Below are 57,320 nucleotides of genomic sequence, written 5' to 3'. Positions count from 1 at the left end.
GCCCGAGGACGTTCATACGATGGAATGGTTAAAATTTGGGTTTAATATTGATGATGATGCTACAAGGGAGCTTATTTTAAAGGAACTGGAGGCAAAGGGCGAATTCGAGCTAAGTAATTCCACCCTAAAGAATATTGAGGTCAATCCGCTTGGAATTAATAAAGCGAAAGGCCTTGAGATTGTCTGCGGCCGGCTTGGAATTGAAATGAAACATGTGATGGCATGTGGCGACAGCCGAAATGACTTAATGATGATTAAAGAAGCAGGACTTGGTGTAGCCATGGGGAATGCACAGGATGTAGTGAAAAAGGCGGCAGACTGGGTCACTGGAACAAATGAAGAGGATGGTGTGGCAGAGGCAATTCATAAATGGATTCTTCATAAATAAAAAATAATTTTTTAGATTTTTTTGGTATATGACAATAATTTATGGGTAAAAATAATTGGGCAAGTATATTTTGCAAAATCATGTAATTGTTACATGCTAGGAGGCTACAAAGAAATGGAACATGGTAAAGTAAAATGGTTTAACGGTGAAAAAGGGTTTGGATTCATTGAGCGTGAAGGTGGAGATGACGTATTCGTTCATTTCTCAGCGATTCAAGGCGAAGGATATAAAACCTTAGATGAAGGTCAAGAGGTCACATTTGATATTGAAAATGGACAACGTGGACCGCAAGCGGTTAACGTTCGGAAAGCATAAGACCTGCGAATAAAACAAACCCTGTTAGGGGTTTGTTTTTTTGTGGGGAAAAACAGAAAAATTCTAGGCCGTTATTTCATATTTTTGGATTAACGGCCTTTTTTCTATTTTGTGAAATGTAATTATTTTACATTTAATTGGAAATAATGATGGTAAGAAGAATGTGAAGGAGACTTTTTTTGAGCCTGAATATTGTCTATGGAGCCATTTTTATTTTTTCTGCAATAAAATGGGGGGATTGGAAAAATTGGCATAACTATTATCCCACTTTCCTATTCTTAATGGTCGGGGATCTTGTGTATCAATTTTTGTTTTTTAAGCATAGTATGTGGGAATATGTTCCTTTTGGAAACGATAAGAGCTGGGCAACACATACTCATGTTGCCTTACTGATCATGTTAATCAAATACCCTGTTACGGTTTGTATCTTCCTGGGACATATGTCTAAAGAACTTTGGAAAAAAATCATAAATATCCTTTTCTGGACAATGGTTTATACAATCAATGAATTTGTTGATTTGAAAATAGGGGCGATGGTTCACAAAAATGGCTGGAATTTGGGATGGTCGGCTTTTTTTAGTTTTGTTATGTTTTCTGTATTAGCTGTACATTATAAGAAGCCAGCACTAGCTTGGATTCTTTCTGCCATCTATGCCACCTTTTTATGGAATGTCTTTGATGTGCCGCAAAGTATATTAAAATAACGAAATGGAGGTACATGAGTCATTAGAGTACCTTCTTTAATTGTGTAAAGTTATTTGAAAATAAAAATTTCTCTTATTTCGTCGAATTTTATTAGCAGGAATTTCAGGGATATTATTAGAATTATATAAATATGATTGAAGTAAAGGGGGGATTTACTTGGGTATCCAAGTGATTGAGAGAGAAGAAATAAAAGTCGTAGGTATTTCATGGAATGGTACATATTCTGAGTTGGGGACAATTCCCGGTTTATTTGCAAAAATGATAGACCGTCTTGAAGAGGTATCCCATCAGACGAAAGAACCATTTTTGATTGCACCGTTTCATGATAGGGAAACGGAGGTTACTTATTATGTCACCAAGCCTGTTGAAAAAATTGACGAGATCCCAGAGGGTATGGTTGGCTTTACCATTCCAAGTAAAAACTATGTATTTACCGTACATAAAGGCAGTCATGAGGATATTGAAAAAACCTACCAGAAGGTGTATGTTTGGATGGAGGAATACGGGTATGAACGGGACTATTCTGCATTAAGTCTGGAGATCTTTAAAGAAGAGTATAAATTGCCCAGTGCCTTAGGCGACCTTCATTATGAAATTTATGTGCCGGTAAAAGCATATAAGGAATAGACAAAAAAGATATATACAAATGATTATTTTTAGTTGATAATAGATTTAAACAAAAAATAATATTTCGGAAAAGGTGCAAAAAAGTCAATATATAGACTTTTTGCTTAAAAGGGAAGTTGGTTAAAGCCAACGCGGTCCCGCCACTGTAATTGGGAGCAACCTATAAAATGTCACTGTCTTAATGGATGGGAAGACTTAGGGAGCTATGAACATGAGCCAGGAAACCTGCCTTTTTCTTTGCGCCAAAGACCTACGAGGATAGGAGGTGTGGAGGACTAGACTATATTTACTTTGTGTTAGTATTTGAATCTAATCATACCCGCATCCCCTTCATACAAGGGGATGTTTTTTGTATTTTAGATAGAGTCTAGTGTGGCGTAAGTTATTTTATTTTTTGTTTCAAATTTATTCATCCAGAAAGCAGGGAAATGACATGAAGAAGATTTATTCACTTTTGCTAATTGTCTTATTAACAATAGGGGCATTAGCGGGCTGTGTGGAAAAGAAGGAGCAAGTCAAAGAGGAAAATAAAGCAAATGTTGAGAAGAAAACCGAGGCTGCTTTTCCTGTAACGATTAAGGATGCTATAGGTAATGAGGTGGACTTAGAAAAGAAACCTGAAAAAATCGTCTCATTGATCCCAAGTAATACGGAAATTGCCTACGCGTTAGGTGCGGGTAAAGAAATTGTTGGTGTTTCTGATTTTGATAATTATCCTGAAGAGGTAACGAAAAAAGAGAAAATAGGCGGTATGGAAGTTAATCTTGAAAAGATTATCTCTTTACAGCCCAATTTAGTATTAGCCCATGCCTCCACTGCGCATAATTCTGAAGCTGGCCTTCAGCAGTTAAAAGATGCCGGAATAGCAGTTCTTGTTGTGAATGATGCACAAAATTTTGACCAAGTGTTTGATTCTATTAGTATGATTGGGAAAGCTACCGGTGAAACGAAGAAAGCGGACGAGCTTGTTAAAGGGATGAAGGACAAATTAGCTGAAATTAAGGAAAAGGCAAAGGACATAAAAGAAAAGAAAACCGTGTTTGTTGAAGTATCACCTGCTCCAGATATTTTTACTACTGGGAAAAATACGTTTATGAATGAAATGTTAACCGTGATTAATGCTGAAAACCTCGCAGATGATCAAGAGGGCTGGATCCAGCTTGATCAAGAAGAGATCATTAAACGAAATCCGGATGTAATCATCACTACATATGGCGGCTATGAAAAGGAAAAACCAGCTGATCAAGTGTTAAGCAGAAAAGGCTGGGAAAATGTCAACGCGGTAAAAAATAAGCAAGTAATCGACGTAGATTCTGATCGGGTGACACGCTCTGGCCCTAGAATCGTTGAAGGAGTAGAAGATCTTGCAAAGGCTGTCTATCCAGAAGTATTTAAATAATAAATTTTTAGCCTTTAGTCTGGCGGGAATTTTCCTTATTATTGCTTTTTTATTAGGTATTTCAATAGGAACTGTTTATGTACCGGTTGGAACGATTATTCAAATTATCGTTGCTAAAGTATTTGGGGTCATTTCACTGGGCTCTATCGATCCGATGTATACGAGTATTGTGATTAATATTCGTTTACCTCGAGTCATTTTAGCTGGTCTTGTAGGGGCAGCTCTTGCGATAGCAGGAGCTGCCTTCCAAGGTCTGTTACGAAACCCGTTGGCAGATCCCTATACATTGGGTGTCTCGTCCGGAGCCTCAGTGGGCGCGGTGTTAACACTATTTTTTCATCTTTCGATTCCCTTTGTGGGGATGTTCACTTTACCATTATTTAGCATCCTATTTTCTTTTATTACCATCTTTTTGGTTCTTGCATTCGCCCGGAAAATAGAGCGCTCGATGAGGGTGGAAACGATTATTTTAACAGGTATTATTTTTAGTTCCTTTTTGGGAGCATTTATTTCTCTCATGATTGCCCTAACCGGGGATGAGCTTAGGCAAATTATTGGCTGGCTCTTAGGAAGTGTATCGATGCGAGGCTGGGAATACATAAAAATCATTCTTCCGTTTTTCATTTTGGGTTCAGCCATACTGATTTTTAATGCAAAAGAATTAAATGCGATGTCGTTTGGAGAAGAGAGAGCACAGCACTTAGGTGTAAATGTCCAAAAAAGAAAGCTCATTATTCTTTCTGCCGGTTCGATTTTAACGGGAGCAGCTGTTGCTGTATCAGGGACCATTGGTTTTGTTGGACTGGTTATTCCCCATCTTTCAAGAATGCTATGGGGCCCCGATCATCGACACCTTCTTCCTCTTTCCATTTTAATCGGAAGCGGGTTCCTAATTTTAGCTGATCTCGTGTCCAGAACCATAATATCTCCAACAGAATTACCGATTGGGGTTATTACTGCTTTAATCGGTGCACCTGTATTTGCGCTGATCCTGCTCCAAAGAAAACGGATGGAAAGAAGTGGATAGAACATGCTTAACGTTCAACACGTTTCAGGTGGTTATGCAGATGAATCTGTTTTAAAGGACATTTCATTTCAAGTGAAACAAGGAGAATTGTTCGGGATTTTAGGACCAAATGGAAGCGGAAAAACGACCCTGTTAAAAATGATTAGTGGGATCTTACCGATTAAACAAGGTGAAATACTAATTCGTGGAAAAAGGCTTCAGGAATATGGAATCAAACAACTTGCGCAAATGGTTGCGGTTCTTTCGCAGCATTCTTCACAATCTTTTTCATACACCGTTAAAGAAACCGTTTCACTTGGGAGATATGCCCACCAAAAAGGCTGGTTCCAAACATGGAGCAAAGAGGATGAGGATGTTGTTCAACGAGTAATGGATCAAACCGGAATATCGTCATTTCAACGAAAAGATATTCAAGAGTTATCGGGTGGCGAAAAACAACGGGTATTTCTTGCGCAAGCATTGGCTCAGGAGCCCGAAATTCTTCTATTGGATGAACCGACAAATCACTTAGACCTTTCGTATCAGAAAGAATTACTGGATCTTTTAAAACAATGGACAATGGAAAAAGGTTTAACAGTTATTTCGATTTTCCATGATTTAAATCTTGCTGGACTATATTGTGATCGATTGCTCCTGCTAGAAAAAGGTACCATTAATATTAACCATATTCCAAATGAAGTCCTTCAAGAAGATCGAATTAGAGACGTTTATCATACGAAAATTCAAAAGCATCCCCACCCTAGGGTGGCTGCACCGCAATTGGTGTTACTGCCGGAAGTGGAACGGAGAAAAGAAATTTTTGAAATTAATGAAGGAATGATATGGGTTTCAAATGAATTTATCGAATTACAATCCCCAGCACCGCTAAGAACAATGTCTTCGGGTGTGGTCGGGGCGGGAACGGGCTGGCATCGAACATTTGTTAATCGGCATGTCAGTAAGGATTATAATTGTGATGATCATCGGATGGAAATGGCTGCCTTTTTAAAGACTAAGGGCTTTGAACCATCAGAAACTGTGGGCATGATGACCGCTGTGGTACTTGAGGACGTTGCTTACGGTCGGGTCAAACTGGATGACTTCTCGGTTTTAGTGGTTGTCACAGCAGGGATTGGAAATGCAATTGATGCCTCAAAAAGTGAGAGGCATGACTTAATTCACACTCCCGGGACGATTAACACGTGGGTATTTGTAAATGGAGAATTAACCGAGGAAGCATTTATTCAAAGCATCGTAACCGCAACAGAAGCAAAGGTAAAAGCGATGCATGATTTAAAGGTAATGGATAAAGTCACAGAAACGATTGCTACGGGTACCTCAACCGATAGCATTTTAATTGCTGCTACCCAATCAGGAAAAGTGCTGGAGTTTGCTGGAACTATTACCCCTTTGGGCAGGCTTATTAGTAAAGCTGTTTATCAGTGCACAACAGAGGCGATTCAAAAGTCGCAAAAAAGGAAGCACTAATGATTCTTTATCACTTAATTGCCATTTTAATTGCTTATATCATTGATTTTTTTGTTGGTGATCCGCCCAATTGGCCTCATCCTGTAAGGTGGATTGGGAATATGATAGCATTTCTAGAAAAGCGTTGGAATTCAGGAGAGTTTAAAAAATCGAAAGGGGTAATCATGCTCCTTTTTATTTTACTATTTGTATTTTCTATTGTATTAATTGTTGTTTTAATAGGATACCAGATTCATTTGATTGTTGGAATTGTTGTGGAAAGTATAGTAATATCCACAGCCATTGCCCAAAGAAGCTTGAAGGAAGCGGCACTTGAAGTCTACCAACCGTTAAAATCCGGGGACTTGGTTGAAGCTAGAAAGAAACTTTCTTATATTGTAGGCCGCGATACAGATGACCTTGATGAAAGTGAAATCGCAAGAGGAGCGATTGAGACGGTTGCTGAAAATACAAGTGACGGTGTGACAGCCCCTTTGTTCTGGGCACTCATTGGCGGTGCGCCGCTCGCGATGGTTTACCGGGCAGCCAATACATGTGATTCGATGGTGGGACACATGAATGAAAGATACAAAGAGTTTGGCTGGGCATCTGCTAAATGGGATGATGTTATGAATTGGGTTCCCAGTCGATTAACGGGAATAATTATGCTAATAGGAAAACTCCCAGTCGGTAGAGATAATCGCAAGGCTTGGTCGATTTTATTCCGAGATGCGAAAAAGCATCCGAGCCCGAACAGCGGCTGGGGTGAGGCGGCTGTTGCTGCTATTTTAGGTATTCAATTGGGCGGCAAAAATTATTACAAAGGGATGATTTCTAATAGGGCAAAAATGGGAGAGGCTCTTTCACCTATTCAACCCGACCACATCCTAAAGGCGAATGGCATTTTAGGGAGAACTGTTTTCTTATTTTTATTATTCTTATGGCTCGGAGGGATGCTCGTTGAATTGGCCTTCACATGGTTCTAATCCGCAATACCTATATGGAGCAATGGGTCTTATGCTTCCTGAGGATTATACTGATTTTAGCGCAAACATAAACCCACTTGGTCCACCGCCTGCATTGAAAGAAAAATGGCAGGAGTTTTATCAGGAAATTTTTGTTTACCCAGATCCATATGCTACAAAGCTAAAAAAGAGGATTGCACAACAAGAACAGATTCCTGATCAATCTATTTTAATTGGGAATGGCGGGGCAGAGCTGATCACCATGGTTGCTAGAATGCTCGCGGGAAAAAGGGTATTGTTGATCCAGCCAACCTTTTCGGAATATGAAAAAGCCTGCAAGGCAAACAAATGTGAAGTATTGTATCACCATCTGAAGGGGCCGGATTTCGAATTAAACCAGGATGAATTGCATAAAAAGATAGAATTTGCTGATGCATTGTTCCTTTGTAACCCAAATAATCCAACAGGAATTCAGTATCCTGGTTCAACGATTATTTCGTTAATTGAGGAATGTGAACAGCAAAATTGCTTGGTGATCTTGGATGAGGCATTTTTTGATTTCTTAGTAGAATATGATTCATTCATTCCATACATAAATCGGTTTTCAAATTTAATTATTATTCGTTCAATGACCAAAATGTTTGCAATTCCTGGTATCCGTCTTGGATATCTAGTTGCACAGCCAACTGTGATCGAAAGTCTAAACCAGCTGCAATCGCATTGGAGTATTAATACCATTGCTCTGTTGGCAGGTGAACTGTGTTTACAAGATGAATCATTTATTAATATGACCCAAAAGTATATCCGTGACGAACGGAAAAGGTTGTTTGCTTTTTTTAAAAATAATGAATTTGACGTTTCATCATCCAAAGTTAATTTCTATTTATTAAAGGATCCGCTGTTGAATGATCAATTTCCGTTGTTTGAATTTCTTATTAAGAAGGCTGTCATTCCACGGCATACCTTTAATTTCCCCGGTTTGGAGGGGAGATGGCTTCGTTTTGCCATAAAAGGCAGGGAAGAAAATAATGCGCTAATGGAGGTGCTGGCCGATTGGCGTCATCATCATTAATCTTCATTACCGGCGGTGTTAGAAGCGGAAAAAGCAGGTTGGCTGAAAGACTGGCAGTAGAAATAGCTGGCAATAAAGGAGGACAATTAACCTATATGGCAACGGGGGTTCCATCAGATACAGAAATGCAGCAACGCGTCGACATGCACAAGGGCGATCGGGCCGCTGGGGGATATCGTTGGAAAACAATTGAACAGCCCATTCAGATTGGAAGGCTAGCCGATTCGGTTTCAGAGAGTGATATCATTTTGTTAGATTGTGTGACAACCCTCTTGAATAATGAATTATTTTCTAGCGAAAGAACGTGGGATGAGTCTTTTTTAACATCTGTCAAAGATTCTATTATAACTGGAATTCTATCGCTAAAAAGGCGGGCGGGAGCCATGATTGTTGTTAGTAATGAGGTTTTAAACGAGTCACTAAAGGAAACAAACCTCGTTTTTTCATATGGACGATTATTGGGACAAATCCATCAAAAATTAGTAAAAGAAGCGGATCGGGCTCTTTTAGTAGAGGCTGGGATCCCCATCGTGATGAAGGAAGTGGGACTATGAAGGGAATCATGATTCAAGGCACTGCTTCAGATGTCGGCAAAAGTTTAATTGTTACGGCATTGTGCCGGATTTTAGCAAACGAGGGTGTAAAAGTCGCGCCATTTAAATCGCAAAACATGTCAAATTTCTCTTGTTATATTTGTGACGGAAAAGAGATTAGCAGAGCGCAAGCAATTCAAGCGGAAGCCGCCCGCATCCGACCCCAGGTTTGGATGAACCCAATTCTATTAAAACCAAGAACTGAACAGAACGCAGAGGTGATCTTTCTAGGGAAAACAATTGAAACGTTTTCGGGAAAGGAATACCGTGAACAATTTTATGAAAGGGGGATTGAGGTAATTAAGAAATCCCTGAATCAAATTGAACATGAATATGAGATGGTGGTCATCGAAGGGGCTGGCAGTCCAGTTGAACTAAATTTGAACGATCGCGAATTGGTCAATATGAGGGTTGCGGAAATGGCCGATGTCCCAGTGGTGCTAGTAGCAGATATTGACCGTGGCGGAGTTTTTGCAAGTATTATTGGCACACTTGATCTATTAAAACCTGATGAGAGACAAAGAGTAAAAGGGATCATCATAAATAAATTCCGCGGAGACATCTCGTTATTCGAAGATGGAGTGAAACTGATTGAGGAAAAAACAGGCATTCCCATCTTAGGTGTTTTACCGTTTATCGAAAATCATATGATTGAAGTGGAGGATTCATTATCAAATGTATCAGAAATTATAATTGAACAAGATAAAACAGATGAAAGATATGAGAACCTTGCTGCTGAAATGAAACGTCACCTAAAATGGGAGCTTCTTAAAGAAATCATATATCAAAGTGAAAGAAGATGATTAAATTCTTTAAAGGATTCTTGATCAACTGTCAATTTTTCACAGCACTGCCGCTTCCTTTTGAATTACCGATGGATAAGGAACATCTTAGAAAGGCAGTGCAAACATTTCCACTTCTAGGTCTTTTTCAAGGGGCAATCTATGCTGGTCTATTGTATGTTGTTCATGAATTTACTCCATTTTCTCATTTAGCTGTTGCTTTCGTGCTTTGGCTGGCAACGATTCTACTGACTGGGGGAATTCATCTGGATGGCTGGATGGATGCGAGTGATGCCTACTTTTCCTACCAAAATGTAGAGAAAAGACTAGAAATAATGAAGGATCCTAGAACAGGGGCCTTTGGCGTACTATCACTCGTCGTTTTATTAAGCTGCCGGTTTTTATTTATTTATGAAGCTACAGTAAATGTTGAATACATAACTTATATCTTTATTATGGGAATCCCCTTTTTAAGCAAAACTGTCATGGGTGTCCTGCTGTTAACGGTAAAGTCAGCTAAAAATGAAGGGCTGGGCTCATTGTTCCAAAGTGCAGCAAAGCCAAAGGTTTTATGGATATATCCTTTATACCTTGTTGGCTTTCTGTTTCCAGTCATGGTAATGATTAAAGATTATTACAGTGTGGGCTTATTCATTTTGGCTCCTGCCGGTTGCCTATTCTTTTGCCGCCGTAATGCCTTGAAATGGTTTGGCGGGATTACGGGTGATGTATTAGGTGCTACTGTGGAAGGGACTGAGTTTATCCTGTGGATGACCGTGTGGTTATTGCATTATTTCGTCATGGCCTAACAGAAGAAAACAAGAGGAAAGCCTATTTAGGATGGAATGATTCTCCATTAACCGCTGAATCAATGGAAATGTCGACAACAAAACGCTATGAGTCCTACTTTAGTAGTGATTTACAAAGATGTATTTCTACCTCTGAACTATTATTTCCGAATAGATATCCAGTTTTATTATCGGAGCTGCGAGAAATGAATTTCGGTGAATGGGAAGGGCAAACATACGAGGAGTTAAAGGAAAACAAACGCTATTGCCAATGGTTAGCAGATCCTGAGAATGTTCTTCCGCCTAAAGGTGAATCTTTTTACGAGTTTACTAGCAGGGTTCAGGCTGGCTGGAATAAGATGCTTGAAATAATTCTTTCTCACGAGCTAAAAAGCTGTGCGGTTATCACCCACGGTGGAGCCATCAGATACCTATTATCTAAATATGCACCGGAAGTGAAAGACTTTTGGAGCTTCCAGGCGCGACATGATCAAGGGATTGAACTTGTTTTTTCGAGAGAAGCCCTAAGGGGGGATAGACGATGCACTTCATTACTGGAGGTGCCTTTAATGGCAAAAGGGCATGGGTAAAAAGGAACTTTTATGTTGAAAGGCAGGAACAATGGTTATCCGCCTATAACTGTTTTCCACTACCCTTCGAATTACCAGAAAACAACCATGCTGAGGTCGTTCTTGAGGGAATTGAGTTATGGTTAAAAGAGTTAACGAAGCAATATGAGGTTGACCGCTGCCGTGAAATTTGGAACAGATGCTTAGATACTTGGATTTCATGGGAAAAGGCAGAGGCAGGACGAAAATTGATTGTGATTGGGACTGATATAACAAAAGGAATTGTCCCAGTGGAAAAAGAAAATAGGGTATGGCGCGATGTAACAGGGTGGGCCTATCAGGATCTAGCGGCTAAATCAGATAAAGTCGATGTCGTATGGTATGGAATAAACCAAACAATTAAATAAAGGGGGAAAATGAAATGAGGATTTATACAAGAACAGGTGACAAAGGAAAAACAAGTATCATTGGCGGCAGGGTAGATAAAGATGATACGAGGGTTGAAGCATACGGTACTGTTGATGAAGTAAACTGTTTTGTCGGGCAGGCAATCCAAGAACTTGATCAGGAAATCTTCAAAGATGTGCTCGTTGATCTTGAAAAAATTCAACATGAATTATTTGATTGCGGGGGCGACCTTGCAAATGTTACGGAAAAACGGGAGTTAAAGCTTCATCAGGAATCGATTGACTACCTAGAACAAAAAATTGATGAATATATTGCAGAGGCTAAAGAACTGGAGCGTTTTATTTTACCTGGTGGTACGAAGCCTTCAGCATCCATTCATATTGCTAGAACGGTTACAAGGAGAGCTGAAAGATTGGTTGTAAAACTAGTAAAGGTAGACCCAAAAACGCCTGAAATTGCCTTGCAATATTTAAATCGCCTATCAGATTATTTCTTTGCTTTGGCCAGGGTCATTAACCACCGACTACATGTGGGTGATGTAGAATATGTGCGCAGTGCTAAAGTGTTTAGGGATGGGAAGCGCAAGGAGGAAAAGTAGATGAAGGGTAAATTTGTAAGCTGGCTCGCTATGTTCATTGCATTGTCTGTTGTCGGGGCTGCGTTAAAGATTCCCGCAATTGTTGGCAGTGTGGCATTGGATGCCTTTCCAGCCCTTTTGGCTGCAGTCTTACTTAGCAGCGGTGCTGGAGCAATGGTGGCTGCATTCGGTCATTTATTGTCAGCTGTTTTAAGCGGGTTTCCATTAGGTCCCATGCACTTTTTAATTGCAGCGGAAATGGCGGTGCTTGTGTGGATTTTTGGAAATCTTTATAAAAACAGCAAAAAGTTTTTAGCAGCTGCACTCTTTATCGTTGGGAATGCCATTGTAGCACCAATCCCGTTTATTTTTTTTATGAATAAAGGCTTTTTTTTGGCGATTGTCCCTTCCTTGCTAATTGGTTCGATCATAAATACAGGAATTACCTTAATGGCTATTCCACGACTAGCGTCTCTGTTTTCAAATCAATTCATTAAGAATGAGGCAAAACAATGAGGGATATTATAACCATTCCTATTAATGGTGAGGAGTCACTTATGATTGCTTGTGATAATAGCGGTGCGATAGGAATGAAGGAACAGGACATTGTCCACGTCCCATACGAAACGGTTGCCTATTATTCATTTAGAGTTGCCGTCATGGAATGTATGGCAGCAGGGGGGCAGCCCATGTCTGTAGTTCTCCACAACTTTTGCGGTAACGAACCATGGGAAGAGCTTTTACAAGGCATCCAAAAAGGAGTAAAGGAACTTGGATTAAAGGATATTTCCATAACAGGGAGCACGGAAAGTAACTTTATTATGCTGCAATCGGCAGTTGGATTAATGGTGCTTGGCCGAAAATATCTCGATAAAAGGACTGAGTTATTGTTCTCAAACCATTTGAATGTAGCCGTAATTGGATTGCCATTAGTTGGCCCTGAAGTGATTACCCAATCTGATGATATTGTTCCTCTTTCAGTTTTTCAAGATATCAATAATCTAGATGATGCGATGATATGGCCTGTTGGCTCAAAAGGAGTCTTATCTGAATTGTATCAAATCTTCGCCAAAAAAAAGTTTACAGCGGAAATGATCACCACAAACATAGATTTGTTAAAATCTTCAGGTCCTGCTACATGCTTTATTGTTGTTTATGATGCCAATCATGAAGAACAAGTAAGAAAGCTTGCAGGGGATTTTTTTCATCAAATAAAAATAGAATAGCACGCAATAAAGCGTGCTATTCTCCTAAACTTTTCACTTTTCCCACCAATGAATCTATCCCTTTGCCAATGGTATATAAAGCATTTTTCAAGCCTTCCTTCCACGCAGGGGCTTGTTCTTTTATTGCTGAGCCAAGTTTTTTGGCATTTTCATTTAATTCTTTGCCAATCTCCTTCGCCTGATCGTTAATGCTGCTATTAGGCGATGCCTCACCGGCAAGCTGGGCATTAATCGAAGCTACATCAAAGTTTTCTTTTGGAAGATATGGCAATGATTCCTTCATAATTTCTTTAAAAATCGGGACAATATTTGCTGAGCTAGAGCTAGGCAGATAATGTTCTTTGTCCGTTTGATCATAGCCAATCCAGATGGCGCCAACAATGTTTGGGGTATATCCGACCATCCACTGATCCTTCGTTCCGTTCACATCTCCGAATGGAAGCTGGGTTGACCCTGTTTTTCCAGCAAGTTGCACCCCAGGGATTTGTGCCCGCTTGCCAGTTCCTGATTCCACAACATTCAATAGCATGGATGTCATTTCGTCTGTGACCTTTTTGGACGTAACCTTGGTTGTTTTCGCTTTACGTTCCGCGATGATTTTACCGGTCGGACCGACGATTTTGGTAATTAAGTGTTGATCCTGTCGCTTTCCTCCATTTGGAAAGGTCGTAAAGGCATTCGCCATTTGCAGTGGAGAAACCCCTTTACTCATGCCGCCAAGGGCGATGGCCAGATTCTTGTCTTCTTTTACCGTCGGGATGCCAAAGCGGCTTAACGAATCCAATCCCTTATCTAACCCAATTTCATTTAACAGCCAAACCGCTGGAACATTTAGCGATTCCTCAAGTGCCTTATACATTTGAACTTTTCCTTGGAACGTTTTCGAAAAATTCTCTGGTTTATAATTCCCGAAAGAAGTTGGTTCATCGACAAGTTCAGAAGAATAGGTATAGCCATTTTCAAGGGCAGGTGTATAGACAGCAAGCGGTTTAATCGCTGAGCCAGGCTGTGCCTGTAATTGGGTCGCGCGGTTAAAGCCACGGAACATATGCTCACCCCTGCCGCCGACAAGCGCCCGCACACCACCTGAAGCAGGATCCATAAGAACCGATCCGCTTTGAACTAATGTATTTCCTTTTCCTCTTGGGAACAGGGAGTTATTACTATATACTTTTTCAAGTCCTGTTTGCAGGTTTTGATCCAATTCGGTATAGATTTGATATCCTCTTGTTAAGATTTCCTCTTGAGTAACTCCAAATTTAGAAATGGCCTCATTTAAAACAGCATCCACATAATAGGGATATTTCCGCTCCACAAAACTGCCGCCGCCATCTTCTAGACGAATTTTTTCATTTTTCGCCATATTGTACTCCGGGGCAGAAATAAAGCCAAGCTCTTTCATCTTCCCTAAAACAACGTTTCGTCGTTTCATAGCCAAGTCATAGTTTTTATAAGGGTTCAGGTAGTTCGGTGCATGCAGGAGTCCTGCTAGCATCGCCGCCTCACTTATCGAGACATCTTGAATATTTTTGTTAAAATATTTTTTCGAAGCGCTGCTAATGCCCCAAGAATTGCTGCCAAAATAAACCTGGTTGATATACATTTGCAAAATTTCATCTTTTGTATAAACCTTTTCGATTTTTACCGCTAAAAATAATTCCTCTGCTTTTCGCTTATAGGTGCGTTCCGGTGAGAGCATGGCGTTTTTGGTTAACTGCTGTGTTAATGTGCTGCCGCCTCCAGTAACCCTTCCGGCAAATAAGTTGCCAAAAAAGGCACGGGCAATTCCCTTTACATCAAAACCACTATGTTCATAAAAACGCTCATCTTCAATTGCGACAACTGCATGTGGAACATATTTCGGCAATTCCTCGATTTTCACGCCTTTCGTCCGATTGGTGGCAACATTACTGGCCACTTTTCCATCATGATCATAAATGACTGTCGGCTGGCTAAGGCCTTCCTTCAAAGATTCCACATTTGCCCTTGTTGCCAGCCAGCCAAAATAAAGGATGGTACCTAATACAACGACAAGCAGTAATAATAAGATGATTTGTGTTAGATGTCTCTTTTTCCAGAAACGAACAATCATATCCCTAAATGGGTGTAATTTCTCCATGTTATCTCCTGACTATTAAAAAGAAATTTTCGCTTCATCTATTATAAATTTTCTGGTAGAAAAAGACCAACAAAACTGTTTTTTTAAATATTTTTGAGGGATTTTTAAAAAAACTGTAGGGGTCGTAGAAATTTGTTACGTCTAATAAGGTGAAGTGATTGGGAGCAGGAGGAAAAAATGATTACAATTAAAAACTTACGTCATGATTTTGTCATTGGAAAAAAAGGAAGACAGACGATTATTCCGGTACTAGCGGATATTTCTTTTACAGTTGAAAAAGGAGAAATTGTTACCATTGTCGGCAGAAGCGGGTCGGGGAAATCGACACTTTTAAATCTTGTCAGCGGTTTTATCCATCCAAAAGAAGGGGAAATATGGATTAGCGGGGAAAAAGTAACCGATCTAAATGAAACGAAATTTGCGGATTTTCGGATAAAAAACTTGGGCTTTATTTTTCAAAGCTTTCAATTGATCCCGAGTATGACCGCTTTTCAAAATGTTGAACTTCCTTTGATCTTAAAAGGGGTTAACCAGAATGAAAGAAAAAAGCAAACCGAAATAATGTTGAAGAAAGTGGGATTACTAGATTATCAGGATCACTACCCCGGGGAGTTATCAGGGGGACAGCAGCAGCGGGTCAGTATCGCCCGTGCTTTAATTGTCAATCCGCCAATCATTCTTGCCGATGAACCGACTGGGAGTCTGGATAGTGAAACAGAAGAAGAATTACTAGAATTCATCCAGGAACTGAACCGGGATTGGGGTATCACATTTTTGATCATTACTCATGATGATAAGGTGGCGGAAATCGGGAACCGCAAGATTGAATTAAGAGATGGCCGCATTGTTAAGGAGGTGCTGGTATGAAGTTAAAAGACCAATTCCGCTTTGTTCGTCAAAATATGCAGAAAAATAGAACGAGAGTGTTTATGACGATTCTCGCTACAGCAATGGGCTGTGCGTTTCTTATTGTTCTTGCCTCCGTTGGCTTTGGCTTACAGAAATCGGTGGTGAAGGAAATTACCGAGCGCAGGGTGATCACGCAAATTGATGTCCATGGTCAAGAAATTAATGAACAAGGCGGGTTCCGGCCTCTAGACGAGAAGGATGTCCATAAATTTGAAAAGCTCAAGGATGTAAAAGCGGTTACCAGACGAAAAATGCTACAGCAGGGCAGCACCTATTCGATTGGGAATTATCAAGAACCAACGGAAACGTTTGTGGCAAACTTTCCATCAGAAGTGAAAGCTGGGTTTGAACTATCAAAGGGGCGCTTGCCAAAAAGTAAGGATGAAATAGTGATTGGCTATAATTTTCCGCTTAATCTAGCTCTTAAGGATGCCCCAGATGATATGTTTGATGAAAAGGGAAAAATCAATGCGGAGTATCGCTATACGGGTCATTTAATTGGCGAAAAGATTGAATTAACGGTTATGCAGTTTAAAGAAGGCAAACAAGTGGAAAAAATAATTCCTTTGACAGTCGTCGGAATTTCTAAAAAGCCAACTAAGGTATGGGCTGAAGATCGAAGTGTCTTTATTTCGGATCAGACGTTAAAGGAGATTGAAGATTTTACGGGGACTCCTAAGGGATACATATTAGATGCAAATAGTGAAGTACCGAAGGATCTAAATGTCCATGAAAATTCTTATGATGATGTAAAGATTTATGCGAAAAATATGGAGGCCGTCCAGAGTATTTCTGATCAATTAACAAAAAAGAAATATGCGACCTATTCCGTTGTGAACGAATTGAAGGAAGTTAATATGGTCTTTTTGATTGCAAAAGCCGGGTTAATTTTTATCGGAACGATCGCCATTCTCATTGCCTCAATTGGTATCTATAATACGATGACCATGGCAGTAACGGAGCGGGCGCCGGATATTGGGATTATGAAAGCAATAGGAGCCAGTCCAAAAACGATTAAGCGGATTTTCCTGCTTGAAAGCAGTTATATTGGCTTGATTGGGGCTTTTATCGGTACAATTGTATCTTATGGTATTAGTTTCGCCGTCAATTTCGCCATTCCGCTAATTATTAAACAGGCTTTCGGTCAGGAGACTGAAATGAATATCACATTTAGTGAGATTCCGCTTGTTTTGCCAATCATCTGTGTGGTTATTTGTTTTGGGGTGACCATTCTTTCAGGATACCGTCCGGCACAACGAGCAACAAAAGTTGATGTATTAAAGGCGATGCGCAGAGAAGTGTAAGAATTACCGGAAAACGTGGAAAACGTGGACAACCATTTTCTCGTCCAAGCATATGTTATTAGAAAGATCTTTAGCATTTTGGAAAGGGATGGTGTCATGATTAACTGGAAAGTCCGGTTTAGAAATAAGAACTGGGTAATTGCCTTTGTTTCTCAAATCCTAATTGTCGCCCAAGTGGTGTTATCCTGTTTACATTCTTTAGGTTTGGTGGATTTTCAAATTACCGATGCAATCCAAAATTCAATTTTAACATTTGTAAATGCCGTGTTTGTGCTGATGTCCATGTTAGGAATCGTTCAAGATCCGACTACGAAGGGTTACGGTGACAGTGAACGGGCATTAAATTACAAGGATCCAAATTAAAAAAGAAAAGCGCAAGCACCCTGGTCAGCGGCGTATGGCCTGGAGCGCTCCAACTGAGATAAAGGAAACACGAAGAGCCGGAGGCGCATTCGTGCTTGACTTATCGTAGGGCGGAGAGCGAAGGACACTAGCCGCTAGGGTACTGGAGCTGGACAATTCTTAAAAAGTCAGGTTCAAATGTGAACCTGACTTTTGTTATGATACGAATTATGTATTTCTAAAGAAGACAGAAAATTCCGATGGCTATGTAACCACAATTTGGAAATTATTTGATACAATAGAATAAACAATCCTCTTGAAAAGGAGTCCTTCTCATGTGGAATTCTATTATGTTGATTGCGGGATGCTTTTGCCTAGTAATTGTGTTAGAAGAATCCATCTATTATTTTTGGAATCGGTATGTTTATGGACCAAATGAAGAACGGACGAGAAAATGGAAAAATAGACTCAAAACGATAAGGGGTTTCTTAAAACGAAAACAGTACGACAATATTCAAGAAACAAATAATGAAAAGAGCTCACAGATGTGATTGAGCTCTTTTTTATTTATTTAAGCCTGATTTCCTTGTTGTTTCTTCTTTATAAACGAAAACAAAGCTTGAATAAGGAAGAAGAGAATAAATAAAAACAGAATTATATATTCTGCCGGTTCCATTACCCTAAAAGGATTGATTGTTTTCCAAATAATACCTTTCGGAGCGACTCCAAGTTTGAGGTCTAATAATACCATGAAGGAGAGCATGCCAAATGCTAACAACACGGCAACAAAAAATTGTTTCAACAACATCACCTACCATCACATTACCTTTATCTTTTCATTTAATGAATTCCATATGCACGAAAGTTTCAGGAAAAAATGGATATATCAGAAGGGTTTGGGGAAAATACCCAATATGGATTTTTTGAATTGAGGTGGAGCTTGTGTCGATTTTATCAAGTATGTTGAAAAGAAAGCAAAAAAAGAGACAGAATGATAATTACAGGCAAAAGCAGGATCCTCTGATACCGGAAGATTTAACAGTGCTTATGGATTATCAGGATAATATCAACCGAATAAAGGGGGAATTTGGAAACAGTACTGATATCGTCTTTCGTGAATTTAAATTTGGGCGCAAAAGAGGAAGCTGTGTTTATGTTGATGGATTAGCAAACGAAGAATTGATCAGCGCCTTTTTTATGGAATCGTTAACAGAAGGGGAATGGGACGACAGCCCCCATGACTCTTTTCAGATATTAACTGATAAAGTAGTGAATTTAGGGAATATCCAATCTGTTACCAATTGGAATCAGGTATATGATAATATCCTTTCTGGAAATACCATATTTTTTTTAGATGGGTACAATAAAGCAGTTAGTGTCGAGACAAAGGGCTGGGAAAAGCGCTCCATTACGGAACCTTCCACCCAATTAGCGATTCGCGGGCCAAAAGATTCTTTTACGGAAACATTAAGAACGAACACTGCCCTGATCCGAAGAAGAATAAAAAGTCCGAATTTATGGTTAGAATCGATGAAAATAGGGAAGGTATCACAAACGGATATTGCAATTATGTACTTAAAAGGGATTGCGAATGAAAAAATTGTTCAGGAGGTAATGGAGCGGTTAAAAAGAATCGACATTGACTCCATTCAGGCCTCAGGGTTTATCGAGCAATTAATCGAAGATCAAGCGTGGACAACATTCCCGACTACATACCATTCAGAAAGACCGGATGTAGTAACTTCACATATTCTTGAGGGAAGGGTTGCCATTATTGTAGATGGGACACCATTTGTTGTTACTGCACCTGCTATTTTTATTCAATTTTTCCAGGCTCCTGATGATTATTACTCCAGATTTGATATTTCAACTGGGATTCGGATTTTAAGAATTTTGGCTTTTTTTATCGCCTTAATAGGACCAGCTTTATATATTGCGGGTACAACCTTTCATCAGGAGATGATTCCAACCACTATGGCGATCGCGATTGCAGCGCAAAGAGAAAGCGTACCTTTCCCAGCCTTTGTCGAGGCCTTAATCATGGAGATAACCTTTGAAATATTAAGAGAAGCAGGTTTGAGGCTCCCGAGGGCTGTTGGTCAAGCAGTTTCTATTGTTGGAGCTTTGGTCATTGGTCAGGCAGCTGTCCAAGCCGGGATTGTGTCACCGGTTATGGTAATCGTTGTTTCGATTACCGCTATCGCCAATTTTTCAACACCAAGTTTTGCTATGGCCATTGCAGCAAGGCTGATTCGTTTCATTTTGATGGGCTTGGCGACAATATTGGGCTTTTATGGGATCATGTTAGGGCTAATGTTTATGGCGATCCATTTATGTTCACTTCGTTCATTTGGAATCCCGTATATGTCCCCAATAGCCCCATTTAACATTCGCAACCAACAAGATGTATTTATTCGTTTTCCTATATGGGCAATGAAATATCGACCTATGTTTATCAGCAAAGGTAATATCATACGATCCGGAGAAAATCAAAAACCGGGTCCGCCAAAGCAAGGGGAAAACAATCAAACTTCCAATGGTGAATCATGATGAGAAAAGTTTTCGTTATGCCATTACTGTTGGTTCTGATTCTGCCAGTTCTCAGCGGATGCTGGAATCAAAAAGAGTTGACTGATTTAGCCTTTGTCATGGCAATGGGGATTGACAAAGGTGAAGACAAAAAGTTTGAAGTTTCCTTTCAAATCGTTATTCCGGGTAATGTGTCTACAGGACAAAATGGAGGGGCTCAGGGACTTCCAATTGCTGTTTATACTAGTTCAGGAGATACTCTAACAGAAGCAACCAGGAAAGCGACGAAAGTAATTTCACGCCGATTATATTATGCCCATACCAATTTAATTGCTGTAAGTGAAGAAATAGCCAAGGATGGCCTTCTTGATATCCTAGATGCTTTAGACAGAGAACCGGAATTTAGGACGACAACGGAACTTGTTGTAACGAGAAAAATCCCTGCAATAGTATTGGTATCTGCTCTTGCAAATCTTGATAAACTGCCTGTCAACAAAATAACAAAAGAGATAGATTCGACTGAAATGATGTTAGGTGAAAATATGAGCGTTAATATCGATGATTTCCTCAGCGGGCTTGTCAGTAAGGGGAAGGAACCAATAGTTAATGGTTTTATAGTAAAGGGTGAACCGGAAATGGCAGGGAAATCAGCAGACCTTCAGCATACAAAGGCATTAGCTATTCTTGGAGCTGGTGGGCTAGCCGTTTTTAAAAAAGGGGAATTAACAGGCTGGGTTGAAAACGAAAACGCCCGTGGAGTAGTCTGGATTTTGGATAGAGTAAAAGGTACGTCTGTTCATGTAGATTGGAATGGAAAAAAGGATGCCATTACTATGGCAATCATTCGATCAAAAACCAATGTGTCCGTTAAGTTTAAAAATGGTAAACCTGTCATACATGTTGCGATTGAAGATGAAGGCTGGATTAGCGAAGCGAATACCGCAGTAGACTTAATGAATCCGAAAGATATAGAGAAAATTGACAGACAGGTTGAAATAGAAATAAAACAGCAAATTTTAGCATCCGTAAAAGAAGCGCAAAAAATGAAGAGTGATATATTTGGATTTGGTGAGAGGGTGCACAGGAAAAACCCTAAGTATTGGAATAAAGTAAAAAGGAATTGGGGGGAATATTTTGCTAATCTCGAAGTAAAAGTAAAGGTCGATTCATACATACGCCGCGAAGGGATTCGAACAAAGCCGTTTTGGTCAGATTTTAATCAATGACCCTGAGAAAAGGGGCAAGTGTAATGGAAAAGGCAAAAATCAAGGCATCACAAATGTTTATGCTAGTGGTCTTGTTTGAAATGGGCAGTGCCATTCTTATAGTTCCCGGATTTTCAGCAAAACAAGACGCATGGGTCGCCATCTTGTTAGGCTTAGCTGGCGGTTTAGTGTTATTTCTCGTTTATTACCAGCTTTACAAGTATTACCCTGACGTGCCATTAACGAGTTATGTTCAAGAAATAACCGGAAAATGGATTGGCCGGCTTCTAGGCCTGTTGTATATCATCTATTTTATGTACTTTGCTACAAGAGTATTACGTGATTTTGGAGAGTTGTTAACGACTACAATTTATTATAATACTCCGCTCATCGTTATTAATTCGTTAATGATGCTAACCATTATATATGGTGTACATAAGGGGATTGAAGTGATTGCAAGAGTCGGAGAACTGTTTTTCGCGGTTATTTACTTAATGGCAATGACTGGGTTTGTTCTCATTTTATTTTCGGGGATTATCGATCTTGGAAATCTTCAACCAATATTAGAGCATGGATGGAAGCCTGTTTTCATCGCATTTCTTGGGGAAACGATCCTGCGCCCATTTGGAGAAATGATTGCTTTCACGATGCTTCTACCCTATTTAAATGATCAAAAAAAAGTAAAAGCTGCTTGTATGTTCGGAATGATTTTAGCGGGAATTAATGTTACTATCACGGCTGTCATAAATGTGGCTACGGTAGGTGTAGATTTATTTTTACGGTCTAATTTCCCGCTGCTAACGACTATAGGTAAAATTCAATTAGCTAATTTTATTGAACGATTGGATGTCTTATTTATGCTTTATTTAGTGATCGGTGGCTTCTTTAAAATCTCCTTATTTTTCTATGCAGCGGTAGTCGGGGCAACTGACCTGTTTCGCTTTAAAAACCACCAAAAGCTAAGTTTTCCCATTGGTTTAATAATCTTGCTTTCTTCTGTAACGATTTCATCGAATTATGCGGAACATATTAAAGAGGGTATCAAAGTGGTTCCTATATATTTACAATGGCCATTTCAAATTATCATTCCCGCCCTATTACTAATCATTGCCTTTTTCCGAAATCGAAAGAAAAAAACAATAAGCTCATTAACTAGCGCTGGGAAAAGGGGATAATGCAATGGAAAAGGCAAAAATCAAAGCATCCCAGCTGTTTATCTTGGTGGTTCTGTTTGAAATGGGCAGTGCCATTCTCGTGGGACTGGGAGTGTCAGCAAAACAAGACGCATGGATGTCGATGTTGTTAGGCTTAATGGGCGGCTTAGTACTATTTCTTGTCTACTATCAGCTTTATAAGTATTATCCGAAACAGCTTTTAACCAGTTATGTTCAAAACATTACTGGTAAATGGGTTGGTCGTTTTATTGGGTTGATGTATATTATCTACTTTATTTATTGCGCAACAAGGGTAATGCGTGATTTTGGTGAATTATTAACGACCACGATTTATTTTAATACCCCGCTGATTGTCATAAATTCCTTGATGATGTTGACGATTATTTATGCGATCCATAAAGGAATAGAGGTGATAGCAAGAGTGGGAGAACTATTTTTTAGTGTCATCTACCTGATGGCATCGGCTGGCTTCCTTCTCATTCTTTTTTCTGGATTAATTCATCTGGAATATCTTCAACCAGTTTTAGAACACGGCTGGAAGCCTGTGTTCATCACATTTATTAGGGGAACTATCACCTTTCCCTTTGGGGAAATGATTGTTTTTACTATGTTGCTTCCCTATTTAAATGATCATAAAAAAGTAAAACTTGCTTGTATGGGTGGGATGATTTTAGCAGGGATTAATGTTACGATTACCTGTGCCATAAATGTAGCAACATTGGGAGTAGACCTTTTTGAACGCTCTAACTTCCCTTTGTTAACTACGATAGGAAAAATACAATTGGCTAATTTTATCGAACGTCTCGATGTTTTATTTATGCTCTATTTAGTGATTGGAGGATTTTTTAAAATATCGCTATTTTTTTATGCAGCGGTGGTCGGGGCAACGGATCTTTTTCGTTTTAAAAACCATCAGAAGATGAGCTTTCCGATTGGTTTAATTATTCTGTTAGCCTCTGTAACGATTGCAACTACTTATGCAGAACATATTCAAGAAGGGTTAAAAGTGGTACCTGTTTATTTACATTGGCCTTTTCAAATTATCATTCCTACCTTATTACTTATCATTGCTTTTTTTCGGAAGCGAAAGCAAAAAACAACAAGCCCGTCATAGTGCTTGTTGCTTTTTATGTTTATTCTTATTTTCTTGATATATTGGCAGGGTCATGTGCACTGTGGTTCCTTGATTCTTTTGACTTTCAAAACGAATCGCCCCTTGGTGGGATTGTACAATTTTAAAGCTGACAGTTAATCCAAGGCCAGTTCCTTTCTCCTTTGAAGAGTAAAAGGGTTCGCCAATTTTTTCTAATCGTCCCTTGGAAATCCCGCAGCCATTGTCTTTTATCGTTATCAAAACCTTTTCCTTCTCAAGCAGTTCAAGTCCGATTGAAACAGTTCCACCATTGATCGTGGCTTCAATTGCATTTTTAATAACATTGATAAACAATTGCTTTAGCTGGTTTGGCTCGCATTCAAGGTAGATGTCCTGTTCCGGGAAATTTGACTCGATCTGAACATTATAATAAATCGCCTCGGTTCGGAGCAACGAAATGACATCATTCAATAGCTTTCGAATTTCTGCCTTTGTAAATTTAAGATGCTGCGGTTTAGCTAATAGCAGCAGCTCTCCAACAATGTGATTAATTCGATCTAATTCATCCGACATAATTTGATAATATAATTGATGCTTCTCATCTTCCACTTGTAAAAGCTGAACAAACCCCTTTAAAGAGGTAAGTGGGTTGCGAATTTCATGGGCAACACTAGCAGATAATTCGCCGACTACAGAAAGTTTTTCTGTTCTTCTTAGGCGCTCCTCGGTTTTTCTCAAGGTGGTTATATCCCTGCCATACCCTATGATTCCCGTAATATTATCATCGATAATGATGGGAAGTGACGTACATTGTAGAGTAATCGTTTTACCATTTTTATGTGGGATTTGAATCTCATACATAACCGGCTTTACTTCCTCAACAACAGTGGAAATAAAGCGGGGCAGAAATCGTTTATATTTTTTCGGCAATAAAGTTCCTACATTTTTACCAATCATCTCGTCCCGATTGAAGCCTGTGATCACATCAAAGTGTGGGTTGAGGTTCGTGATCTTTCCATCCAGATCCAACATATAAACAATATCTGGGCTGTACTCAAATAATGATTTATATTGCTGTTGGCTTTCTGCCAATTGTCTGGCCATTTCCTTTTTTTCGGTAATATCCCGTCCAATAATCACTAATCCTTGTCTTGAGCCATCAAAATGAAAAAGAGGGACTTTGATCGTATCAAATATTTTGGTTGTACCATCAGGAACGGGGAGAACTTCCTCAATACGGGTAATTTCTCCATTTTCCCATGCTTCTTCATCAGAAACCTCACAATACCTAAGGGCGTCGGCGTAAAAGTCTGTATATTCGGCTAATTCTGAGTCCCTTTTTCCGCGATAATCTACGTCCTCAAGCTGGAACAATTGTAAACCAAAATCATTCGCTTCAATCCATCTTCCTTCACCGTCTTTGAAGTTCACAAAGTCAACCATTGAATTGATTAAGGTGGATAAACGATTCTGATCTTCCTGAGAAACCGATAGCTCTTGTTTCTTATTGAGAAAAAAATAAATAAATCCGCCCGTTACGAGTATATAAAAAATTTCTTTCGATCTCTCAACCAATGACATATAGGAAGAGGGTACTAGCTGATGGATGAGAAAATTCGATACATATATCCAAATTAAACTAGTGATAAAATAAAGGATAACTAGCTTTTTTTTGCTCATGAAAATCTCCAGTTCTTTTAAGGAAACAACGATTCCAAGATAGTGTTACTTTTATTGTTTATCATACAAGATATAGAAATATTTTGGAATAAATTTTACACTATTCTTTTCCCAAGGATCAGTAAATCTCTTTCGATTCCATCCAAAACTGCCACATTTGGCAAATGTGCCCACTTTTCAAATCCAAAGCGATTGAACAGATTAATACTAGGTTCATTATGACCAAAAATAAACCCAAGCAGGGTCTTAATTTCAAGTTTCGGGCAGGCGTCAATGGCTTTTTGAATGAGAAATTTCCCAAGTTTTTTTCCGCGAAAATCTTGATGTATATAAATACTAATTTCTGCAGTTGCATTATAAGCCGGTCTGCCATAGAACGATTGGAAGCTTACCCAGGCGCAGATAATGCCGTCCATCTCTACGACCCATAATGGACGTAAAGTGGGCGAATGATCATTAAACCATTGCATCCGGCTTTCAACTGATACAGGCTCCAAATCGGCCGTTACCATTCTGCCCGCAATGGTTGTATTGTATATTTCAATAATTTTTGGCATATCCTGTATTTCTGCATCTCTAATGGTGAAGGCTTCAAACATTTCTATTCCACTCCCGTATTTTTTAGTGTAATTAGATTTTATCATAGCGTTAAGATTCAATATTTTCAATTTAAAGTTGATCAGATAGGTAGCATTATTTTGGCAAAAAAAAGGCTCATTCCCGTTTTACCGAGAAAGAGCCTTTTCTTAAATGGCTGCATTTTCAGGTGGCAGTCATTTTCGTTTCGAATGCCTTAGCCTCTACCAGCGATGGGCCTTGGCATTGCTCCTTAAGATGATCGCATTTTGCGTCAATTGCGTTTGTCCATTAACCTGTGATCTGGCAAACTTTGGACGCGTCGTATTTTGGTGAAAGAGTTCTGAGTGCGGATCCAATTGATCTTTGTAGCTCATCAAAAATCACCTCATCATAGGATTTGAAACGATGATATTCATATGAATATCAAACATATTATTTGTTAAAAAGCAGGAAAATAAACAAGAAAGGCGAATTTAATTAAATTTAACCTTGTGTTATCTGAAATTTCGGAATAAAATAAAACTAACATACCAACCGGTAGGTATGTATCCGGTGAATTTTGCATATTCTTTTTAAGAAGTAAAAGCTAGATTTCAAGAATAAGAATGGAGTGATTGGTGTGTATTTACGTTTGACGGATGAACAAAAAATGGTCCAGAAAACCATTAGAAGATTCGTAGAAAAAGAGCTCATTCCACTTGAAAACGATGTACTTAGAAATGAACGAGAAGGCAAACCAAGTCTCCCTCCCGGAAAGCTAAAAGAGCTGCAATTAAAGGCGAAGGAAGCAGGTTTTTGGGGAATTAACACACCTGAAGAATACGGCGGTGCTGACCTCGGGCAAATGATGATGGCGATTGTCTTAATCGAAATTTCCAAAACGTTTGTACCTTTTCAGTTTGGCGGTTCTGCAGATAATATTCTTTATTACGGAAATGAAGAACAAAAGAAAAAATACTTACTTCCCACTATTAACGGCGAGAAGAAATCATGCTTCGCGATGACCGAGCCTGGTGCAGGGTCAGATACAAGAAATATTAAAATGACCGCCGTGAAAGATGGGAATGACTGGGTGTTAAATGGAGAAAAGACCTTCATTACCGGTGGAAACGAAGCGGACTTTGTCATGGCGATTGCGATCACCGATAAAGAGTTGCACCAATCAACAAATGGCCGGGAAGGCGTCACATGCTTTATTGTGGATCGTGCGATGGGCTGGAAATCCGAGTATATACATACGATGGGAGAATGGGGTCCAGCCGGTTTAGTGTTTGAAAATGTCCGCGTTCCGGAGGAAAACATTCTCGGTGAATTACACAAGGGCTACAATCTTGGACTTGAGTGGATTGGCTTTGCACGATGGGTTGTCGGGGCAAGAGCAGTTGGTTCCGCTGAACGTCTATTACAAATGGCGATTGACTATGCAAAAGAACGGGTTACTTTTGGTAAACCAATTGCAGAACGGCAGGCCATCCAGTGGCAGATTGCAGACTCTGCGGTTGAAATTGAAGCAGCTAAATGGCTGGTTTTGAACGCTGCCTTTACACTTGATAATGGGGAAGATAATCGTCACTTAGCATCGATGGCAAAATTATATGGTGCCAATATGGGTAACAATGTCGTTGACCGTGTTCTGCAAATTCATGGCGGCATGGGCTACACGAGGGAATTGCCGATTGAGCGCTGGTACCGTGAGGCAAGACTTTGGAGGATCTACGATGGAACGGATGAAATACAGCGTATGATTATTGCACGTAACCTTATTAAAGGTCATGTGAAGGTTGGGCAATACGTTTAAATCTTTACTGTAAGCGTTATCTATTTAAATATATTTATTTCAGGGGGAAGCAAAATGACAGGTAGATTTGCAGGTAGAGTGGTATTGGTAACAGGCGGTAGCCGTGGTATTGGAAAAGGGATTGTTGAACTATTTGCACAAGAAAACGCTAAGGTGGCCTTCATTGATTTAAATGAAGAGGCATTAAGCGCGACAACAAGTGAATTAAAAGAAAAAGGCTATGACGTCTATTCAAAGGTTGCGAATGTAGTTGAGGCCGAGCAGGTGGAAGCCGCTGTTAAGGAGGTTTACGAGACGTTTGGGTCTGTTGATGTTTTGGTAAATAACGCCGGCGTCATCCGTGATAATTTATTGTTTAAAATGACGGATTCCGATTGGCAAACGGTTATGGATGTACATTTAAAGGGATCTTTTAATGCGGCCCGTGCTGTTCAAAAATATATGGTGGAACAAAAATATGGCCGTATCATCAATATTTCTTCCACTTCAGCTCTTGGTAATCGGGGTCAGGCCAATTACGCAGCAGCAAAAGCAGGCCTGCAGGGCTTTACTAAAACACTTGCAATCGAATTGGGGAAATATGGAATTACTGCTAATTCTGTCGCACCTGGATTTATTGAAACCGAAATGACGAAAGAAACAGCTGCAAGAATTGGCATTCCTTTTGAGCAGTTAATTCAAGCAAGTGTGGCTGCGATCCCAGTCGGTCGAAGCGGGAAGCCTGCGGATATCGCTAATGCTGTTGCCTTTTTTGCTGATGAAAAATCATCCTTCGTTAATGGTCAAGTGATTTATGTGGCCGGTGGTCCAAAAAATTAATTTGTTGTGAGGTGGAGTTGAAATGTTTAAAGAGCAGATAGGCAAGATCTCTAACAAGGTAAAGAATGTCGTTGAAAGAGGGGCGGTTAAGAACTTTGCTGTAGCCATTGGCGACCCTCATCCAATCTATGTTGATGAGGATACTGGAAGACATTCCAGATATAAAAACAATATCGCCCCGCCAACCTTCCCAAGGGTATTTGATTATGGTGTTATTGAAGGATTAAACCTGCCAAATAAAGGCTTGATTCATGGAGAGCAAAGCTTTCACTATGTCCGGCCATTACTGGTGGGGGAAGAAATTTACTGCTACTCAATCGTGAAAAAGTATTTTGAGAAAAAAGGGAATTTTGGTGAGATGGGATTCCTCGTACTTGAAAGCTTTGGTGAAGATTTGGCCGGGAATCCCATATTCAGTTCAACCTCAACGGTTGTCATATCGGAAGCTGTGAGGAAGGTGTTGGTAAAATGAGTACACTTTTAGAATTGCAGGTTGGTGAGGCGGTAAAGGAAATTCAACTGGAGCCTGTTTCAAGGATGGATCTCATTAAATATTCCGGTGCTTCAGGTGATTTTAACCCGATTCATACGATCGATGAAGAGGCTAAGAAAGCGGGTTTACCAGGAATCATTGCCCATGGGATGTGGACAATGGGAAATTTGGCGAAACTGTTTACTTCTTATTATGAGGATGGGTTTGTTCAGGATTACTCGATCCGTTTTAAAGGGATGGTCTTTTTAAACGATGTGGTTACGCTTAAAGCAACATTAAAGGAAAAGCAGGAAAAGACGCTGCGCTTCGCTGTCCAAGCTGTTAACCAACAGGGGAATAATGTTTTACAAGGTGAGGTTGTGTTTCAACAATATTAAATAGGATGAAGGGTTGGCTTCGTACAAAATTTCCCCAGCACCAATAAGGTATCCCTTTTGCTGCTGGGTTTATTTTTGTCAAGCTAGGGCGGGGCCCTATTTGGAAGAAAGATGAAGGAGGAGGAGTAAAATTGAATTTCAGCTATTCTGAAAAGGTAATCGATTTGCAAAAAAGACTGACAGCATTCATGGATGAGTATATTTATCCGAATGAAAAGGTTTATGGGGAACAAATTGATAAAAAGGATCCTTTTTCAAAGATTCCGCCAATAATGGAAGAATTAAAAGAAAAGGCGAAACAAGCAGGGTTATGGAATTTGTTTTTACCAGAAAGTGAATATGGGGCCGGTTTAACCAATACTGAATATGCACCGCTTTGTGAAATCATGGGCCGGTCAGCGATTGCCCCTGAGGTATTCAATTGCGCAGCCCCTGACACTGGAAATATGGAAGTGCTTGTCCGCTATGGAACCGAAGAACATAAGGAAAAATGGCTTAAGCCCTTATTAGATGGCGAGATTCGTTCATGTTTTTCGATGACGGAGCCAGATGTGGCCTCATCGGATGCAACAAATATTCAGGCTAGCATTATCCGCGATGGGGATGAATATGTCATCAACGGAACCAAATGGTGGTCATCAGGTGCAGGGGATCCGCGCTGTAAAATTGCGATTGTCATGGGGAAAAATGATCCTGACGCCCCAACGCACGAACAGCAGTCGATGATTTTGGTTCCATTAGATGCTCCAGGTGTCACGATTAAGAGGGTTTTGCCCGTTTTCGGATATGATCATGCGCCGCATGGCCATGCCGAAATTGAATATAACAATGTCCGAGTACCTGCATCCAATATGCTTTGGGGTGAGGGAAAAGGATTCGCCATTGCCCAAGGTCGGCTAGGGCCGGGACGAATTCATCATTGTATGCGATCAATTGGTGCGTCAGAACGGGCATTAGAGGAATTATGTAAGCGTGTACAGAGCCGAACGGCCTTTGGGAAAAAGCTTTCTGAACAGGGAGTAATCCAGGAATGGATTGCCGATTCGCGCATTGAAATCGAACAGGCTAGGTTGCTGACACTGAAAGCCGCGTACATGATGGATACCGTCGGGAATAAAGAAGCGAAGGCTGAAATTGCGATGATTAAAGTGGTTGCTCCTAATATGGCTTTAAAGGTAATCGATCGGGCAATTCAAGCCTTTGGAGCTGCAGGTGTCAGCGAGGATACACCGCTTGCGGCAAGCTGGGCAAATATTCGCACACTGAGGTTGGCAGACGGCCCGGATGAAGTCCACCGGAGAGCGGTTGCCAGACATGAACTGAAGAAATATCGTTGAACTTTTTAATAGGGGGAATGATTCATGCATGTCAAACAGCTGTTTGATTTAACCGGAAAAGTGGCGATTGTAACAGGGGGAGGCAGGGGTCTTGGACAGCAAATTGCTGAAGGCTTTGCCGAAGCGGGTGCGAATGTGGTGGTCTGTTCAAGACGAGTCGAAGCCTGCGAGGAAGTTAGTGAAGGCTTGAAAAAGCTTGGAGTGGAGAGCCTTGCCTTAAAATGTGATGTCACCAATCCTGAGGACGTTAGAAATGTGGTTGAGCGGACAATGGAGAAATTTGGACGGATCGATATTCTCGTTAACAACAGCGGTGCTTCCTGGGGGGCTCCTGTTGAGGAGATGCCACTGGAGGCTTGGCAAAAGGTGATGAATGTGAATGTGACGGGCACTTTCTTAATGTCCCAGGCTGTTGGAAAAGTGATGCTCGAACAGAATGCCGGAAAAATTATCAATATTGCTTCTGTAGCCGGGTTAAAAGGGAGCAATCCTAAATATATGAATGCCATTGGCTATAACACCAGCAAGGGTGCGGTCATCACCTTTACAAAGGATTTAGCTGTGAAATGGGGTCCAGAAGGAATTTATGTAAATGCAATTGCTCCAGGCTTTTTTCCAACGAAGATGTCTAAAGGATTACTCGACCATGGCGGAGAGGCGATTCTTGAAGGAACGCCATTGCGAAAGTTTGGTTCGGATACGGATCTTAAAGGGGTTGCCTTATTTCTAGCATCACCGGCATCGGATTTCGTGACTGGAGACGTTGTCGTTGTCGATGGCGGGGCACATGCGATGTAACTTTTACATTGACCGAAGTGAGGAATAATTCGGTTGAACGGTAAATGAAAACGGGTTACATTGACCGAACGAGGAAAAAAACGCTCAAGCGGTAAATGAAAAGGGGTTACATTGACCGAACGGAGGAAAAATGCGCTCAATCGGTAAATGAAGAGGGTTACATTGACCGAACGAAGGAAAAAAGTGCTCTGACGGTAAATGAACAGGAGGGATCCAGAAGGATGAAAAGAGATGCTGTAATCGTTGCGGCTGTAAGGACAGCTATTGGCAGGCAGGGGGGAGCTCTTGCAAGTGTCCTAGCACATATATTGGGAGCAGAGGTAATCAAAGAAGCCGTGAGACGTGCGAATATTAAACCGGAAACGATTGATGATGTCATTTTTGGTAATGTTTTATCCGGCGGAGGCAATATTGCTAGATTAACAGCATTACAGACAGGGTTATCACTAGATTTACCGGGATTAACAGTCGATAGACAGTGCGGTTCCGGAATTAATGCAGTCAATCTAGCAGCCCAGGCGATTCGGGCAGGAGATGGCGATATTTATATTGCCGGAGGAACAGAAAGTATGAGCCGGGCGCCGTATTTGATGGATCGCCCTGAAAAGCCGTATAGCCCGATGCCGCCAAGCTTTAGGAAGTCGCAGCTGTCACCAAAAGAAGTTGGCGATCCGCCAATGGGGATAACGGCTGAAAATCTCGTAGAAAAATATCAGATTACGAGAGAAGAACAGGATGAATTTTCTTTACGGAGCCAACAGCGAATGGCTGTAGCTATGGAAGAGGGGCGCTTTGATGAACAAATCGTTCCAATCACTATCCCGGTTAGAAAAGGGGAGCCGGTCGTATTTAAAACTGATGAGCATCCTAGGCCGCAGACGACCCTTGAAGCACTGTCTAAGCTGCAGCCAGCGTTCCTAAAAGGAGGGGCGGTTACAGCAGGGAATAGCTCGGGATTAAATGATGCTGCGTCGGCGCTGGTGATTATGTCACGAGAGAAAGCGGAAGAATTAAATCTCACGCCGTTAGCGGTTATTCGCCACTATGCTGTTGCCGGTGTGGATCCAAACATCATGGGAATTGGTCCGGTTCCAGCTGTTCGTAAGGTGCTGGAAAAATCCGGTCTATCCTTAGCAGAGATGGATCTCATAGAAATCAATGAGGCTTTTGCTGCACAGGTGCTTGCTTGTAATCGTGAACTTGAGATGGATCTCGAAAAAGTGAATGTTAACGGAGGCGCTATTGCCCATGGACATCCACTTGGAGCAACGGGGGCAATCCTTGCTACCAAAGCAGTCTATGAACTAAAAAGGAGCGGGGGAAAATATGCCCTCATTACCGCCTGCATCGGCGGCGGGCAAGGAATCGCCACCATCCTAGAACGCGAATAATTGATTGTGGTGCCTGACACCAATAACTTCTTTCTTAATGTATAAAAGCTGAAAAAAGGAAGAAGGGTGACAGGCACCATTTACCACTTTATTACAAAAGGAGCGATGTTTGTGTTAACTTTGCATTATGATTATTGGCCAAAAATCTCCAAATCGCTAAAGGTTCCTTCTACTTCTCTTTATGACAACCTCAAAGTTAGTGCAACTCGTTATCCGGATCAGGACGCTATTTTCTATTATGGAAATAAATTAACATACGAACAGCTAGATGCCGAAGTAAATGCAATGGCTGGATATTTGCAGAACAAATTAGGCGTACAGACAGGTGAAAAGGTATTACTTTTCATGCAGAACTCCCCGCAATTTGTGATTGGCTATTATGCAATCGTTAGGGCCAATGCCGTTGTTGTCCCAATCAACCCGATGCTGGTGGCCGATGAATTGGAATTTTACGTGCGCGATTGTGAAATTAAGACCGCTTTAGCCGGTCAGGAATTATATGAGCAAATTCGTCCATTGTTGGGGAAAACCTCATTGGAAAGCATGGTCATCACAGCCTATTCAGATTATGTCGGTAATGGCTTCGAGGGAATGCTTCCAAAAGAGGTAGAAGCAGAAAGAGTTCATTTTATAGAAGCCGGCCATTATCTTTGGACAGAGGCAATTCATGCGAACATGAAGCCATCTGAACATACAGCAATGGGCGATGATATTGTCTGCCTCCCGTATACATCAGGAACAACGGGGCTTCCCAAAGGATGTATGCACACAAACCGGACAATAAATGCAAACACAGTGGGCGCTTATCATTGGACACCCATCTCAACGAATTCCATTCATTTAATGTCGCTCCCGCTCTTCCATGTGACAGGAATGGTCCATAGTATGCATATGCCGATCTTTAGCGGAGGTACCATTGTCATCATGACGCGATGGAACCGAGATACAGCAGTGGAGTTAATTAAAACATTGGGTTGTACCCACTGGGTAACCATTGCCACCATGATTGTTGATTTCATTGCCAATCCAAATTTGAAAAAAGAGGATATATCCTCATTAACAGCCATATCCGGTGGCGGTGCCGCCTTACCAGAAGCCGTTGGCGAAAAGTTATTCAACCTATCAGGATTACGGTTTGTAGAAGGCTATGGATTGTCAGAAACAATAGCCCAGACACATTTCAATCCAGTAGACCGGCCGAAAATGCAATGCCTGGGGATTCCATCATTTGATGTCGATGCGAGAATCATTGAACCGGCAACAGGTAAAGAACTTGGTGTCGGGGAAATAGGTGAAATCATCGTGAACGGTCCACAGGTGATGGTCGGTTATTATAACCGCGATGATGAAAATCGAGGTTCTTTTATTGATCTAGACGGGAAGAAGTTTTTCCGAACAGGTGATATTGGTCGTTATGATATGGAAGGATATTTCTTCATGGTTGACCGTGTGAAACGGATGATCAATGCTTCAGGTTATAAAGTGTGGCCAACAGAAGTAGAGTCCTATCTTTATAAACATCCGGCCATCCAGCAGGCATGTGTTGTCGGCGTTCCAGATGAACGTAGAGGTGAGACTGTTAAAGCATTTGTGATTTTAAATGATGGTTTTGAAGGAAAAATCAGTCCGCAAGAAATTATCGAATGGTCCAAACAACATATGGCCGCTTATAAATACCCAAGGCAGATTGAATTTAGGAAACAGTTCCCGATGACATCTAGTGGAAAAATTTTATGGCGTACCTTACAAGAAGAAGAAAAGAATAAGGCCTTACAGTAAAAAGAGTATAAAAAGGGGGCTCGCTATGGAAATTTTGATCCAGCAACTTTTTAACGGTCTAACAATTGGAAGCGTTTACGCTCTTGTCGCATTAGGTTTAACGCTCGTTTATGGTATCCTTCACATCCCAAATTTTGCCCATGGGGCGTTATACATGATGGGTGGGTACATAACCTTAACAATGATGACAAAATTTGGACTCCATTATTGGCTCGCCATTTTCGTATCGATAATTATAGTTGGACTGATCGGTGTATTAATGGAAAGGTTTGTCTTTCATCCGCTCAGAGAGGCTCCGCCCATCCATGATAAGATTGCAGCCATTGGAATTCTCTTGTTTTTGGAAGCTTTTGCGCAGTTTTTTTGGGGGGATGAATACCAAAGCATGCCAACACCGTACGGACAGGTTGTTCAAATCATGGGATTAACGTTTACCATGCAGCGAATCCTCATCGTTGTGGCTGCACTTGTTGTGATGATTCTCCTCTATTTATTCTTGAAAAAAACATTTACCGGCGCGACGATTATTGCGATGTCACAAAATCGCGAAGGAGCCAACCTAGTTGGTGTTAATACGAACAAGGTGGCCATGCTCACTTTTATGATCTCAGGCGGGCTTGCCGCGATTGCTGCTTCGCTTTCGGCTCCTATTAATCTCGTATTTCCTGGGATGGGACAGCTTGTGATCCTTAAAGCGTTTGTTATTATTATTCTCGGCGGAATGGGAAGTATCCCAGGAGCAATTGTGGGCGGCTATATTTTAGGGTTTAGTGAGAGCCTAGGCGCAACCTATATTTCCAATGACTACAAGGACATTATTGCCTTCGTTCTCCTGGTCATTATTTTAACAGTGAAACCAACCGGCCTTTTTTCTAAGGGGGGTCACTAATGGTAAAGGTATTGAACAAAAGGAATATCATAATTGCCCTAATCGTATTTTCGGCTGTCTTCCCGTTACTAACAGAGAACAACTATCTGATTCACATCATGACCAGTTCCTTTATTTGGATGATTGGTGTTTATGGCCTTAATTTACTTGCAGGCTATACAGGCTACCTTTCATTGGCCCATGCCGGCTTCTTTGCGATTGGCGCCTATTCATTGGGAATTTTAACCGTAAAAGCTCATTTGAATTTCTGGCTGGCCTTTCTTTTATCACTGGTCATTACCGGTTTACTCGGACTCCTTGTAGGATTAATTTCCTTAAGGACGAAAGAACATTTTTTCGCTATCTATACATTATGCTTAGGCTACATTATCTATCTCGTCATTGATAAATGGGAAGGTCTAACAGAAGGGGTACGCGGACTGATTGGGATACCGGCACCGACAGGAATTGGCCCAATCAAATTTGAAACAGAGGTTTCCCACTATTATCTTGTCCTGTTTTTCTTACTCCTGGTGGTTCTGATTATGTATCGTATTGTCCACTCACTGTCAGGCAGAACCTATATTGCGATTCGCAATAGCGAGGATTTAGCACAGACCATTGGAATCTCAACGATGAAAAACAAATTAACCGTATTTGTTTTATCCACCCTTTTTGCCGGTCTAGCCGGAGCCCTATATGCATCATTTGTTCGGTTTATTGGCCCGGATATTGGCTCAATTTCGATCACCTTTGATTTATTAACCTATTTGCTCGTTGGCGGGATCGGTACCCTGAGCGGTCCTCTGGTTGGCACGCTGATCATCGTTTGGCTTTCACAATACCTGCAGGATTTTCAGGAAAACAGAATGCTCATTTTTGGCCCAGTGTTAACCTTGCTGATTATTTTTTATCCGCGGGGGCTTGTCGGCGCTGTTTCAGCCTGGAATACAAAACGCATCGCCAAAAAAGAACAGCGGCTATCACATAATACGACTCGTATCAAGGGAGAACCGTTTATCGAAAGTGAGATTATTCCTGACAAGAAAGTAAAGGAGGGCTAGGATGATTTTTTTGGAAACAAGGAATTTAACAAAAAGATTTGGCGGTTTAGTGGCTGTAAACAATGTTGATTTTACAATCGAACAAGGAAAAATCAATGCCATCATTGGACCGAATGGTGCCGGAAAGTCGACATTTTTCAACCTAATCAGTGGATTTCATCGTCCAAGCTCTGGTCAGGTGATCTTTAAAGGTCAAGATATTTCCACCCTCCCATCAAATAAAATTGCCGAGCTGGGAGTGGCTCGGACATTTCAAACTACTAATCTATTTGAGCAATCGACGGTTTTGGATAATGTTATTGTCGGGCATCGATTGCGGACAAAATCAAACTTGGCAGACGCCATCTTTCGCACCCCACGGCTAAAAAGGGAAGAAGCGCAATGCCGAGAAAAAGCGATGGAAGTTCTCGAATTTGTTGAGTTAAACAATGTTTCAGATAAACTGGTTGGCAGTTTAACGCAGGAAGAGAAAAAACGAACCGCCTTTGCATTGGCCCTTGCTACCGACCCGGAAATTGTTTTTCTCGATGAACCCGCAGCAGGGGTGAACCCTGATGAAACAGATGGTCTGGCAGAATTAATAAACAAGATGGTGGATAAAGGGATCACCGTTTGTTTAATCGAACACAAAATGCAAATGATTATGAAAATAGCCGATAAAATTATGGTGCTAAACTATGGCGAGAAGATTGCGGAAGGATTACCGGAAGAGATTCGCAATAATGAAACGGTCATCAAGGCCTATTTGGGAGGGAGTGCCATTGCTTAGCCTAAAAAATGTCTCTGTCAAATACGGAAGTTTTACCGCTGTCCATGACGTGAATATCCAGGTAAACCAAGGGGAAATTGTCGTCTTATTAGGTTCGAATGGCGCTGGAAAAAGTACAACCTTCCGAACAATAAGTGGTTTAAGCAAGCCCTCAATCGGAGAAATCCACTTCGAGGGCAAGAAGGTAAATAGAAGGTCAGCAGATCAAATCGTTCATTTGGGCATTGGTCAATGCCCGGAAGGACGAAAACTCTTTCCAGCCATGACTGTTCATGAAAATCTAAGAATGGGTGCCTACGTTCTGCGCAGGAAGAAGGATGAAATCAAACATTTATTCGATCATGTTTATGACTTATTTCCGATTTTAAACGAAAAGCGAAATGATGCGGCGGGTTCCCTTAGCGGCGGTCAGCAGCAAATGCTCGCCATCGGCCGGGCATTAATGTCAAAACCGAAGCTGATGCTCCTCGATGAACCATCAGTAGGGCTTGCCCCACTGATTGTGGAGCAAATGTTTGCGGTGATCCAAAAAATTAATCAAGAGGGAACGACTATCCTGCTCGCCGAACAAAATGCCAATGCAGCCCTAAAAATTGCGGATAAAGGCTATGTTTTTGAAAATGGTTCGATTGTTTTGGAAGGGACATCCGAGGAGTTATTTGCTAATGATGAAGTAAGAAAGGCCTATATTGGTGCTTAATAAGGCACGAAACACCAGCTAAAGGGGGTGATAAACGGATCTTTCATTACGCTATTTGTCTGAAAATTAGAAAAATGATTAAGGGGGAAAATGAATGAAAAGAATGAAGTCTCTTTTAATGTTGAGTTTGATCTTTGTTATTATTTTCAGTTTAGCAGCATGTAATAGTACAGAGAAAAAACCTGCTAATACCAAGCCTGCGGCAGGCGGCGGGGAAAGTAAAACGGAAGAAGCAGGGACTGTGAACATTGGATACACTGGGCCATTAAGCGGACCGGCAGCATTTTACGGGGAGCGTACCTTAAATGGTATTAAGATGGCTGCGGAGGAGATTAACGGCGAGGGCGGGTTTGAAGTTGGCGGAAAAAAATTCAAACTGAATATCGTATCATTGGACGATAAGTACTTGCCAAATGAGGCCGGGGCTAACGCAAAGAGACTTATTCAGGAAAATAAAACCCCAATTATTTTCACACCACACTCAGGCGGCGTTTTTGCCCTGCAGGTTTTCAATCAACAGGATAAATTCCTAATTGGTGCCTATACAAGTGAACCAAAAGTATCGGAGGTAGGGAATGAATTGACTGTTCGAATTCCCCCTCGTTATGATGGGTATTTGAAGCCATTTACAGACTATGAAATGGAGAAGTTTGGAAAGAAGATTGCCTTTCTTCCAACTGCTTCGCAATACGGCAAGGATTGGTCTGAAAAATTGAAGGCGCACTGGGAAAAAGAAGGTGGAAAGGTTGTTTTCAACTCTTCCATCGATTTTGCCAAAGAGACTGATTTCTTCACGATTGTTACAAATGCCTTAAAAGAAAAGCCAGATGTGTTATTTATCGGCGGAGCCTCTGAACCGACTGCAAAAGTAGCCAAACAAGCACGTGAACTTGGATTTAAAGGTGGTTTCATTGTGATGGACCAGGCGAAAGTTGATGAAATGAAAGCTGTAACTGGTTCCTATGATTTGATGAACGGTTCGATTGGTGTTATGCCATTATCGGAATCAAAAAACAGTCCCGCCATTCCTGATTTTGTAAAGAAATATAAAGAGAAGTATGGTGAAACCCCTGGTTCAGAAGCAGGTCTAAACTATATTGGCATGTATATCTTCGTTGAAGCGATGAAGGCGGCTGGATCAGTGGACGATGCCGAAAAAATTCAGGCAAAAATGCAGGATGGTGTAAGTAATATTCCTGATAATGTAAGAATTTATCAATTTAACAAATTTACCGGCGGCGGCTTCGATGGTGAATTAGAAGTAGCAGCGATTGAGGATGGAAAAGTGGTACCAATTAAGGTGGCTAAATAGTAGATTATAGTTTAAAAATCCCCCTTGTAGAAATTTGCGAATCTTTCATATCAAGGGGGACTTTTAAAAAATATGAACCAACCATTCATATTACTTACTTGTTAGAAATATAGTTTTTAAGTGGATTGGTCATTCTTCTGGGAAAAATTACATATAAACAGTGCTACAGTAAATGATGTAAAGGAGAGGATTATTTGAAGCTTAAGGATCTACTTGAAACCAATATTGCTGAATTTGGTGAGTATCCGTTACTCTTTTTCAAAGAAAAGACGTATACGAATATGGAAACGAAAAAGTATGCAGATCAATTTGCCCGCGGTTTGAGAAAGCATGGGATTGGTAAGGAAGACCGGGTAATGGTCTGTATGCCTAACTGTCCGGAAGTCCTATTTGCTTACCAAGGTATTACAAGGGCAGGGGCGATCATCGTTCCGGTAATGTTTACCCTTCATCCGAAAGAACTTCATTATATTATCCTCAATTCTGGTGTAAAAGCCATCATCACCACATCATATGTTCTACAAAATGTTGAAAAATCGCTAGAAGGATTGCCAGAAAGACCCGCAATTATCGTGATAGACCAACCATCTACCGATCATGCAATAAATTTTTATGATGTGATGGTTCAAAACGATGATATCTTGGACGATGATGTCAGCGCTGAAGATACAGCTGTCATCCTTTATACATCTGGAACAACCGGTAATCCTAAAGGAGTTCTGTTAACACACAAAAACCTATTTTCCAATGCCAAAAATTCCGCACAACATAATGAGACAGAACGTGGGACAACACTAGGTGTTCTGCCGCTAGCCCATGTCTACGGTCTAACCGTTTCCAATATTTGTTTTATCACAGGAAGCGCTATCGTTGTTTTTTCCAGCTTTGATGTAAAAGAAGTATTTAAGGCCATTGAAACCTATCAAGTTAGATCGTTTTCGGCTGTACCGGCGATGATCCATGCCATGCTATCCTATCCAAATGCTGACAATTATGATTCGTCAAGTCTTGAATCAATCGGTTCCGGTTCAGCCCCGCTGCCTGTTGCTTTACTGCATGCATTTGAACAAAAATTTGCGGCAAAGGTGTTAGAGGGCTACGGATTATCAGAGGCGGCACCAGTTGTTACAGCTCATTCTAAGCGAATCGAGATAAAGCCAGGATCTGTTGGCATACCGATTCCAGGGGTGGAAATAAGGATCGTGAATGATAATGGAGAGGAAGTTCCGCCCGGTGTGGTGGGCGAACTACTTGTCCGCGGTGAAAATGTCACGCCGGGTTATTATCAAAATCTCGAAGAATCTAGTCGTGTGTTGAAAGATTCCTGGCTATATACCGGAGATATGGGCAGGGTTGACGATGAAGGATACTTATATATTGTCGATCGGAAAAAGGATCTGATTATTCGCGGCGGGTTTAATGTGTATCCGCGTGATGTGGAGGAAGTGTTAAATGCACATGAACAGGTCTTCGAAGCAGCTGTTGTTGGGATTCCGGATGAACGGATGGGGGAAGAAATGGTCGCCTGTGTGGTAAAGAAACCGGGGTCGGCAGTTGAGGAGGAGGAGTTAATCCGTTATTGTCAGGATCATTTAGCGAAAAACAAAACGCCTAGGAGAGTTGTTTTTCTAGAATCCCTTCCTCGTAATGGTGTGGGGAAAATATTAAAAACGCATCTACGCAGGTCGGCAATAGAAATTGTCATCAACCCGTAATGATTAAAAAGGAGGAGGATTTATATGGAAAAGAGGACCATTTTAACGACGAGTAAACGGGGTTTGCTAGAGGATTCCTTCCCATATCGTCTCTATCAAAAAGCAAAGAGATTAGGAACGTGGAACCCGGCAGATCTTGATTTTAGTCAGGACCAAAAAGATTGGAAAACGCTTAATGCTGAGCAAAAGGAAGATATTTTGCGGTTAATTTCACAATTTCAGGCTGGCGAGGAAGCTGTTACATTGGATCTTCTTCCTTTGATAATGGCTATCGCCAAAGAGGGGCGACTGGAAGAGGAAATGTTTTTAACCACCTTTTTATTTGAGGAGGCAAAGCACACAGAATTTTTCCGGCTTGTTTTGAATGCCATTGGCGAGAAAGGCGATTTGTCTCACTTTCATACGGAAACCTATCAGAAGATTTTCTATGAAATTCTCCCTACAGCGATGGAACGGCTTGTGAACGACCAATCACCGGAAGCGATCGCTGAGGCATCCGTAGTCTACAACATGTTTGTTGAAGGTGTTTTGGCGGAAACCGGTTATTTTTCCTTCTATGCAGCACTGGAAACGGCAGGAATTATGCCAGCCCTTCTTGAAGGGGTCGGTAATTTAAAGAAGGATGAGTCGAGACATATCGGCTATGGCACCTTCCTTCTGCAACGATTGATTTGTGAACACCCACATCTTTTTGATTTTGTTGCTGCAAAAATGGCGGAATTAACTCCGTTAGCAATTAGGCTGAATCAGGAGGGGATCGCTGGAAGGGAGGTTAGTTCCTTCGGAGGGAATCCAGATGACATCATGAACTTTACCTTAAAACAACTTTCTGTCCGAATGGAAATTTTAGCGCGGGCCAAAGGTAAAAAAATCGAAGAGATTAATAGATATACAGATAGCGAGTTAGGAGTACTATAACGAGGTCACAAAAAAATTAATTGGTCAGCATTCACTCGATACCTATTCACAGGTAAAACATGTACACACATCGATGTCACCTGAGCTTGACAGACGCAATTGGTACGGAATCTTTTTGGACAAAACTAAGAAGAGGTGAAGATGAAAATGAAAACAACCTTATCGCAGTTTATGTTACGTACGTGTATTTACAGCGGTTCAAATTCACGGGCAATGGTTCCAAGTTTATTTGCCGGTCTTGGAGCAAAACGGGTGCTTTTACTTAGTGACCGTGGATTAGAAAAAGCAGGCGTGGTTGAAAAAGTAGCTTCCATTTTTGAGCTGACAGGTAATGGAAGCGGACCCCAATTAGTTGGAACCTATCTCGATATTGCCCAAGATGCTGAAAGCCGCTGCATTAATGATGCAGTTCGCTACGCTAAGAAAGTGGGAGCAGATGCACTGTTAGCTGTTGGCGGCGGGAGTGTTCTTGATACGGTAAAAGGTGTTAAATATGCACTCCACAAGGGCTTATCTGATATTAAAGAGGCCATTCCAGGCGGACTATTATACGAACAATTTCCGAAGGCAAATTATATGCCGATCCCGCATATTGCGATTCCGACAACAGCAGGAACGGGTTCTGAGGTTTCACCGATTTGTGTTGTTTTTAATGAAGATATCCAAATGAAGACTAATATCATCAATCCATTTATAAGCGCCGATATGGCCATTTTGGATCCCGATTTAACGGTCGGATTGCCGCCAAGGATTACCGCGTTTACTGGTTTTGATGCTTTAACCCATGCGATTGAAGCACTTGCCTCGCCAACGGCAACCGGTCTTACGGATGCCTATGCCCTGCATGCCATCCGATTAATTGAGAAAAATCTACCTGTGGCGGTGGAGGATGGTGGGAATCTTGATGCCCGGTTGGATTTGCTTCAAGCAAGCCTAATGGGGATTACCGCCTTTAGTTTTGCGTTAAATGCGATTCCGGTTCACAATTTGGCCCATGCCTATGGTGCCTTGTTCCGTATCCCGCACGGTTTGGCCAATGCCGTCTTTTTACCGGTGGTGATGGAGATGGTTCCGCAATTGTATTTGCCGAAGGTCGCAGAGTTAGCGCAGGCATTGGAAGTGGACGTGAAGGATGATACCCAGGATGTTGGCTTCGCAAAGATCGTAGAAAAGATTCGTTTACTGCAGCATAAAGTGGGTCTGCCGGCAGATTTTAAAGAGTTCAATATTACAGAAGAGGATCTTGCGATGACGATTCCAGCCGTCATGAAGGATCCAGCGGCTTTGAGCTTCCCGATGTCTAAAGAATTGATAGCTGCGATTGGGCAGAAGGTCGTGCCCGTCGGGGTAAAGTAAATAAATAGTAGGAAAGAAAGGTACTTTTTGGAGTACCTTTCTTCTTTTAAAAAATATTAACATGAACTAAGTATTTTTTTTTTTGAAACAACCATCGTATTAAGATATAATTTTCGTTAGGGTCAATCTCAAGGTTTGGGCTTGTCCTACATAATTTAATACGATTGGGAGTAGTAACATGGAAAAAGTACTTATTTTTGGTCATAAAAATCCTGACACAGATACGATTTGTTCGGCGATTGCCTATGCGGACTTAAAAAAGCAATTAGGAATGGACGTTGAACCGATCCGTCTCGGACAAATTAATGGCGAAACACAATATGCGCTTACGCAATTTAATGCTGAGATTCCTCGGTTGGTTGAAGCGGTCGCAACTGAAGTGAACTCTGTTATTTTAGTTGACCACAATGAACGCCAGCAAAGTGCCAATGATATTCATGAAGTTCGCGTACTAGAAGTAATCGACCATCACCGCATTGCCAATTTTGAGACAAGTGATCCCTTGTATTATCGCTGCGAGCCTGTTGGCTGCACGGCAACTATTTTAAATAAATTGTATAAAGAAAACGGTAAAGAGATTAAACCAGAAATAGCAGGCCTCATGTTATCGGCGATTATTTCCGACACATTATTGTTTAAATCACCAACCTGCACGCCTGAAGATGTGGCAGCAGCGCGTGAATTAGCAGAGATTGCGGGTGTTGATGCGGACAGCTATGGTTTAGAAATGTTAAAAGCCGGTGCAGATGTCCGTGATAAATCTGTAGCGGAGCTTCTAAGCCTTGATGCAAAGGGATTTGAAATGGGTGCTAGTAAAGTAGAAATTGCCCAAGTGAATGTCGTGGACACTAATGATGCACTTGCCCGTCAAGAAGAATTGGAAGCCGCCATTTCTGCAATAATCGAAGAAAAGAACTTGGATTTATTCCTATTTGTCGTTACGGATATCTTAACGAATGATTCGGTTGGGTTAGCTCTTGGCAGCAAGACCGAAGCTGTGGAAAAAGCTTATAACGTTACACTTAATAATAATAAAGCAACATTAAAGGGCGTCGTTTCTCGTAAGAAGCAAATCGTACCTGTTTTAACAGATATTTTCACAAAATAAGGAAAAAGCCGTTCACTCCTGAACGGTTTTTCTATTTCTTAAAGGGAATCGGCTTTTTTCTGGCTTTCTTCATTTTTATGATTCATTAGGAAAAAGGTCAACGGCTTTTCGGAGCCTGTCATCAACTTATAGACATAGGATGATGTCAGTTTGTAGCCATCATCAATTTTCGATGCTAAGTAATTGGTTCGTTCAAAAAGAATCGAGCGAATATGGTTTACTTGGCGAGCTAATTTGTCTAATAGCGCGTCTTGATTGTCCAACCGTTTCAAGACACTGCCTTGTAATTCCTCCTGTTTTTCCATTTTCTCCGCTGCCGTCTTTTGCAATTCCAGTTGTTCGTTCATTTGCATGGCAAGCTGCTGGTTAGCTTCCTCATTTTTCTCTAAACGATTTCTTAAATCTTTCAGCTGTGTGTCGATTTGATTCCACTGATGTACTTTTGATTCCTCTTGTTGGGAATAGCGCAATCCTAGTTCAGCGAGTGCCTGATTAAGTGCATTATTAGCTTTTTGCTGGTCACTAATTAATTCTGCAAGGAAATCTTGTCGTGAAAAAGACTGATTTGATTCATTGAGATTTTGTTCATTTTTATATACTTCGGGATGATTCCTTTTATTTATATATAATCCCATACCACATTCCACCTTCCATTTTTTTAGATGAGTTATTTTATGCTTTGAAGAACGGACATGAATGGGCTGGTCTACTACTTGTATTTATATGTTTAGAAGGTTCTTTTTTGTGATAAATGTGTAATACTTAATGAATGAGTATGCATAAATGGAGGTAAATGAACATGAACAGATGTGGTTGGGTGAATCAGGATCCCTTATATATCGATTATCATGACCATGAATGGGGGGTGCCCGTTTATGATGACAGGCTGCTATTTGAGTATGTAAATCTTGAGGGTGCACAGGCGGGCCTCAGCTGGTATACCATTTTAAAAAAACGGGAGAATTACCGGCAGGCGTTTGATCAATTTGAGGCAGAAAAAATTGCCCAGTATGATGAAGAAAAAATCGCTGAGCTTTTACATAATGAAGGCATTGTCAGGAATAAGCTGAAAGTTAATGCGGTTGTTACGAATGCCAAGGCCTATTTAAAGATTGTTGAAGAATTTGGAGCCTTCCACACCTATATATGGTCATTTGTTGACGGGAAACCGATTCAAAATCATTTCAAGGAAATGAAAGATGTTCCGGCCACAACAGGAATTAGTGATAAGATGAGTAAGGATTTAAAGAAACGCGGCTTTAAATTTGTCGGCTCGACGATTTGCTACGCGTTTATGCAGGCAACGGGAATGGTAAATGACCATATTGTCAGCTGTGATTGTTATCATAAAAGGAACAACTCACTTGGGATAAATGAGGAAAAGCTCACCACATAAGTGATGAGCTTTTTGGTTACTTTCTTGGTTTATCGAGCATGAAATCTGATGCAGGTATGGGAATGATTTTTCCGCCAATTTGGACATGAACGGTATCGTTGAAAATGGCCTTCACAATTCCCTTTAATGAAATAGTTGAATTAACAGAGATTTTCTTCGATTCACTTTGATTAGCCAAATTAATCAACACCTTTCAATTTTATCACCCATGTATTATAAAAAAATAAATTATAATAATACTTTACATTATTCGCATAAAAAATTTAAATTCCTGCTTTACCGTTTAACCTTTATGGAAAAAATGAATAAAAAATTGGTCCTGTTACACTCATTTATTTTGCAAGGGGTGTTAAACAATTGAATGAATATAACATGAACCATGGTTCAAGTATCACATGTTTTAGATGCGCTGTCAATGAAAAAGTGAACTATGGTTCAAATTATAAAATCGTGTTATGATAGCACTGAGGTGATCAAATGCCAGATCATGATGAGAAACTTGTTGGTGAATTTCCATTTGTCCCTAAACAGGAACGCGCCCAGCAAAAAAGAAATGCACTGATTGAAAGCGGATATACTTTATTTAATTCTAAAGGGTATGAACAAACAACGGCAAAGGAAATTGCTGCCCATGCAGGGGTAGCGACCGGAACATTTTATCGCTATTTTTCGGATAAACGGCAGCTTTTAATGTCACTTTTAGAGGATAAATTAGAAAAATTTCTTCCACCGGAACCAAGCTGGGTTTCGCGTGACCCAGAATCTGTATTGGCGGCATTATTAGAAGCCCATTATATCCGGCGTAATGAACTTGGACTCCAGCGCGTTCTTCCGGAGTTGATGACAAAAGATTCAGAACTTGCAGAGGTGCTTGGTGTAGCAAGGCGGAAAATCCATGCCAGAATGCATTCGGGATTAAAACAAGCAAGCGAAAGTGGATTAACTTGGCCGGATTTAGATTTAGACACGGTCACATGGGCCATCATGGTGTTAGTCGAGAATGGTCTTGATAAACAAAGCCAAAGTGGGAAAAAGGTAGATTGTCAGGAATTGGCTAGGGTGATTTGCCGGATGGTTTTTCCCCCTGCAGCGTTGGAACAGTTACGGAAAAGCGGATTTGAAAAAAAGGAATAGGTACGATCTAGGGAGGAAGTTACCGTTTGAATATCGAACCCATTTTTGATATGAAAGAACTGAAATCACTCAAAGTAAAACTTATGAAAAAATAAAACCCTATCCTAAACGAAAGAATGTGATGATCATGAAAGTTAGAGAATTTATGGTGAAAGATGTTATTTCGGTAAGTCCTGAAAGATCCATAAAAGACGTTATGGCTTTGTTTGTCGAGAAAAAAATCGGTGGTGTGCCCATTTTGAAAAAAGATGGCACGTTATTGGGAATGGTAACAGATGGAGATATTTTACGTGCGATTAAGCCGGTCGATCGCCGAATACCAGATTATTTCAGCTTTATCACATACGTCGCCAAAGAAGATATGGACAACCGCCTAAAGGAATTAGCCAATACGGAAATTAGCAAAATTGCCAAAACACACGGAATCGTAACGGTTTTTCCCGAGGATGATATGAGAACAGTTGTGGAGCTTTTGTCAAAACACCACTTTAAGAAGCTTCCAGTCGTTGATGAACAAAATCATGTGGTCGGTGTCATTAGCCGTGGTGATGTGATTCGCAATATCCAGCAAACGATTGTTCATAATATGGAATAGGTGAATGACCCATCACTTGGTCGACGTGTGATGGGGTTATTTTTGAATGAATGATACTTCTATCTGTTCATCGCCTTACGATACGGGGGTATGATATAATAATGCTAACAAGGAAGGGGTTGGATGTCTTTGGAAAACAGGAATGAAGAGGAACTGATGGATGATTCGTGCTGTTCACATGAGAGCGGTCTCAGGAAGAGTCACCATTCGGATAAAGTGAAAAGTAATCTGGTCACAAGACTTAACCGGATTGAGGGTCAAATCCGCGGCATTAAGGGCTTAATTGAAAAAGATACCTACTGTGATGATGTCATTCATCAAATATCCGCCACCCAATCGGCATTGAATAGTGTAGCCAAGATTTTGCTCGAAGGTCATTTGAAGAGCTGTGTGGTCGAGAGAATCCAGGAAGGCGATTACGAGGTTTTGGATGAGGTTCTAGTTACTATCCAAAAATTAATGAAAAAATGAAACGATTGACGACCAAGGATACGATGTTAAATAAAGTGGAGAGAGCTTACACGCTGGTAGGCTCTCTCCATTTTTATTGTGATAAAGAGTTTGTTTTTGAAATATTTGTTGTTTCCGGTACCCGGAGGAGAATTAAGCCGCCGATTATAAACAAGACAATCAGACTGAAGACGCCACTATTCGTATTGCCCGTTAACTGGGCTGTAAGGCCGACTAAAAATGGCCCTAAGATGGCCGCGAATTTATAAAAGATACTATAGAAACCAAAGAACTCATTTGCACTTTCTTTTGGTACCAGTTTTGCGAAGTAAGAGCGGCTCAGTGCCTGAATGCCGCCTTGGGAAGAGGCTACAAGCATTGCTAATATCCAGAAATCTAGAGTCGTTTTTAAAAAATAGGCATACGTACATATGACGATATAAATAAAGATTCCAACGAGCAGCATCGTTTTGCCTTTAAATTTATCGGCAAGCTTTCCATAAATAATCGCGAACGGTGCGGCCACGACCTGTGTCGCAAATAAAATAATTAATAGGTTTGTAGAGGTGATGCCTAAATCGGATCCGTATGCCGTTGACATTGTGATAATGGTATTAACTCCATCAATATAAAAGAAATAAGCTACTAAAAATAGAAACAAAGGGCGGTAAAGCCGAATCTTTTTAAAGGTTACAAAAAGCTGTTTAAAACCATTTGCGACAGGATTTGGCACACGTTCTTTATAATAGACCTGCTTGACATTTTTCAGCATTGGAATAGTGAATAAGCCCCACCAGAGGGCGGTAATGGCGAAAGCAGCCTGACTTGCGACAGTAACGGATATTGGAATAATGCTTTGCTGTGATAAAAGAATAAGGGCAATACTAAGAATGAACGGGATTGTACTTCCAATGTAGCCCATCGCAAATCCCTTCGATGATATCTGATTCATCCGCTCTTCTGAGGTTACATCAACTAGGAAGGCATCATAGAAAATGTTCGTCCCGCCAAAACCAATAACGGTAACCATATAACAGATTAAGAGAACCAGCCATTGATTGCTTGGTACCACCGCAAGTAAAAAGGTAAAGATAATTCCAAGAGCAAAGAAAAAGGTGAAGAATCGCTTTTTAAAGCCTCTGAAATCAGCAATGCTGCCTAGTATTGGGGCACAAAGTGATATTAGCAGCGTGGCAAAGGAATTGGCATAACCCCAATAAGCTGTGGAAGTAGATGCTGCAAGTCCTGCCTCGTTAGCCGCTGCTTTAAAATACAATGGAAAAACGGCCGTGGTGATCAGAATCGAATAGGCAGAGTTTGCCCAATCGTAGAACACCCAGCTCTTTTCTTGCTTTGACATCCGACTCATTCAAGTTCCCCCTTTAAAGGCTTATATGGTCAACATTTCTTCGACAACTCTTCCATCTGTGTTCCCTAGGCTGACACCGAGAAGTCTGGCGAATGTTGGGCCTTCATCAATGAGACGAATCGAAGGCAGGGTAGTTTGGTTAATTCCTTTGCCCACTGCCATTAATATCGTTCCGTAATCTTCTTTTTCCGGTGAATAACCATGGCAGGCTAAGGTATACTTTTTATCTGCGGCTGCGTCCTCACGGGAAATCGTTTTGATGTACTCCCCTTCGATGTCTTCTAAAAAATAATACCCGTGACTTGCTTCAAGCATAAAAGCACATGAGCCATCTGCGCCTTTTGCCGCGGCTTGATCCCCTGTAAGCACCTGTTCAATTCCAGAGTCAGGATCATCTAGCAATGAATCTACCAATTGTTTGACTTCTTTTATTGTTGCTGAATCTTGTTTGTCGTTAATGTAAATATATGCGGAGCCATCACAACTTTTACAATAGGCCAGCCAATTAATTACTTTCCCTTTTGCGTTTGTAGTGATGAAATTTTTTTTATGTAATAGGACATTCAGGTTAACCGCCTTATTTTCATCTAGTGCACTATGGTCCCCTAAAGCCACAACTGTGGAGTTTTCATAAATGCCAGCTTCATAGATAGCTTCTAAGATTCTACCAAGGCGCAGGTTATGACGGTGAATGGCTGCGATTGCCTCAGTTGATGAAAATCCATGTTCATGTCGCTGGGTATCTAAATCGGTAAAGTGAACCATTACTAAATTCGGTTTCTTTGTTTTAATCGTATGGACGGTTGATTCTAAAACAAAGTCATCCAATTCAGGCTGTTTCAACCCCTTGCGGATATGTCCGAAGCATTTGTTGAGCTCTAATTGAAAGCTGGGTGTCCCATTCATAAGGGAAACAAGAATTTGATTTTGCCATGGGCGGTTCGCAAAAATTTCCGGCATATTGTAGTCGATGTTGGCTTTGCCGGTAACTGGCCATAATAAAGCTGCTGTGGTTAGATTTGCTAGCTTTGCTTCATCATATAAGGTCGTCCCATGAATACAATCACGATACCAATTCCAGTCAGGTGACGGGTTGCCTGGCTGCAGAAGGGTATTATTGATTACCCCGTGCCGGTTCGGATAATTACCCGTTACAATCGTCGCATGACAGGGATAGGTGACTGAAGGGTATATCGTTTCGACTTTTTCCACATATGTGCCATTTTTCAAGATCGTTTGAAAGTGGGGTAGGTCTTTTAAAATCGGATAGTCTAATGCTGAAAGGCAATCAAAAGAAATGATGATTAAATGATTGGTAAGTCGAGTCATGGACAACCTCCAGGCAAATAGTTCTGGTTAAGATAATTGTACTATATGAAACAGGAAATGGAAGAATTGTTACAGAATATTTACAAAATCTTAGAGGTTTGCCGGAAAAAGCCGAAAACTGGATTTGCGAATGAGGTTTTTCTAGTATAATGAAATTAGCAATAATTGGAGAAAAAGAGGGGAAGACATCATGCCAAGTTTTCAAAGTTATTTTTTTGAAAAAGCAATACGGCTATCGGTAAAGAGGGCAGTACGAAAGGGTGTAAAGGGAAAAGGGATGGAGGAAAAGCGGCAAATGCTTGATGCTGCCGCAAGGAGGCTGGGCAAGCTTCCAAGGAACTGCAAGGTTACTCCACTGGAAATTGAGGGATTGTACGCAGAGTGGATTACTTCTGGCCTCGATAAGGCATTGGCGGATAAGGTTATCCTTTATTTACACGGCGGCGGTTATGCACTTTGTTCAGCCAATACTCACCGGCCGCTGGCGGCGAGTATTGGGAAGGCATCAGGTGTGAAGGTAATGTTTCCGGAGTATCGTCTTGCCCCTGAACATCCATTTCCAGCAGCAATTGAAGATGCGGTTACCTCGTATCGCTGGCTGGTGAGTCAGGGGTATGATCCGTCGAACATTATATTTGCAGGTGATTCGGCAGGTGGAGGTTTATCAATTGCGACTGCATTGGTGTTACGAGACCAGAACGAGCCGCTGCCGGCCGCGATTGTTTGTCTCTCACCATGGGTGGATTTAACCGGTAGTGGGGAAAGTTATCGGAAAAATGAAGCAGTTGATCCCTATTTAAGTTTGAAGGCGGTTAGGGAAGCTGTACGTATGTATGCCGGTAGAGAAGCTCCTGACCACCCGCTCATCTCACCTATCTTCGCTGACCTTTCAGGATTGCCGCCATTATTCATCCAGGCAGGCAACCATGAAATTTTGCAAAGTGACGCGGAAACCCTGGCAGCTCGGGCAAGGAAAGCAGGCGTCCCGGTGAGGATAAAAATATGGCAGGGAATGTGGCATGTCTGGCAAATTGGCGGGAATGCCTTACCTGAGGCAAGAAAGGCAATCAGGGAAATAGGTGATTTTGTGAGGAAAACATTTAAAAAGTGAAGGTCTAGTAGCTGACCTTCACTTGAGTAAAGTATTTTGAATGTCATTATTCATAATGGTAATGAGCCCGAGATTATTGTTGGTTTCGATGATGGAGCTCTTGTCTATTATTTGGTATCTTAATTGATCCTTCCATAGATACATGGCGGCAGGTTCATTTTCTTTTTCAAGATGGGTTATGGTGTATGAGGGGTCACAAACCCGGTATATATCATTCTTTTTTCTACTAATTGAGTTAATACCAATAACTATTTTCATCAATAACCCCCAAACCCCAGTGAAACTCATATTTTTTAAAGGGCTGCTTGTAAACTGTTGGATGGGAAGCGTTCTTCCATCTGGAAATGTGACAGTGGCTTTGACCGCCGAGGCATAATGGACGTCTCCTGATAGAATGATGCATTGTGATGGGTTCCACTTGACAATTTGTTGCAGAAAGTGCGTGAACCCTTCCCCATTGTACTTCCATGCTTCGAAATCAAACGAGGTTTGCACCTCCACCCCTATAACTTGAAACGGATAGACATAATTGTGTAAAAAGGATTCAATAAGACCCATTCCATATACAGGTGTGGCGGATACAACGATGATTGGACTCTCTGCTTTCCAGCCGCTTTGATGGAGCTTTTGAGTGATGCGTGCCCAGCACATTTTGTTAATGAGCTGTGGGCAGCCTTCTGTTTCCTTTATGGTATGGCCAAATTTTACACGCTTTGGTTCGGAAAGGTATTCCCGTTGTGTTCGGGTGTCGAGAAACACAGCTTTAGGATGGGTGGGGGCGATAAAATGCCAGGAACTGAAATTCCATAATTGCTGCAGCCACTTTTCGTGTGTTGTAGAATGACTGGTTCCTTTCCTCAGGTTTTTATAATATGCCGCCATGTTATCAATAAAATCAGCTTCAAATGAATCAGGGTCATTCCCCCAGCCTTGGAAAGCCCAATAGGCTGCTAGTCCATTTGCTGTTACATGGCTGCCTAAGGGCGTTCTGCGGACGTTCCTTTTCCAATTGCCTGTGATATTCCAATCATCGGTAATGTCATGATCATCAAAGATCATGTAGGTTGGGATATTCGCGAGCAGCCTTCGAACCCGAAAGAGGGATTCCTGAAAGGTGATGATGGCTTCCTGTTGATCGTGGAAGCGATTTTTTAAATTATTTAGTTCAGTTTTATGTTGTTTACTATACTTTTCTTCATTTGGAAAGGTGAAATGAATCAGATTTTTCTCTAGTGCATCGTCAAATGATTCAAATAAATGATGGGCTTGCGCTGCCGCCCAGAGCTCGGGATTCCAGGACAATAAATACATGGCTGCAAATTCGCCAAACTCGATTAGATGGTTATTGGCCTCGCTGGAGGTAAATTGGGCTAAGTTTTCCATGATCAATTGTCTGCCGTTGATTTGATGAAGGTTGGTCGTGAATGGTGATTGATTGAGGCGATTTTCCAATTGGTACAATGGTTCCCTTTGACCGATTAATTCTTGGCTGATAGTTGAAATGGCTAGGATAAGGGGATCGGCGACATCATCAGCGTAGATTTGATCTCCCATTAGAAAGAGGGAATCCGGTCGCTTTAAAGTAGAGTCATATTCATTGGCTAGAATTTCATCCGCTTGGGCGAGAATATCCTTACCTTCACCATGGAGTTTTCGGCAGGAACCATAGAGAATATTGCTCGGACTGTTCCCGCTTTTTATCTGAAAAGTGGGGTATTTTAGTTTTCCGTAAACGATGGACTGCGGATGATTCGGGGAAAGCAAGTGGAGGCTTTGGAAATCATTCTGCACCGAACCGTTAGTGAATTGCAGGTTATACCCAATCAACGTATCCGTTGGAAATTCCCCGATCAAGGGGACAACCTTGATTAGGTGGATAAATAGCTGTTCACCGACTCTTATTGTTTGAGGTTCACTAACAGTATTCATTAATTGATAATCAAATGTTCGGTGGCTGCTATTTTTGGAGATTTGATAAAAGGCTGCCTCAATATCGCTTTTTCTGCTAGTAGCAATCCAAATAAACACCCTTCCCGGTTCAACCCGTCGAACAATCGGCCCAGACAGAATAAAGGGAAACTCTACTAAACCCATGAACACCACCTCGCTTTTATCTCATTTCTACATTGTATTCCTTGCAAATGGTGCCTGACACCATTAATAAGCCGTGGAGCTTTTTAATGATGTAAAGGGTGGAAATGGTGTCAGGCACCGTTTATTTGTAATAATATTGCCAATATTAAACGCAGTCGCTTGTTGTTGTAGGAATTATAATGGAGTTGAGGATAGTTGTATTCCGGCCCTGTTAATTGGTAATCGCGGCTGGTTTTTTTGTACTGAGGAAGGAAGGGGAATTGGACATGAATAGTTTAATTGTTTATTGCTCATCCCATGGGACTACAGAAAAAGCGGTTGGATTATTATGTGAGAACCTTGAGGGGGGCGTTTTGTCAGTCGATTTAAAAAGGGAGAAAACGATGTTTGACCTAAAGGATTTTGATAGGGTCATCATTGGGGGCTCGATTCATGCCGGACAGATTCAAAGAAAAATAAAAAAGTTTATCCAAACCCACCATGATGAACTCTTAGAGAAGGAATTAGGCCTTTTTCTCGTTTGTATGCGCGATGGTGATACGGCCATTGAGCAGTTTAACACTGCCTATCCACAGGATCTGCGGAAGAATTCGGTTGCGATGGCACTGTTCGGTGGAGAATTCCTGGTGTCGAAAATGAACTTTTTTGAAAGACAAGTAGTAAAAAAGGTTGACGGAGTCATGAATGACCAAACCAAATTGGATATGGAAGCCATTATGGAGTTTGCTTCACGATTGAATCAGGTGAAGAGCTTTGTTTAGGTATTTCAAGTAATCCTGTGACATGATCAACGTTTCTGCTTTGGCAGGAGCGTTTTTATTTTTTAATATGGGTGGCAAATCATGCGTAACTTCCATTGTTCACCAACAATATCAAGTTTTGATTATAAATTTCATCATGTTAGCGCATAATGGAAAAGGTCTTACTTAACTACATCATGAAAGAGGATTCAAATGAATATTTGGTTTAATCGATGGTTTACGACGGTTTCGCATTATATAGATATGATTCGTGACAACGAAGACCATCGGAAATTTGTTATTTACGGAACGCATCCGAATAAAGATGCACTTTATTTACAAAATTGCGATTTCGCCTTTGTCGAGCCGGATATTTCCGGGAATGAATATATTGAATTTTGCCTTGATTTTTGCCGGATGCACAGGATTGATATTTTTATTCCTCGGAAAGAAAATGTGCTGATTTCTAAACGGTTGTCAGATTTCGAGGCATTAGGTGTGAGAGTTCTTGTTTGTCCTGATGCTGTCTTAATGGAAACAATGGACAATAAAGCCGCCGCCTACCAAACTCTTGCCAACGGGAAGCCTATCTTTTCTCTACCTGACTATTATGTGGTTAATAATTGCGCGGATTTTAAAAAGGCCTATAGATCACTTAAGGAAAAAGGGCATGAGGTTTGCTTCAAACCCGTTGTTGGCGAAGGGGCAAATGGTTTTCGTGTCATTAAGGATAAAATTGAGTCTATTCCCCAGCTTTTTCAACAGGGAATCGGCTATCGAATTCCCTATACCTATGCCTGCGAGATCTTAAGCCAACAGGAAACCTTTCCTGATTTAATGGTTTTGGAGTTTCTAGAGGGCAGGGAATATAGTATCGACTGTGTTTCTTCAGAGAAAGAATTATTTGCTGCGATTCCCCGGATGAAGGGGGATGGGCGAGTTAGGGAGCTGGTTGAAAGTCTTGAACTCATCCACTTGGCACACAGATTCCATCAGGAATATAAATTGCCATATATATTCAATATCCAGGTAAAATACAACAATGGTGTGCCAAAGCTGCTCGAAATCAATCCGCGCATGAGCGGAGGGATGCATGTCAGTTGTCTTTCCGGCATAAACCTGCCGTATCTGGCAATTAAGATTTTATTAGGTGAACAAGTAGGAAGACAGGAGCCGCAGTTTGGCATTCGCGCCAGTCATATTGAAAAAGAAATGATCCTGAAGTATGGGGATATCAGTTAATGTGGATAAAAAAAGAGCGGGTTTTCATATGATGAAAACTGCTCTTTTCCTTACTCATTATTTATAGAAAACTTTGTCGATATTATATTTTGCCTGAAGCGTATTAATAATGTAGGTTTCATAGATTTCTCTTTCCATCGGCTCATCTACCACGATTACCGCAATTTTATTGACCTCATCGCGATGGGCTTTGATTGGTGAGACTGTATCTTCAAAATGGCGCTTAACGCGGGGTCTTAATTTCCGAGCTTTACCGACAAAAAGTAAATCATCGTTGGCATTGAAAAATAAAATGATGCCGCCTTTATCACGAGGAATTCTATTGTAATCGGTAAAACCGTAGACACTGCTTAGTACGGATTCAACTGGTTCCCCTACTTGTCTTTTTTTCGTAATGACGATATCTGGATTTGGTATTTCGATTTTTATCATAAAATGAATCGCTCCTTGCTTAAAATAAACGGCTGATCCCGTTTTGCTAACAGTTCATTATAGCATAGGTTGCCAATTTGGGTTTATCTTTCTTAATTTGCCCATATTTTGCAGTTCGAAACCTGCTTTAATAGGGATAAATACTATTTTTGGCTTAAAAATGGTAGTAAATTACGTCTAAATTTTGTACACTTAAGGAAGGTATTGGAATTTTTAGGATTCAAAACAGCATCTTACGTGAATTTTATTCGCTATGGGTGTACGATGGTTGTAGCTATCTATTTATTTAGATAGTAGGAATAAATTTTAAGATAGGAAGGGTGTTAGTATGGCAATTACATTATCAAAAGGCCAAAAGGTTGATCTAACGAAAACAAATCCGGGTTTATCCAAAGTAGTTGTTGGTCTTGGTTGGGATACGAACCGTTATGATGGCGGGGCTGATTTCGATTTAGACGCAAGCATTTTTCTATTAAATGCGAGTGGAAAGTGTGCTTCTGAAAAGGATTTTGTTTTCTATAACCAGCTTGAGGGCGGAAATGGTTCCGTAGTACATACAGGTGATAACCGTACAGGTGAAGGCGACGGTGACGACGAGCAAGTAAAAGTTAATTTAACGGCTGTGCCTGCGCAAGTGGAGCGAATCTCGTTTGTGATTACGATTCATGATGCTGAGGCTCGCGGTCAGAACTTTGGACAGGTATCAAATGCCTTCTGCCGCATTGTAAACGAGGAAACAAATCAAGAAATCATTCGTTACGACCTTGGAGAGGACTTCTCCATCGAAACAGCCATCATCGTGGGCGAGCTATATCGCCACAACGGTGAATGGAAATTCTCAGCCGTCGGTTCCGGCTACCAAGGCGGCCTCGGCCGCATCGCCACAGACTTCGGCTTAAACGTAGGGTAAACCAGAAAAGCGCTAGTGCCCTGGTCAGCGGCGTATGGCCTGGAGTGCTCCAACTGAGATAAAGGAAACACGGTGAGCTTCGCTGCCCGATGTT

61 protein-coding genes and 1 riboswitch (1 of these 62 running past the window's edge) are annotated in these 57,320 nt (G+C 41.0%); of the genes, 50 read left to right on the top strand and 11 right to left on the bottom strand.

What is annotated here, in order from left to right; genetic code table 11:
* The 17 genes from BABA_RS18805 to BABA_RS18725 form a co-directional block, all read left to right on the top strand.
* A protein-coding gene (locus BABA_RS18805; RefSeq protein ID WP_007086816.1) for a Cof-type HAD-IIB family hydrolase crosses the window boundary here: on the top strand, positions 1–388 show its 3' portion. The gene continues 368 nt to the left of window position 1, outside the view; only the last 388 of its 756 coding nucleotides appear in the window; its start codon lies beyond the left edge, outside the window; it ends in the stop codon at positions 386–388.
* Positions 389–502: 114 nt separating this feature from the next.
* Positions 503–703 (top strand): cold-shock protein, encoded by a 201-nt coding sequence (locus BABA_RS18800; protein WP_007086815.1) that lies wholly within the window; start codon positions 503–505, stop codon positions 701–703.
* 179 nt (positions 704–882) lie between these two features.
* Positions 883–1,407, top strand: coding sequence for a CBO0543 family protein (locus BABA_RS18795; protein ID WP_007086814.1), 525 nt, complete (start codon positions 883–885; stop codon positions 1,405–1,407).
* A gap of 157 nt (positions 1,408–1,564) precedes the next feature.
* Positions 1,565–2,035: a GyrI-like domain-containing protein gene (locus BABA_RS26155; RefSeq protein WP_007086813.1), complete on the top strand. Its 471-nt coding sequence runs from the start codon at positions 1,565–1,567 to the stop codon at positions 2,033–2,035.
* A gap of 54 nt (positions 2,036–2,089) precedes the next feature.
* A riboswitch (cobalamin riboswitch) is annotated at positions 2,090–2,282 on the top strand.
* Between the two features lie 186 nt (positions 2,283–2,468).
* Positions 2,469–3,434, top strand: coding sequence for an ABC transporter substrate-binding protein (locus tag BABA_RS18785; protein ID WP_007086812.1), 966 nt, complete (start codon positions 2,469–2,471; stop codon positions 3,432–3,434).
* Positions 3,400–4,461: a FecCD family ABC transporter permease gene (locus tag BABA_RS18780; RefSeq protein ID WP_007086811.1), complete on the top strand. Its 1,062-nt coding sequence runs from the start codon at positions 3,400–3,402 to the stop codon at positions 4,459–4,461. Before BABA_RS18785 ends, BABA_RS18780 begins: the two co-directional genes overlap by 35 nt.
* Positions 4,462–4,464: 3 nt before the next feature.
* Positions 4,465–5,928: a heme ABC transporter ATP-binding protein gene (locus BABA_RS18775; RefSeq protein WP_007086810.1), complete on the top strand. Its 1,464-nt coding sequence runs from the start codon at positions 4,465–4,467 to the stop codon at positions 5,926–5,928.
* Positions 5,928–6,893: an adenosylcobinamide-phosphate synthase CbiB gene (gene cbiB, locus BABA_RS18770; protein WP_007086809.1), complete on the top strand. Its 966-nt coding sequence runs from the start codon at positions 5,928–5,930 to the stop codon at positions 6,891–6,893. Before BABA_RS18775 ends, cbiB begins: the two co-directional genes overlap by 1 nt.
* On the top strand, positions 6,868–7,944 hold the full coding sequence (gene cobD / locus BABA_RS18765; RefSeq protein WP_007086808.1) for a threonine-phosphate decarboxylase CobD: 1,077 nt from the start codon (positions 6,868–6,870) through the stop codon (positions 7,942–7,944). Before cbiB ends, cobD begins: the two co-directional genes overlap by 26 nt.
* Positions 7,926–8,498 carry a bifunctional adenosylcobinamide kinase/adenosylcobinamide-phosphate guanylyltransferase gene (locus BABA_RS18760; RefSeq protein ID WP_007086807.1) on the top strand — a complete coding sequence of 191 codons (573 nt, stop codon included), beginning with the start codon at positions 7,926–7,928 and terminating at the stop codon, positions 8,496–8,498. Before cobD ends, BABA_RS18760 begins: the two co-directional genes overlap by 19 nt.
* Positions 8,495–9,340, top strand: a complete 846-nt coding sequence (locus BABA_RS18755) for a cobyric acid synthase (protein ID WP_007086806.1) — start codon at positions 8,495–8,497, stop codon at positions 9,338–9,340. Before BABA_RS18760 ends, BABA_RS18755 begins: the two co-directional genes overlap by 4 nt.
* On the top strand, positions 9,337–10,128 hold the full coding sequence (gene cobS / locus BABA_RS18750) for an adenosylcobinamide-GDP ribazoletransferase (protein WP_007086805.1): 792 nt from the start codon (positions 9,337–9,339) through the stop codon (positions 10,126–10,128). Before BABA_RS18755 ends, cobS begins: the two co-directional genes overlap by 4 nt.
* Positions 10,098–10,697 (top strand): histidine phosphatase family protein, encoded by a 600-nt coding sequence (locus BABA_RS18745; protein ID WP_007086804.1) that lies wholly within the window; start codon positions 10,098–10,100, stop codon positions 10,695–10,697. Before cobS ends, BABA_RS18745 begins: the two co-directional genes overlap by 31 nt.
* Positions 10,649–11,083, top strand: a complete 435-nt coding sequence (locus tag BABA_RS18740; protein WP_007086803.1) for a bifunctional adenosylcobinamide kinase/adenosylcobinamide-phosphate guanylyltransferase — start codon at positions 10,649–10,651, stop codon at positions 11,081–11,083. Before BABA_RS18745 ends, BABA_RS18740 begins: the two co-directional genes overlap by 49 nt.
* A gap of 14 nt (positions 11,084–11,097) precedes the next feature.
* Positions 11,098–11,682 carry a cob(I)yrinic acid a,c-diamide adenosyltransferase gene (locus BABA_RS18735; protein ID WP_007086802.1) on the top strand — a complete coding sequence of 195 codons (585 nt, stop codon included), beginning with the start codon at positions 11,098–11,100 and terminating at the stop codon, positions 11,680–11,682.
* Positions 11,683–12,177 carry an ECF transporter S component gene (locus BABA_RS18730; RefSeq protein WP_007086801.1) on the top strand — a complete coding sequence of 165 codons (495 nt, stop codon included), beginning with the start codon at positions 11,683–11,685 and terminating at the stop codon, positions 12,175–12,177.
* Positions 12,174–12,887, top strand: coding sequence for a hypothetical protein (locus BABA_RS18725; RefSeq protein ID WP_007086800.1), 714 nt, complete (start codon positions 12,174–12,176; stop codon positions 12,885–12,887). Before BABA_RS18730 ends, BABA_RS18725 begins: the two co-directional genes overlap by 4 nt.
* Positions 12,888–12,903: 16 nt before the next feature.
* On the opposite strand, the gene BABA_RS18720 is transcribed toward BABA_RS18725, so the two are convergent.
* Complete coding sequence (locus tag BABA_RS18720; RefSeq protein ID WP_007086799.1) at positions 12,904–15,006, bottom strand: transglycosylase domain-containing protein; 2,103 nt, start codon at positions 15,004–15,006, stop codon at positions 12,904–12,906.
* A 177-nt stretch (positions 15,007–15,183) separates the two neighbouring features.
* Here BABA_RS18720 and BABA_RS18715 point away from each other — a divergent pair, with 177 nt between their 5' ends.
* The 4 genes from BABA_RS18715 (at position 15,184) to BABA_RS18700 (ending at position 18,112) form a co-directional block, all read left to right on the top strand.
* Positions 15,184–15,873 carry an ABC transporter ATP-binding protein gene (locus BABA_RS18715; RefSeq protein ID WP_007086798.1) on the top strand — a complete coding sequence of 230 codons (690 nt, stop codon included), beginning with the start codon at positions 15,184–15,186 and terminating at the stop codon, positions 15,871–15,873.
* A complete protein-coding gene (locus BABA_RS18710) occupies positions 15,870–17,219 on the top strand; it encodes an ABC transporter permease (RefSeq protein WP_007086797.1) in 1,350 nt (449 codons plus the stop codon). Before BABA_RS18715 ends, BABA_RS18710 begins: the two co-directional genes overlap by 4 nt.
* A gap of 96 nt (positions 17,220–17,315) precedes the next feature.
* Positions 17,316–17,582 (top strand): phage holin, encoded by a 267-nt coding sequence (locus BABA_RS18705; protein WP_040346925.1) that lies wholly within the window; start codon positions 17,316–17,318, stop codon positions 17,580–17,582.
* A gap of 314 nt (positions 17,583–17,896) precedes the next feature.
* Positions 17,897–18,112 (top strand): hypothetical protein, encoded by a 216-nt coding sequence (locus BABA_RS18700; protein WP_007086795.1) that lies wholly within the window; start codon positions 17,897–17,899, stop codon positions 18,110–18,112.
* Between the two features lie 20 nt (positions 18,113–18,132).
* Here the strand turns inward: BABA_RS18700 and BABA_RS18695 are convergent, their stop codons facing one another.
* On the bottom strand, positions 18,133–18,363 hold the full coding sequence (locus BABA_RS18695) for a YczF family membrane protein (RefSeq protein WP_007086794.1): 231 nt from the start codon (positions 18,361–18,363) through the stop codon (positions 18,133–18,135).
* A 158-nt stretch (positions 18,364–18,521) separates the two neighbouring features.
* On the opposite strand from BABA_RS18695, the gene BABA_RS18690 reads away from it, so the two are divergent.
* The 4 genes from BABA_RS18690 to BABA_RS18675 are packed head-to-tail and all read left to right on the top strand — an operon-like array spanning position 18,522 to position 23,584.
* On the top strand, positions 18,522–20,111 hold the full coding sequence (locus BABA_RS18690; RefSeq protein WP_040346937.1) for a spore germination protein: 1,590 nt from the start codon (positions 18,522–18,524) through the stop codon (positions 20,109–20,111).
* Positions 20,111–21,316: a Ger(x)C family spore germination protein gene (locus BABA_RS18685; RefSeq protein WP_007086792.1), complete on the top strand. Its 1,206-nt coding sequence runs from the start codon at positions 20,111–20,113 to the stop codon at positions 21,314–21,316. The genes BABA_RS18690 and BABA_RS18685 overlap by 1 nt, the downstream gene beginning before the upstream one ends.
* A gap of 23 nt (positions 21,317–21,339) precedes the next feature.
* Positions 21,340–22,470 carry a GerAB/ArcD/ProY family transporter gene (locus tag BABA_RS18680; RefSeq protein WP_007086791.1) on the top strand — a complete coding sequence of 377 codons (1,131 nt, stop codon included), beginning with the start codon at positions 21,340–21,342 and terminating at the stop codon, positions 22,468–22,470.
* Between the two features lie 4 nt (positions 22,471–22,474).
* Entirely contained in the window at positions 22,475–23,584 is a 1,110-nt protein-coding gene (locus tag BABA_RS18675; RefSeq protein ID WP_007086790.1) for a GerAB/ArcD/ProY family transporter, read from the top strand.
* On the opposite strand, the gene BABA_RS18670 is transcribed toward BABA_RS18675, so the two are convergent.
* The 3 genes from BABA_RS18670 to BABA_RS26725 all read right to left on the bottom strand — a co-directional run bounded on the left by BABA_RS18670 (position 23,579) and on the right by BABA_RS26725 (position 26,196).
* The gene (locus BABA_RS18670) at positions 23,579–25,243 is read right to left on the bottom strand and encodes a PAS domain-containing sensor histidine kinase (RefSeq protein ID WP_007086789.1); all 1,665 of its coding nucleotides are present in this window, start codon (positions 25,241–25,243) and stop codon (positions 23,579–23,581) included. The genes BABA_RS18675 and BABA_RS18670 overlap by 6 nt on opposite strands.
* Positions 25,244–25,338: 95 nt before the next feature.
* Positions 25,339–25,842, bottom strand: a complete 504-nt coding sequence (locus BABA_RS18665; protein ID WP_007086788.1) for a GNAT family N-acetyltransferase — start codon at positions 25,840–25,842, stop codon at positions 25,339–25,341.
* Positions 25,843–26,043: 201 nt separating this feature from the next.
* Complete coding sequence (locus BABA_RS26725) at positions 26,044–26,196, bottom strand: YpzG family protein (protein WP_007086787.1); 153 nt, start codon at positions 26,194–26,196, stop codon at positions 26,044–26,046.
* Positions 26,197–26,441: 245 nt separating this feature from the next.
* Between BABA_RS26725 and BABA_RS18660 the strand changes: the two genes are divergently transcribed.
* The 17 genes from BABA_RS18660 (at position 26,442) to BABA_RS18580 (ending at position 44,424) form a co-directional block, all read left to right on the top strand.
* On the top strand, positions 26,442–27,620 hold the full coding sequence (locus tag BABA_RS18660; RefSeq protein ID WP_007086786.1) for an acyl-CoA dehydrogenase family protein: 1,179 nt from the start codon (positions 26,442–26,444) through the stop codon (positions 27,618–27,620).
* Between the two features lie 54 nt (positions 27,621–27,674).
* Positions 27,675–28,439, top strand: coding sequence for a 3-oxoacyl-ACP reductase FabG (gene fabG / locus BABA_RS18655; RefSeq protein ID WP_007086785.1), 765 nt, complete (start codon positions 27,675–27,677; stop codon positions 28,437–28,439).
* 22 nt (positions 28,440–28,461) lie between these two features.
* Positions 28,462–28,911, top strand: coding sequence for a MaoC family dehydratase N-terminal domain-containing protein (locus tag BABA_RS18650; RefSeq protein ID WP_007086784.1), 450 nt, complete (start codon positions 28,462–28,464; stop codon positions 28,909–28,911).
* Positions 28,908–29,309, top strand: coding sequence for a MaoC family dehydratase (locus BABA_RS18645; protein ID WP_007086783.1), 402 nt, complete (start codon positions 28,908–28,910; stop codon positions 29,307–29,309). The genes BABA_RS18650 and BABA_RS18645 overlap by 4 nt, the downstream gene beginning before the upstream one ends.
* A 131-nt stretch (positions 29,310–29,440) precedes the next feature.
* On the top strand, positions 29,441–30,646 hold the full coding sequence (locus tag BABA_RS18640; RefSeq protein WP_007086782.1) for an acyl-CoA dehydrogenase: 1,206 nt from the start codon (positions 29,441–29,443) through the stop codon (positions 30,644–30,646).
* A gap of 24 nt (positions 30,647–30,670) precedes the next feature.
* Positions 30,671–31,444 (top strand): SDR family oxidoreductase, encoded by a 774-nt coding sequence (locus BABA_RS18635; RefSeq protein WP_007086781.1) that lies wholly within the window; start codon positions 30,671–30,673, stop codon positions 31,442–31,444.
* A gap of 221 nt (positions 31,445–31,665) precedes the next feature.
* Complete coding sequence (locus BABA_RS18630; RefSeq protein ID WP_007086780.1) at positions 31,666–32,835, top strand: thiolase family protein; 1,170 nt, start codon at positions 31,666–31,668, stop codon at positions 32,833–32,835.
* Positions 32,836–32,940: 105 nt separating this feature from the next.
* On the top strand, positions 32,941–34,614 hold the full coding sequence (locus tag BABA_RS18625) for a long-chain fatty acid--CoA ligase (protein ID WP_420806007.1): 1,674 nt from the start codon (positions 32,941–32,943) through the stop codon (positions 34,612–34,614).
* A 25-nt stretch (positions 34,615–34,639) separates the two neighbouring features.
* Entirely contained in the window at positions 34,640–35,503 is an 864-nt protein-coding gene (locus tag BABA_RS18620; RefSeq protein ID WP_007086778.1) for a branched-chain amino acid ABC transporter permease, read from the top strand.
* Positions 35,503–36,546: a branched-chain amino acid ABC transporter permease gene (locus BABA_RS18615; protein WP_007086777.1), complete on the top strand. Its 1,044-nt coding sequence runs from the start codon at positions 35,503–35,505 to the stop codon at positions 36,544–36,546. The genes BABA_RS18620 and BABA_RS18615 overlap by 1 nt, the downstream gene beginning before the upstream one ends.
* Position 36,547: 1 nt before the next feature.
* Positions 36,548–37,315: an ABC transporter ATP-binding protein gene (locus tag BABA_RS18610; RefSeq protein WP_007086776.1), complete on the top strand. Its 768-nt coding sequence runs from the start codon at positions 36,548–36,550 to the stop codon at positions 37,313–37,315.
* Positions 37,308–38,015, top strand: coding sequence for an ABC transporter ATP-binding protein (locus BABA_RS18605; protein WP_040346923.1), 708 nt, complete (start codon positions 37,308–37,310; stop codon positions 38,013–38,015). The genes BABA_RS18610 and BABA_RS18605 overlap by 8 nt, the downstream gene beginning before the upstream one ends.
* A gap of 94 nt (positions 38,016–38,109) precedes the next feature.
* Positions 38,110–39,327: an ABC transporter substrate-binding protein gene (locus BABA_RS18600; protein WP_007086774.1), complete on the top strand. Its 1,218-nt coding sequence runs from the start codon at positions 38,110–38,112 to the stop codon at positions 39,325–39,327.
* Between the two features lie 194 nt (positions 39,328–39,521).
* A complete protein-coding gene (locus BABA_RS18595) occupies positions 39,522–41,042 on the top strand; it encodes a long-chain-fatty-acid--CoA ligase (RefSeq protein ID WP_007086773.1) in 1,521 nt (506 codons plus the stop codon).
* Between the two features lie 24 nt (positions 41,043–41,066).
* The gene (locus tag BABA_RS18590; RefSeq protein WP_007086772.1) at positions 41,067–41,960 is read left to right on the top strand and encodes a R2-like ligand-binding oxidase; all 894 of its coding nucleotides are present in this window, start codon (positions 41,067–41,069) and stop codon (positions 41,958–41,960) included.
* A gap of 147 nt (positions 41,961–42,107) precedes the next feature.
* A complete protein-coding gene (locus BABA_RS18585) occupies positions 42,108–43,316 on the top strand; it encodes an iron-containing alcohol dehydrogenase (RefSeq protein ID WP_007086771.1) in 1,209 nt (402 codons plus the stop codon).
* A 178-nt stretch (positions 43,317–43,494) separates the two neighbouring features.
* Entirely contained in the window at positions 43,495–44,424 is a 930-nt protein-coding gene (locus BABA_RS18580) for a manganese-dependent inorganic pyrophosphatase (protein ID WP_007086770.1), read from the top strand.
* Positions 44,425–44,462: 38 nt separating this feature from the next.
* Here the strand turns inward: BABA_RS18580 and BABA_RS18575 are convergent, their stop codons facing one another.
* Positions 44,463–45,059 carry a hypothetical protein gene (locus tag BABA_RS18575; protein WP_007086769.1) on the bottom strand — a complete coding sequence of 199 codons (597 nt, stop codon included), beginning with the start codon at positions 45,057–45,059 and terminating at the stop codon, positions 44,463–44,465.
* A gap of 164 nt (positions 45,060–45,223) precedes the next feature.
* Between BABA_RS18575 and BABA_RS18570 the strand changes: the two genes are divergently transcribed.
* Positions 45,224–45,820, top strand: coding sequence for a DNA-3-methyladenine glycosylase I (locus tag BABA_RS18570; protein ID WP_007086768.1), 597 nt, complete (start codon positions 45,224–45,226; stop codon positions 45,818–45,820).
* Positions 45,821–45,836: 16 nt separating this feature from the next.
* Here BABA_RS18570 and BABA_RS27730 read toward each other — a convergent pair whose 3' ends face one another.
* Positions 45,837–45,998, bottom strand: a complete 162-nt coding sequence (locus BABA_RS27730; RefSeq protein WP_162829844.1) for a hypothetical protein — start codon at positions 45,996–45,998, stop codon at positions 45,837–45,839.
* Positions 45,999–46,297: 299 nt separating this feature from the next.
* On the opposite strand from BABA_RS27730, the gene BABA_RS18565 reads away from it, so the two are divergent.
* The 3 genes from BABA_RS18565 (at position 46,298) to BABA_RS18555 (ending at position 48,020) form a co-directional block, all read left to right on the top strand.
* A complete protein-coding gene (locus tag BABA_RS18565; protein ID WP_007086767.1) occupies positions 46,298–46,954 on the top strand; it encodes a TetR/AcrR family transcriptional regulator in 657 nt (218 codons plus the stop codon).
* A gap of 127 nt (positions 46,955–47,081) precedes the next feature.
* The gene (locus BABA_RS18560) at positions 47,082–47,549 is read left to right on the top strand and encodes a CBS domain-containing protein (RefSeq protein WP_007086766.1); all 468 of its coding nucleotides are present in this window, start codon (positions 47,082–47,084) and stop codon (positions 47,547–47,549) included.
* A gap of 123 nt (positions 47,550–47,672) precedes the next feature.
* Positions 47,673–48,020, top strand: a complete 348-nt coding sequence (locus BABA_RS18555; RefSeq protein ID WP_007086765.1) for a metal-sensitive transcriptional regulator — start codon at positions 47,673–47,675, stop codon at positions 48,018–48,020.
* A 73-nt stretch (positions 48,021–48,093) separates the two neighbouring features.
* Here BABA_RS18555 and BABA_RS18550 read toward each other — a convergent pair whose 3' ends face one another.
* Together BABA_RS18550 and BABA_RS18545 are read right to left on the bottom strand one after the other, a co-directional pair.
* Positions 48,094–49,368 carry an MFS transporter gene (locus BABA_RS18550; protein WP_007086764.1) on the bottom strand — a complete coding sequence of 425 codons (1,275 nt, stop codon included), beginning with the start codon at positions 49,366–49,368 and terminating at the stop codon, positions 48,094–48,096.
* A 21-nt stretch (positions 49,369–49,389) separates the two neighbouring features.
* A complete protein-coding gene (locus tag BABA_RS18545; RefSeq protein WP_007086763.1) occupies positions 49,390–50,697 on the bottom strand; it encodes an alkaline phosphatase family protein in 1,308 nt (435 codons plus the stop codon).
* A 190-nt stretch (positions 50,698–50,887) separates the two neighbouring features.
* On the opposite strand from BABA_RS18545, the gene BABA_RS18540 reads away from it, so the two are divergent.
* Positions 50,888–51,808 (top strand): alpha/beta hydrolase, encoded by a 921-nt coding sequence (locus tag BABA_RS18540; protein ID WP_007086762.1) that lies wholly within the window; start codon positions 50,888–50,890, stop codon positions 51,806–51,808.
* A gap of 18 nt (positions 51,809–51,826) precedes the next feature.
* Here BABA_RS18540 and BABA_RS18535 read toward each other — a convergent pair whose 3' ends face one another.
* Positions 51,827–53,902 (bottom strand): metallophosphoesterase family protein, encoded by a 2,076-nt coding sequence (locus BABA_RS18535; RefSeq protein ID WP_007086761.1) that lies wholly within the window; start codon positions 53,900–53,902, stop codon positions 51,827–51,829.
* Positions 53,903–54,168: 266 nt separating this feature from the next.
* On the opposite strand from BABA_RS18535, the gene BABA_RS18530 reads away from it, so the two are divergent.
* Positions 54,169–54,663 (top strand): flavodoxin domain-containing protein, encoded by a 495-nt coding sequence (locus BABA_RS18530; RefSeq protein ID WP_007086760.1) that lies wholly within the window; start codon positions 54,169–54,171, stop codon positions 54,661–54,663.
* Positions 54,664–54,855: 192 nt separating this feature from the next.
* A complete protein-coding gene (locus tag BABA_RS18525) occupies positions 54,856–55,884 on the top strand; it encodes an ATP-grasp domain-containing protein (protein ID WP_007086759.1) in 1,029 nt (342 codons plus the stop codon).
* A 57-nt stretch (positions 55,885–55,941) separates the two neighbouring features.
* Here the strand turns inward: BABA_RS18525 and BABA_RS18520 are convergent, their stop codons facing one another.
* Positions 55,942–56,316: a nucleotide excision repair endonuclease gene (locus BABA_RS18520; protein ID WP_007086758.1), complete on the bottom strand. Its 375-nt coding sequence runs from the start codon at positions 56,314–56,316 to the stop codon at positions 55,942–55,944.
* Between the two features lie 328 nt (positions 56,317–56,644).
* Here BABA_RS18520 and BABA_RS18515 point away from each other — a divergent pair, with 328 nt between their 5' ends.
* On the top strand, positions 56,645–57,226 hold the full coding sequence (locus tag BABA_RS18515) for a TerD family protein (protein WP_007086757.1): 582 nt from the start codon (positions 56,645–56,647) through the stop codon (positions 57,224–57,226).
* Positions 57,227–57,320: the final 94 nt, after the last annotated feature.

This window comes from Neobacillus bataviensis LMG 21833 (genome assembly GCF_000307875.1).
Classification (GTDB): Bacteria; Bacillota; Bacilli; order Bacillales; family Cytobacillaceae; genus Neobacillus; species Neobacillus bataviensis.
The sequence above is the reverse complement of the archived record's forward strand: the minus strand, read 5'-3'. Positions and strand labels throughout refer to the sequence as shown.

Excerpts from the sequence above, each read along its gene's own strand:
- BABA_RS18800 (WP_007086815.1), top strand. The coding sequence starts at position 503 with ATGGAACATGGTAAAGTAAAATGGTTTAACGGTGAAAAAGGGTTTGGA.
- BABA_RS18785 (WP_007086812.1), top strand. The coding sequence starts at position 2,469 with ATGAAGAAGATTTATTCACTTTTGCTAATTGTCTTATTAACAATAGGG.
- BABA_RS18775 (WP_007086810.1), top strand. The coding sequence starts at position 4,465 with ATGCTTAACGTTCAACACGTTTCAGGTGGTTATGCAGATGAATCTGTT.
- cbiB (WP_007086809.1), top strand. The coding sequence starts at position 5,928 with ATGATTCTTTATCACTTAATTGCCATTTTAATTGCTTATATCATTGAT.
- BABA_RS18755 (WP_007086806.1), top strand. The coding sequence starts at position 8,495 with ATGAAGGGAATCATGATTCAAGGCACTGCTTCAGATGTCGGCAAAAGT.
- cobS (WP_007086805.1), top strand. The coding sequence starts at position 9,337 with ATGATTAAATTCTTTAAAGGATTCTTGATCAACTGTCAATTTTTCACA.
- BABA_RS18740 (WP_007086803.1), top strand. The coding sequence starts at position 10,649 with ATGCACTTCATTACTGGAGGTGCCTTTAATGGCAAAAGGGCATGGGTA.
- BABA_RS18735 (WP_007086802.1), top strand. The coding sequence starts at position 11,098 with ATGAGGATTTATACAAGAACAGGTGACAAAGGAAAAACAAGTATCATT.
- BABA_RS18730 (WP_007086801.1), top strand. The coding sequence starts at position 11,683 with ATGAAGGGTAAATTTGTAAGCTGGCTCGCTATGTTCATTGCATTGTCT.
- BABA_RS18725 (WP_007086800.1), top strand. The coding sequence starts at position 12,174 with ATGAGGGATATTATAACCATTCCTATTAATGGTGAGGAGTCACTTATG.
- BABA_RS18720 (WP_007086799.1), bottom strand. The coding sequence starts at position 15,006 with ATGGAGAAATTACACCCATTTAGGGATATGATTGTTCGTTTCTGGAAA.
- BABA_RS18715 (WP_007086798.1), top strand. The coding sequence starts at position 15,184 with ATGATTACAATTAAAAACTTACGTCATGATTTTGTCATTGGAAAAAAA.
- BABA_RS18710 (WP_007086797.1), top strand. The coding sequence starts at position 15,870 with ATGAAGTTAAAAGACCAATTCCGCTTTGTTCGTCAAAATATGCAGAAA.
- BABA_RS18705 (WP_040346925.1), top strand. The coding sequence starts at position 17,316 with ATGATTAACTGGAAAGTCCGGTTTAGAAATAAGAACTGGGTAATTGCC.
- BABA_RS18700 (WP_007086795.1), top strand. The coding sequence starts at position 17,897 with ATGTGGAATTCTATTATGTTGATTGCGGGATGCTTTTGCCTAGTAATT.
- BABA_RS18690 (WP_040346937.1), top strand. The coding sequence starts at position 18,522 with ATGTTGAAAAGAAAGCAAAAAAAGAGACAGAATGATAATTACAGGCAA.
- BABA_RS18685 (WP_007086792.1), top strand. The coding sequence starts at position 20,111 with ATGAGAAAAGTTTTCGTTATGCCATTACTGTTGGTTCTGATTCTGCCA.
- BABA_RS18680 (WP_007086791.1), top strand. The coding sequence starts at position 21,340 with ATGGAAAAGGCAAAAATCAAGGCATCACAAATGTTTATGCTAGTGGTC.
- BABA_RS18675 (WP_007086790.1), top strand. The coding sequence starts at position 22,475 with ATGGAAAAGGCAAAAATCAAAGCATCCCAGCTGTTTATCTTGGTGGTT.
- BABA_RS18670 (WP_007086789.1), bottom strand. The coding sequence starts at position 25,243 with ATGAGCAAAAAAAAGCTAGTTATCCTTTATTTTATCACTAGTTTAATT.
- BABA_RS18665 (WP_007086788.1), bottom strand. The coding sequence starts at position 25,842 with ATGTTTGAAGCCTTCACCATTAGAGATGCAGAAATACAGGATATGCCA.
- BABA_RS26725 (WP_007086787.1), bottom strand. The coding sequence starts at position 26,196 with ATGAGCTACAAAGATCAATTGGATCCGCACTCAGAACTCTTTCACCAA.
- fabG (WP_007086785.1), top strand. The coding sequence starts at position 27,675 with ATGACAGGTAGATTTGCAGGTAGAGTGGTATTGGTAACAGGCGGTAGC.
- BABA_RS18650 (WP_007086784.1), top strand. The coding sequence starts at position 28,462 with ATGTTTAAAGAGCAGATAGGCAAGATCTCTAACAAGGTAAAGAATGTC.
- BABA_RS18645 (WP_007086783.1), top strand. The coding sequence starts at position 28,908 with ATGAGTACACTTTTAGAATTGCAGGTTGGTGAGGCGGTAAAGGAAATT.
- BABA_RS18635 (WP_007086781.1), top strand. The coding sequence starts at position 30,671 with ATGCATGTCAAACAGCTGTTTGATTTAACCGGAAAAGTGGCGATTGTA.
- BABA_RS18630 (WP_007086780.1), top strand. The coding sequence starts at position 31,666 with ATGAAAAGAGATGCTGTAATCGTTGCGGCTGTAAGGACAGCTATTGGC.
- BABA_RS18625 (WP_420806007.1), top strand. The coding sequence starts at position 32,941 with ATGTTTGTGTTAACTTTGCATTATGATTATTGGCCAAAAATCTCCAAA.
- BABA_RS18620 (WP_007086778.1), top strand. The coding sequence starts at position 34,640 with ATGGAAATTTTGATCCAGCAACTTTTTAACGGTCTAACAATTGGAAGC.
- BABA_RS18615 (WP_007086777.1), top strand. The coding sequence starts at position 35,503 with ATGGTAAAGGTATTGAACAAAAGGAATATCATAATTGCCCTAATCGTA.
- BABA_RS18610 (WP_007086776.1), top strand. The coding sequence starts at position 36,548 with ATGATTTTTTTGGAAACAAGGAATTTAACAAAAAGATTTGGCGGTTTA.
- BABA_RS18600 (WP_007086774.1), top strand. The coding sequence starts at position 38,110 with ATGAAAAGAATGAAGTCTCTTTTAATGTTGAGTTTGATCTTTGTTATT.
- BABA_RS18590 (WP_007086772.1), top strand. The coding sequence starts at position 41,067 with ATGGAAAAGAGGACCATTTTAACGACGAGTAAACGGGGTTTGCTAGAG.
- BABA_RS18585 (WP_007086771.1), top strand. The coding sequence starts at position 42,108 with ATGAAAACAACCTTATCGCAGTTTATGTTACGTACGTGTATTTACAGC.
- BABA_RS18580 (WP_007086770.1), top strand. The coding sequence starts at position 43,495 with ATGGAAAAAGTACTTATTTTTGGTCATAAAAATCCTGACACAGATACG.
- BABA_RS18575 (WP_007086769.1), bottom strand. The coding sequence starts at position 45,059 with ATGGGATTATATATAAATAAAAGGAATCATCCCGAAGTATATAAAAAT.
- BABA_RS18570 (WP_007086768.1), top strand. The coding sequence starts at position 45,224 with ATGAACAGATGTGGTTGGGTGAATCAGGATCCCTTATATATCGATTAT.
- BABA_RS18565 (WP_007086767.1), top strand. The coding sequence starts at position 46,298 with ATGCCAGATCATGATGAGAAACTTGTTGGTGAATTTCCATTTGTCCCT.
- BABA_RS18560 (WP_007086766.1), top strand. The coding sequence starts at position 47,082 with ATGAAAGTTAGAGAATTTATGGTGAAAGATGTTATTTCGGTAAGTCCT.
- BABA_RS18555 (WP_007086765.1), top strand. The coding sequence starts at position 47,673 with ATGTCTTTGGAAAACAGGAATGAAGAGGAACTGATGGATGATTCGTGC.
- BABA_RS18550 (WP_007086764.1), bottom strand. The coding sequence starts at position 49,368 with ATGAGTCGGATGTCAAAGCAAGAAAAGAGCTGGGTGTTCTACGATTGG.
- BABA_RS18545 (WP_007086763.1), bottom strand. The coding sequence starts at position 50,697 with ATGACTCGACTTACCAATCATTTAATCATCATTTCTTTTGATTGCCTT.
- BABA_RS18540 (WP_007086762.1), top strand. The coding sequence starts at position 50,888 with ATGCCAAGTTTTCAAAGTTATTTTTTTGAAAAAGCAATACGGCTATCG.
- BABA_RS18535 (WP_007086761.1), bottom strand. The coding sequence starts at position 53,902 with ATGGGTTTAGTAGAGTTTCCCTTTATTCTGTCTGGGCCGATTGTTCGA.
- BABA_RS18530 (WP_007086760.1), top strand. The coding sequence starts at position 54,169 with ATGAATAGTTTAATTGTTTATTGCTCATCCCATGGGACTACAGAAAAA.
- BABA_RS18525 (WP_007086759.1), top strand. The coding sequence starts at position 54,856 with ATGAATATTTGGTTTAATCGATGGTTTACGACGGTTTCGCATTATATA.
- BABA_RS18520 (WP_007086758.1), bottom strand. The coding sequence starts at position 56,316 with ATGATAAAAATCGAAATACCAAATCCAGATATCGTCATTACGAAAAAA.
- BABA_RS18515 (WP_007086757.1), top strand. The coding sequence starts at position 56,645 with ATGGCAATTACATTATCAAAAGGCCAAAAGGTTGATCTAACGAAAACA.